The following is a 57,671-nucleotide window of genomic DNA, read 5'->3' on the forward strand; positions in this document are numbered from 1 at the left end:
GCCGCCGCCTACACGACGGCGCTGGCGACCATGCCGACGCTGGCCGAGCTGGCTGCCAACCACCTGCGACAGGGTGTCCTGCTCGCCACCAATTTTTTTGGTATCAACACCATTCCGCTGGCGATCAACGAAGCAGACTACGTGCGGATGTGGATCCAGGCGGCCACCACGATGACGGGGTATCAGGTGGTGGCGGGCGCCGCGCTGGCGTCGGCGCCTCGCACCGCTCCAGCTCCGTTTGTCCTCACCCCGGGCGTCGGTGAGGCCGGTGCGATGATGGCGTCGACCATGCAGACCGGTGCTCAGGCCCAAGCCGCCGAATCCGGTTCCGCCAACAACATCGCGGATATCATCGCCGACATCCTGCGGGCCTACATGGATTCGATCGGCCGGCTGTTCGAGCCGTTGATCGACTTCTTCCGGGATCCGATCGGCAATTCGATCAGGCTGATCACCGATTTCCTGACCAATCCGGCGCAGGCGCTGGTCACCTGGGGGCCACTCCTGACCGCCGTTGCATATCAGGCGATCTCATGGGTCGGGGCCCTGCTGACCTACCCGCAGCTGCTGATCCAGCCGCTGCTGGCCATCGTACTGCCGATCCTGCTGGGGGTCGCCAACGAGTTGCTCAAACTCCTACCGCTGTTGATGATTCCGCCCTACGTTCCCGAGGTGGTGCCGGAAGCAGCTCCCGCCCCGGGACGAGCCGAACCGCTCCCGGCGGCGGGCGTTGCCGCACCTTCGGCGACACCGACGTCGGCACCGGCACCGGGATCCGGTACGGCGACCGTGCCTTCCGGTAGTGCGGCCGCACCGGCGGCCACCCCTGCGGTGCCCTATGCGGTGCAGGGGATGGACCCGGATCAAGGTGTCGGACCCACCCTGACCGAGGGAGACAAGGCCTCGGCGCCCGCCTCGGACATCGCCGCGGTCAGTTCGGCTGCCGCACTGGCGGCCACCCAGGCCAAGCGCAAGGCGCGGCGCCGCCGCGGAGCCGAGGTCAAGAACCGCGGGCACCGCGATGAGTACATGACGATGGACGGCGGGCCGGTGACACCGCCGGCGGAACCGGTGGATCAACAGCCGCGAGCGGCGACCTCACAGTCCTCGGACGGGGGCGCGGGAACTCTCGGCGCATCGGGATTGCTTGGGACTCACGCCAGCGTCGCTGCCGGCACGGCCGCCGGTATCAGATCGGTGGATGACAACGAGTTCGGTACCGGATCGACCAGCCCGATGCTTCCCTCTACCTGGACCTCCGAAGGTGGCCGGGGAGAGGGGGATTCACCTGATCAAACCCGTTAGTCCACAACAACCACACCAGAGATTGGAGCTGATCGATGAGTCTTCTCGACGCACACATTCCGCAGATCATCGCGTCCGAATCCGCGTTTGCCGCCAAGACGGCGCTCATGCGCAGCACCATCGCGCAGGCCGAGCAGGCGGCGATGTCGTCGCAGGCCTTCCACATGGGTGAGTCCTCGGCCGCATTCCAGGCTGCGCACGCTCGCTTCGTCGAGGTGGCCGCAAAGGTGAACGCCCTACTCGACATCGCGCAGGCCAACTTGGGCGAGGCCGGTGCCACCTATGTCGCCCAGGATGCCGCCGCAGCCAGTACCTATGGAGGAATCTGATGTCGCAGATCATGTACAACTACCCGGCGATGCTCGGTCACGCCGGCGAGATGTCCAGCTACTCCGGGGCATTGGCTGCCGTCGGCGCCGACATCGCCGCCGAACAGGCAGCGCTGCAGGGCGCCTGGCAAGGCGATACCGGGCATACGTACCAGGCCTGGCAGGTGCAGTGGAATCAGGCGATGGAGGAACTCGTCCGGGCCTATCGGGCCATGGCCACCACCCACGAGACCAACACGGTCTCGATGCAGGCCCGCGATGCGGCCGAGGGTGCCAAGTGGGGAGGGTAGTGAGCAGGCCCGCTGGAGAACATGGCCGCGCCTGACGCCGTTGAGCTGACGGTCGACGGCGCCTGGTACATCGCCGATGCCGTGGGCGCCGGCTCGTTTCCGTGGGTCCTGGGGATCACGACGCCCTACCGGGATGCGCGGCAACGGGACGGCTTTGTCACGGCGCAGCGGGAGGAACTGCGACGCCTCAACGTGATCACCGGTGCGTCCGGCCAGATCTCCGCGGCGGTCTCGGAGTGGATCCGGGTGGTGTGCTTTCCCGATCGCTGGCTCGAATTGCGCTACGTCCGTGCCGGATCCGGCGACGGTGAGTTGCTACGCGGTATCGTCGCACGGCGTGGCGACCGTACCGTTGTGGCGCTGCGCAACGCGCAACTGGTCACGTTCACCTCACTGACGGTCGACGACCCCTACGACCTTGTTCCGATCGTTGCCGTCGGGCTCGGTGACCGCCCGGCGGCGCGGTTCGACGAGTTCTCGATCCCGGCGCGGGTGGGTGCCAGAGCCGACGACCAGCTGCGGGCGGGTGCCGATCTGTCCGGGGTGCTCGAGTACCTGGGTGTGCCCGAAGCTGCGCGGCCGGTGGTGCGATCGGTGTTCGACCGCCCGGCCGAGTACGTGGAGGTGGTGGCGGGGCAGCGTCGCGACGGCACCCATCGCACCTCAGAAGTGGGTGTCGCATTGGTCGACACCGAAGAAGGCCGGGTGCTGGTGAGCCCGAGCAAAGCGCCTGACGGAGAGTGGATATCGACATTTGCACCCGGCACCTCCTTTGCCGTTGCAGTGGCGGTCGACAACCTCACCGCGACATTGCCGGACGGGCAGTGGTTCCCGTCTGCACACCTGGTTCGCGACTTCAGCTCCCGCCAGGCCTGAGTTTCCAGAGAATCTGAAAGAGAAGAACCGATACATGAGTGAGTCCGCAACCGGTCTGGGAAGTACCCCGGTGTTGCCCATCGTCCGGGTGGCGATCCTGGCCGAGAGTCGCTTGACCGAGGTTGCGCTGCCATCCGAGCTTCCGCTCCGGGAGATCCTGCCCGCGGTGCGCCGGCTGTTGCCCGCCGATGACACTGCCGGGGAGCCGCCGCGGCTGCTGAGCCTGGCACCCGTCGGTGGCGCCCCGTTCAGCCTCGACGCCACCCTGGACACGGTGGGCGTCGTCGACGGTGACCTGCTGGCACTGCAACCTGTTCCGACCGGTCCGGCGGCGCCGGGGATCGTCGAGGACATCGCCGACGCCACCGTGATCTTCTCGGCATCACGGCTGAAGCCGTGGGGAATCCGGCACATTCAGGCTGCAGCGCGGGCTGCGATGGTGGTATTGGTGCTGGTTGTCACCGGGATCGGTGTCAGCCAGGTCATCGCCACCAACGACCCCGTCGGTCTGTATGTGGTGAGCGTGCTGGCCGCCGTCACCGCGGTGGCAGCGCTGCTGTTGCGGGCCCGCGTGCGGCCACCCGTGATCGAGACGACGGTGGTCGCGCTGGTCCCGATCACCGCGGCGTTCACCCTCGCTGTTCCCGGGGACTTCGGCGCCGCACAGGTGCTGTTGGGTGCGGCCGGGGCGACGGCCTGGTCGCTGATCAGCGTGATCCTCGCCGGTGACAACGCGGACCGGTCTCGAGCCTTCTTCACCGCGGGCAGCGTTGTCGGCCTGGGTGTTGCACTGGCAGCCGGGGTAGCGCTGATCTGGTCGCCGCCACTGCTTTCCCTGGGCTGCCTCCTGGTCGTGCTGGCCCTGCTGATCACCGTGCAGGCGGCGCAACTGTCGGCGCTGTGGGCCCGGCTGCCGCTGCCGGTCATCCCGGCCCCCGGAGATCCGGCGCCGTCGGGACCGTCGCTGAGCGTGTTGCGTGATCTACCCCGACGGGTGCGCATCAGCGAGGCCCACCAGACTGGATTCATCGCCGGTGCGGTGGTGCTGTCGGTGCTCGGCTGTCTGGCCATCGCGGGTCTGGCCGAGGCTCCCGGCGGTTGGGGCTGGTATGTCGTGGTCGCCACCGGCGCCGCGGCTGTCCTGCGTGCCCGCGTGTGGGACACGGTGTCCTGCAAGGCATGGCTGTTGGCGCAGCCACACCTGGTGGCCGTGATCCTGGTGGTGTCCTATCTGGTGCAGGGGCGGCACGTCGCGGCGTTGTGGGCGGGCGTGGTGTTGGCTGCGATGGTGGCGGTTTGGGTCTTAGCAGCCACCAATCCGAAACTGGCTTCGGCTGAGAGCTACTCGCTGCCGATGCGCCGACTGGTCGGATTTGTCGCATCCGGCGTTGATGCCTCACTGATCCCGGTGATGGCCTACCTGGTGGGTGTCTTCACCTGGATCCTCAATCGATGATCGGTCTCGGCCTTCGTTGTGCGGCGGTCGGGCTGACCGTGTTGCTCACGGCGTCGCCGTCCGCGTGGGCGGTCAGCCCGCCGGAGGTGGATCCTGCGGTACAGCCTCCCTCGGGTACTGCCGGCCCGGGCGTTGCGATGAGTCAGCGCGGCGAATGCATCGACACCACGGTGTTTCCCGACTTCGATGCCGCAACGGTGCCCGCCGCTGCGGTCATGCTGAATCTTGCCGGTGCATGGCGGTTCTCACGCGGTGAGGGCCAGGTGGTCGCGGTGATCGACACCGGTGTGCAACCGGGCCCACGATTGCCGAACCTCGACGGCGGGGGCGATTACCTGGCCGGCACCGATGGACTGACCGACTGTGACGGCCACGGCACGCTGGTGGCGGGCATCATCGCCGGCCAACCCGGAGATGACGGTTTCTCCGGGGTGGCGCCGGCGGCGCGGCTGCTCTCGATCCGTCAGTCCTCGGCGCTGTTTGCGCCGTCGGCGCCGGCGGAGGATCAGGAAACCGCCCGTGCCGGCATCGATGTCGCCTCGCTGGCCCGGGCCGTGGTGCGCGCGGCCGATGCGGGCGCGCGCGTCATCAACATCTCGACCGTCACCTGCCTGCCGGTGGCCAACAGCGTCGACCAGACCACGCTCGGTGCCGCGTTGCGGTACGCCGCAGTGGACAAGGATGTGGTGATCGTGGCGGCCGCCGGTGATGCGGCGCCGGGCGGGGTGGCCGGCGGTCCGTCCTGCCAATCCAACCCGCTCAACAACTCCGGGCCTGCCGAGGACCCGCGGAACTGGGCCGGCGTCACCTCCGTGTCCACCCCGTCGTGGTGGCAGCCGTATGTGCTCTCCGTTGGGTCCTTGACTTCGCAGGGCCAGCCGTCGGCGTTCACCATGGCCGGACCCTGGGTGGGTATCGCAGCACCGGGGGAGGACATCGTCTCACTGAGTAACGGTCCAGAAGGTGGTCTGGCCAACGGTTTTCCAAACAGTCAGAACGTCCTGGGAACCATCAGCGGTTCCAGTTACGCCACGGCGTACGTATCGGGAGTGGCGGCGCTGGTGCGCAGCCGGTTCCCGGACATGTCTGCACCGCAGGTCATCGAACGGATCACCGGCACCGCAAGCAACGGCGCCCAGGATCCGTCCAATCTTGTCGGAGTCGGCACGGTCGACCCGGTTGCGGCCCTCACCTGGGAGCTGCCCGCGCCGGTAGCGGAGGAGACAGGCTCCGTGATCGCGGCACCTGTCGTGCCCGAACCGGCAGACTCCCTGCCTCGCGTCGTCGCGCTCGGTGGTACCGCGGCATTGGTGCTGGCGGTTGCTGCGACGGCGCTTGTCATGCACCGACGAAAGGAGCGTTCCCAGTGACGGGACGAATCATGTTGGCATTGCTGGTGGTGATTCCCGCCGCGCTGGCCTACCCGTGGCAGCGCACGCTGGACTGGTGGCTCCTCGGGATCGCGATCGTCGTGGTGATCGTGGTGTTCTCCTGGTGGCGTGGTGAGTTCCTCACCACTGTGGCGGCCCGCCGCGCGAGGCTGCTGCGACGCGGTTCCGAGCCACGGCATCAGGTGCAGCACACCGGAGAAGATGCCCATACGACCGTCGTGCTCCGGGTTTTCGGCGAGCAGGAGCTGCCGTTGGCTACGCTTGCCGGCTACCTCGACTGCTACGGAATTTGTTGCGACTCGGTGCGGATCACCCACCGCGACACCCCCTCCGGGCGAACCACCTGGATCGGGCTGACACTATCGGCAGCGGCCAATCTTCCTGCTCTGCAAGCACGTTCAGCTGACATTCCGCTCCGGGCGACCGCCGAGGTGACGGCCCGGCGGTTGGCTGACCACCTCCGTGAGCTCGGATGGTCGGTCAGCACCGTCGACGTCGATATCCCCGACGTGCTGGGCCCCGATTCCAAGGAGCGGTGGCGAGCGATGCAGGACGGTGAGCAGGGCTACCTCGCCTGCTATTCGGTCCCCGCCGACACCGAACTCCGGCAGACCCTCGGTGAACTCCGCTCCGTCGGTGCCGTGGAACTCTGGACGGCAGTGGAATTGAGCGGTGCGCCGGCGCGACCTGACATGACCGCTGTCTGCGCGGTCCGCACCGACGAACTGCCCACCGCGGCGCCGCTGCCGAAGCTCGGTCACCTTCGTGGTCACCAACGGCGGGTGGTCACGGCACTGCATCCAGAGTCCACCCAGCGGCTGGCGCTCAGAACATGATGGGGTGAAGGAACTCCGTGATCCGTCTCAGATAGGCACGCTGGCTGACGTGGATCAAGTGGCTACCCGGAAACCAGTGCAGGGCACAACGATCCCAGTGTTTCCACAGTTTCTCCGCCTGATCGGGTGGAGCCAGTCGGTCGCCCAGGCCGGTGATGATCAGCCTGCGGTTCTTGGGCACCAACGGCCGGTAGTTCAGCGGTGAGTGGTAGGCCGACGCGGCTGCGGACACCTTTCGGGTGACTCCTCCGGTGAGGCGGCCGAGCGCCACGAGCGTGCTGGCCGGCCACCAGTCGTCGAAGGCGGATTCCGGCGTCACCAGCGGCACGTTCGGGATGACGGCGCGGATGCGGTGATCAACGGAGGCGGCCAGTGCCGCGGTGTAGCCGCCCAGGGAGAGCCCGGTCACCGCCACCTTGTCGACGCCGGTGCTCTCGAGATGGTCGATCACCGAGCGAAAGTCATGAATGGCCTGAGCCATGGTCTCGGCGAATCCGGCCATACCGTTGGCGAAGATACCGTAACCGCTGAACGGTGACCACTTCTCGGCCCGGGCGCCGTGGAACGGCAGCGTGTACAGCAGCACGTCGTAGCCGGAGCGGAAGAACCACGGCAGCGAGAAGAACAGTCCATTGGCCAGATACGCCGAACCCATGAATCCGTGGATGACGCACAGCGTCGGGCGGGGGCCGTCATCGTGGCGCCAGTGCTGAGCATGCACGATGCTGTTGTTCTGCAACGCATTCCACGTCCCGCGCATCTCGGGATTGATGGCGCGGAACGAACTGTCGAACCGGATGTTCTCCACGTTTCCGTGGGCCACCCAGGTGGCGAAAGCATTGGCGCGCTCCGCAGTGACCCGCGGTGTCATCGACGGCGGGGGGAATGACACCTTCACGTCGTGCTGAGCGGCCAGGTCAGCGTAGAAGGCCAACTTGTCCCGCTCCCGGCCGGGCCGCACCGAATCGGTGAGCAACTTGGGCACCATGGCGGCACCGATCACCGAAGCGACGACGGTACGGAGTCCGAGGTCGGCGACCACCGAGGCGTCGACGATCGTTTGTTGGGTCGCGGTCAACTCGGCACGGCCCGGCAAGCCCCTGGCGCCGGCATCGGCCCCGGGAACCGAGGGAATCGGCAGCTCTATCGGGTCAGTCACCACCGGTGATGATAACCGGTGTTGTCATTCCAGGCCGAACAACCGCGCAGCGTTGTCGAACAGCACGTTCCGTATCCACCGGTTGTCGACCCCGTCCAACTCGGTGATCGACCGCAGCGCGTCGGCATAGCTGTACGGGATGTTCGGGAAGTCGCTGCCGAACAGGATGCGCTCACCGGCATCACGCAACTGTGGCCGCAGCTCGCCGGGAAACGGCATCGCCTCCTCGGAGAAACCGGTGAACGCCATGGTCGTGTCGAGCCGCACCTGTTCGTGGGTCAGGCACAGGTTCAGGAACTCGCCGTACTCGGGCATCCCGAGGTGGGCGATGATCAACGAGAGACGGGGATATCGACGCAGCAGGCGGCGCACCGGTTCGGCCCCGGTGTGGGTTCCCGGTACCGGACCCGAGCCGCAATGGATCACCACCGGCAGCTGCGCGTCCTCGAGGTGACCCCACACGCCGTCCAGGAGCGGGTCGTTGGGTTCGTAGTCGCCGACCTGGATGTGCGCCTTGAACACGCGGGTGCCGCCTGCGATGGCGGCGCCGACGTACTCGGTGGCCCCGGGTTCGGGGTAGAACGTGGCAGTGGACAGGCAGTCGGGTGTCTGCGCGGCGAACTGTGCCGCCCACTGGTTCAGCCACACCGCCATGCCCGGTTTGTGCGGGTAGATCAGTGAGGTGAAGGCCCACACCCCGAAATCACGCAGCGTGCGAACCCGCTCTGCTTCGCCGGCGCGGTAGGTGATGGGCCACGGCCGGCCGATCAGCGGGCCCTGGGCGTCGAAGTACTGCCACACCTTGTCCATCACCGGCTTCGGCATGAAGTGGGTGTGCACATCGATGACACCCGGCAGCCCTAGAGACTCCCAGATCCGGCGTACCGCTGCTGCTTCCTCCATCGTCGATACATGATTGCATCATGTGGAATCCGGACGTCTACCTGGCTTTCGCCGATCACCGGGCCCGCCCGTTTTTCGACCTGACATCGCGTATCGATTGTGCTGCCCCTCGACGGGTGGTCGACCTGGGCTGTGGCCCCGGTAATCTCACGGCGACGTTGGCGCAGCGCTGGCCGGAAGCGGTGATCGAGGCGCTCGACGCATCGCCGGAGATGGTGGCGGCGGCCCGGGAACGCGGTATCGACGCCTCCGTGGGTGATCTGGCCGGGTGGGCGCCGCGACCCGACACCGATGTGGTGATCTCCAATGCCGCGCTGCACTGGGTGCCCGGCCACGCCGACCTGGTGGCCCGCTGGGTGCGGGAGCTGGCGCCCGGCTCGTGGCTGGCATTTCAGGTGCCCGGCAACTGGGACGCACCGTCGCACCGCGCACTGGTCGAGGTCTCGCGACGATCACCGTTTGCCAACCCGCTGCGGGACATGCCGTTTCGGGACGGTCGCCCGGTCCGGACACCGAGTGAATACGCCGGCTTGCTGACCGATGCCGGCTGCACCGTCGATGCCTGGGAAACCACTTACATCCACGAACTCTCGGGCGCCACCCCGGTGCTCGACTGGATCACCGGGTCGGCACTGACGGTGGTGAAGAGTCGTTTGTCGGCGCAGGAGTGGCACCAGTACCGACACGCGCTGAGTCTGTTGCTCGACGAGGCGTACCCGAAGCGCCCCGACGGTCGCACGTTCTATCCGTTCCGCAGGGTCTTCGTGGTGGCGCGCAAGACGGGTTAGCCGCTTTGAACAACTGTCTATGTCGCTGTCCCGGCTGACCGTGTGAGCGTGTACTCGTCACAACCGTGGCTGATGACCGACGTCGAAGGATCGACCATGAGTTTCGTCCGGAACCGGCGGGTGCTCTCCGCCCTCGCTGCCGCCGCTATGCTGCTCGCGCCGCTGGCAGCCTGCTCCAGTGGTCAGCAGGAGCAGGAGTCCGCGGATTCCGGGTCGGCACCGTTCCCCACCGTGCAGACGGGCGCGTTGACCGTCGGTGTGCCCACCTTCCCGCCCTTCGTCGGTCTGGAGGGCGGAACCATCACCGGCCCGGACGGTGACATCGTCAACGCCATCGCCGAGCACTACGGTCTCGAGGTGGTGGCCAGACCTTACGATTTTGCTGCGCTGATTCCCGCTGTCCAGCAGGGCCGGATCGACGTGGCCATCGGGTCGATCTTCCGCACACACGAACGCAACAAGTCCGTCGACTTCTCCCATCCGCTCTACATCGAACCGGGTGCGTTCATCGCCACCGAGCCGATCACCAGTATCGACAGTCTGATCGGCAAGCGGGTCGGGACCGTCCAGGGATACAACTGGAACCCGGATCTGGAAGCTATTTACGGAGATTCGCTGGCGCTGTACCCGTCGTCTTCGGAGTTGAAGCAGGATCTGATCGCCGGCCGGTTGGACGCGGCGGTCGACAGTCAGGGCACTGCGCTGTACCTCTATCAGGACGACGGATTCACCGTCACCGTGCTGCCGGCCGACGGCCGCGTCGAGTCGACCACGGCACCCGGACAAACGGCGTTTGTTCTCGCCAAGGACAAGCCGGAACTCAAAGACGGGCTCAACTCCGCGATCAAACAACTGCATGAGGACGGCTCGATCGCCGGCTTCCTCGAGGAGGCCGGCCTGGACCCGGCTGCCGCCACCACCGGCGACCCGCGTTTCGCGTGACCGACGGTGCGCGTCCGTTGCGGGTGGGAGTACTCCTGCCCGCGACGGACACTGCGGTGGAATTGGAACTGCCGACCCGGCTGGCCTGCCGGGCCAGCGTGCACGTCGCGCGGATGGTGCTCGAATCGGTGACCATCGAGGACCTCCGGCGCATGGAGGCCGACGCCGCGGCGCAGGCCCGTACGCTGGCGCAGCTTCAACCTGACCTCATCGTCTTCGCCTGCACCAGCGGAACATTCGTGTTCGGCTCGGAGCACGAGGTGGAGCTCGTCGAACGCCTCGAACAGATCACCGGCGCGCCCGTCATCACGGCGGCGCGATCGGTGGTGTCGGCGTTGAACAGGCTGGGCGCACAGCGGATCCGGCTCGGCGCCCCCTATCTTCCCGAGATAGTCGCCGCCGAGGTGGACTACCTGGGCGCACAGGGCTTCACCGTGGTGACCAGCACTGCGCTGTCCATCGTCGAGGACGAGGACACCGCCCGCCTGCCGACATCCGCACTCATCGATCTCGTCGCCGCCCGTGCCGACGATGCCGACGCCGCGCTGCTGAGCTGCACCAATCTCCGTACCCTGGAGCATCTCCCGGAGATCCGGGACGCCGTCGGCTTGCCGGTGGTGAGCAGCAACAGCGCGCTGCTGGATGAGATCCTGATCGCTGCGGACGGCCTCAGATCCTCCCCGACACCTCCGCCAGTACCAGACCGAGGTGCATCCGGAGTCGATTGGCGCCAGTCATCGTCAACCCGGTCAATCGCTGCGCCTGATTGATCCGGTAGTACAGCGTGCCGCGGTGGATGAACAGCTTCTGCGCGGTCTGCTGGGCATCGTCGTTGCTGTCCAGGTACGCCTTGACCGTCCGGGCGACCTCGCGGGTGCGGGTGCTCACGAGCAGGGGCTCGACCGAACTCAGGGGCTGCAGGGGTGCCGCGTCGCCGAATGCTGCGCGCAACTCCTCGAGGAACGCGAATGAGTCGTGATCTTCGGCGAATACCGGTCCCGGTGCGTCGGTGCCGTGTCGCAGAAGGTCTTTGAGCGCCGAGGTGGCGTGCTGCACCGACTGGCCGGCGCCGCGGGGTGCCGAGACCGCGATGCGTAACGTGTCCGAGGCGGTGTCCGGAAGGTGCTGCTGCCACTCACGTCGCAGGGCGGAGAGCGCTTCATCGGTGCGGTCCCGGTTCAACGCTGCCGCCGGTCCGCCCAGCACGACGACGCCGATCACCTCACCGTCGCTGTCGGAAGCCGGTGCAGCCGCGGCGTCGACTCCGAATCGGTGCTGCAGGTCCGCGCCGGCCAGCACACCGTCGAGGCTGACATTGGCGTGTCCGGTCGGATCGAACACCGGGCCGGCCGAACGTGCCACCACCACCATGCGGTGGGCTTCGGACTGCAAGACGACGGCGGCGACCTCGTCGGTGGTACTCGCCGGGGCGATGGCATTGAGCGGGCGGGTGAGCAGTTCGGTCGCGGTGCGACCGAGGTCTTCCAGGCCCCCCGCGGAGATCGTCCGGTCCGGGTCGATGATCCACAGATGCCCGATGACGTCACCGTCCTGGGCGCGAACGGGCACGTAAGCCCGGCCCAGATCCAGGCCGTGGAATGCCGCGATGTGCCGGGGCCCGCGGTTGGAGTCGAGCTCCTCGGCGAACAGCCGGTCCCGCACCGTGCTCGGTGCGGGCCTGCCGTACAGCAGCTCCATCCGGCTGGCATCGATCGGTCCTTCGTGTGGGGTGGAGGCCACCGGCACCATGTTGCGGTCGTTGAGGGCGACCGGCCGTCGGCACACCGCGGACAGATCAGAGACAGCGCGGCTCAGAGTTGCAGACGTCATGAAACCGAGTCTGCTCAGCGGGACGCCATTGTCACGGGTTAGAAGCAGCGGGAATTCAATGGCGAGAAGATGGTGTTGATCAGAATTGACGCAGATTGTCCCGTAAGAGCTGGTGCTGGTAGTTCTTTCGGACCAGCCCGCGGCGCTGTAGTTCGGGCACCAGACCGTCGGTGACCTCGATCACGTGTTTGCGGTTGATCCGCAGGCTCGGTGACTGGATCAGGAAACCGTCCCCGCCGACGAACTCGTGGATGTCCTGCAGCCGGTCGGCGACCGTAGCCGGTGAGCCGACGATATCGCCCTTGCGGCGGCCGTTCTCACTGATGATCACGTCACGTAGCGTGGAATTGCGGCTGCCTTCCACCATCGCCCGGTAAGTGCCCTGTTCGCCGTGGGATTCGAGGTCGGCGGGCAGAGGTTTGTCGAGATCGAACTGCGCGAAGTCGATGTCGGTGACATCGGAGATCGCCACCAGACTGCGTTCGATGAAAGTGGGGTCATCGACTCGGCGCTGGGCACGTTCACGTGCGTGGGCGTCGGTGTCGCCGAGGATCGGAGTGATCAGGTACAGCACCTTGATCTCATCGGGATCGCGCCCGCTGTCGGCGGCGCGCTTGCGGATGTCCTCGCGGTAGGCGCGCATCGCCTCCGGGGTGGAGGCGGGTGAGACGATGGTGTCGGCGTACTTGGCTGCCAGCGCCCGGCCGGCGGGCGACCCGCCGGCTTGGGCGAGCACCGGGAAATGCTGGGGTGACGGGACGGTGTTGAGTGGTCCGCGGCTGCGGTAGAACCGGCCCTCGAAGTTGATGTCATGGACCTTGGTGTGGTCGACATAGGTGCGGGTGGCCTCGTCGCGGATGACGGCATCCGGTTCCCACGATCCCCACAGCCGGCGAATCAGATCGACGTATTCGTCGGCCTTTTCGTACCGCAGATCGTGGTCGGGGATGGCGTCGAGCCCGAAGTTCTGCGCGGCCCGGTCCTCGCCGGAGGTGACGATGTTCCAGCCGGCCCGACCCCCGGTGAGGTGATCGAGCGTGGACATGAGCCTGGCCAGGAGGTACGGCGGATAGAACGACGTCGACAACGTCACGATGAACCCGAGGTGCTCGGTGGCCTGCGCGAGCAGCGGAACCAGCGGTGCGGGATCGAGTTTGGGGGCGTGCACCGCGTGCCGGAGTTCGGCTTCGAAGGTGCCGCCGTAGGTGTCGGGCACCATCAACTTGTCCTCGAGGAGTACGAAGTCGAAGCCGGCGCGGTCCAGTTGCCTTGCCACGTCGACGAACACCGCGCCGGAGAAGTCCTTGGCGCCGTCGGACCATTGTTCGGCCCAGCCGTCGATGGTGTAGTTGAGGAACCACCCGAGATGGAACTGCGTCTGGTCAGGCATTGACCGGGCCTTTCTTGTCGAACGATGTGAGCGGGGAGAGGCCCATTCGCCGCTCCAACCGGGCCACCACCCGGATGGCGGGAAGGGCGATGACGGCGTACAGCACGCCGGCCAAGCTGAGGTACTCCAGGTACAGGAACGTCATCGAACCCTGGTTGTAGGCGCGGCTGATCAGCTCCGGTACCGACACTGCGAAGGCCAGCGACGTTGCCTGGAACATCTGGATGGACAGGCCCATCAGCGGCGGTACGGACACCCGCACAGCCTGCGGAAGCACGATGTGACGCAGGGTGTCACGGCGCCCCAGCGCCAGCGCATGCGCGGCCTCGACCTGTCCTGGGTCCACCGACTGGAGCCCGGCACGGATGATCTCGCTGCTGTAAGCCGCGGTGCTGAGTCCGATGGCGATCCACACCGAGGGCATCGCCGCTAGCGTCACACCCTGGGCCGGTAACCCGTAGTAGACGAGTTGCAGCAGAACGATCACGGGTGCGCCGCGTAGGATCTCGACCACCACGATCACCGGCCAGGCCACCCAACGCCGCCGAGAAGCGGTCAGCAGTGCCAGCAGCAGCCCCGCAGGGATCCCGGCGCCGACGCTCACCACCGTCAGCTGCACGGTGACCAGGAGCCCGGCCAGCAGATCTGGCAGGCTCGCCCAGAGGATCTCGGTCATCGGCCCACCCGTTTCCGCAGGGTGTGGTCGACCCCACGGGACACCACCGCCACCGGCACACTCAACCCGATGTAGAGGATCAGCGCCGCCAGGAAAGGAGCCAGCCCGTCACCCTGCTCGCGGACCTGCGCGACGGTGCGGAACGTCACTTCGGTCACCCCGATCACGCTGGGGATCGACGAGTCCTTGAGCAAGGTCAGCGCGAACGTGGTGCACGACGGGATGGCGATCGAGACCGCCTGCGGTGCAACGACCCACCACACGCCGGCAGTCCGCCCCAGCCCGACGGCACGGGCGGCGTCCCATTGTCCCTGCGGTACGGCAGCTACCGATGCGCGGTAGACCTCGGCGAGATAAGCCGCGGTGACTCCGGCCAGTACCACCACCGAAGCGGTCAGTTCATCAACGGCCGCGCCGTTGATCTGCACACCGAAGTACACGATGAACAGCCACACCAGGATCGGCACCGCCCGCACCACGTCGACCACCAGCCGGGTGGGCCGACGCCACCACCATCGGCGGCTCTCCAGACCGACGGCCAGGGGAACAGCGAGCAGTCCGCCCAGTAGTAGAGCGGCCGCGGTGATGCCGATCGTCAAGGGCACCCCCTTGGCGATGATGGTCATGGTGTCGAGGAAGGTCTCCACGGTCACCGGTCCGCGACGGCGTGCAGGAAACGTCGGGTGCGCTCGTGGGATGGGTCTTCGAACACCGCTGCCGGACTGCCTTTTTCGATCAGAGATCCATCGGCCATCACGGCGATCTGATCGGCGACCCCGCGGGCGAACCGCATCTCGTGGGTCACCACGACCATGGTGCGGCCCTGGTCCGCGAGATCGCGCATCACCCCGAGGACCTCTTGCGCCAACTCCGGATCCAGGGCCGAGGTCGGCTCGTCGAACAGCAGCACCTCCGGATCGAGCGCAAGCGCGCGGGCGATCGCGACGCGCTGTTGCTGGCCGCCGGAGAGTGTCGAGGGCCGCGACGCGGCTTTGGTGGCCAGACCGACGCTGTCCAAAAGCCGGAGTGCGTAGTCCTCGGCGGCCTCGGCCGAACGGCCGAGAACCCGTCGCTGAGCCAGTGCGACATTTTGGAGGGCAGTCAGGTGGGGGAAGAGGTTGAAGCTCTGGAACACCATGCCCACCAGACGATTCAGCTCGGTTCGTTGGGCTCGCCTCAGCTCCGTACCGGAAGGGTAGTGCCTGCTGCCGATGTCGACGCTGCCGGCGTCCGGGGTGTCGAGCCGGTTGATGCAACGCAGAAGGGTGGACTTGCCCGAACCACTCGGACCGATGATTGCGGTGACGTGACCGACAGCCGTCTCGAAACTGACGTCGCTGAACACGGTGTGGGCGCCGAAACTCTTGGAGAGGCCACGGATATTCACGGCCGGAGTTGTCATGGGGCGTCATCCTCCTGCGCTGCGGCCAACACGGCATGCAGCAGAACTGTTGCTCCGTTGGCAGCCCACTGCTCGGTGATGTCTTCGGCTTCGTTGTGGCTGATCCCGTCCTTACACGGCACAAAGATCATCGCGGTGGGCGACACTCGTGACACGTGGACCGAGTCATGGCCGGCCCCGGACACAATATCGACCCAGCTCAGGCCACCGGCCTGGGCTGCCTGTCGCACTGTGTCCACCGCGCGCGGGTCGAATCGGGTGGGGTCCACGCCGAGTGGGCGGTCGATGCGGTAGCGCACCCCATGTGTCTGGCTGACCTCCCGTACCAGGGAATGCAGTTGGGTCTCGACACGGTCGAGAACCTCGCTGTCGGCATGACGGATATCCAGCTGGACAACGGTGCGACCGGGAATGACGTTGCGGGAGTTCGGAGTGACGTCGATGCGTCCGGCGGTGGCGCGGACCTCCGGGATCTCCCGAACGGCTGCTGCGCGTACCGCGGCGATCACTTCGGCAGCGGCGACCAGGGCATCGTTTCGCCGTCCCATCGGCGTGGTTCCACTGTGGCCGGACATGCCGTCGAAAATCACGTCGTACCAGCGAATCCCGTACACGCCCGTCACCACGCCGATGTCGATCCGCTCCTGCTCCAACACCGGGCCCTGCTCGATGTGCAGCTCGAAGGAGCGATGGGGACGGGACGGGGCCTGGTTGTCGTTGCCGGCGTAACCCGCGTCCCGAAGTGCCTCACCCAGGCTCACTCCGTCGTGGTCGAGGCGCTGCAGAGCCTCCTCCAGCGGATACTGCCGGGAGTACACAGCTGACCCCAACATGCTGGGGCTGAACCGGGAACCCTCCTCGTTGGTCCAATTCGCCACCACCACCGAACGTTGCGTCTGTACGCCGGCGTCATCGAGGACGGCAAGAACTTCCATTCCTGCGAGCACTCCGTAGGTTCCGTCGAATCGGCCGCCCTTGGGCTGACTGTCCAGGTGGGAGCCCACCAGCACCGGCGCGAGTTCGGGGTTGCGGCCCGGTCGGGTGATGAAGATGTTGCCGATGGCGTCGACTCCGCTGTGGTATCCGGCTGTTGCCGCCTGATCGAGCAGCCAGGCCCTGGCATCACGATCGGCGTTGCTCAATGACAACCGGTCCAGACCGTTGGCCGGTGTCATACCGAATCGGGATACCGTTGCCAAGCGGTCCCACAGTCGGGTCGCGTCGACGCGCACGGTCTGGTTCAAGGAGATGTCGGCCACCTGGTGAACCTACGTAGTGACCGCGGGTGTGAACTATGGATAGGTGTTCAAATTCCCGTGATCAACCACGGGCCTTGTTCAGCACCTCGAGCACTTGGGCCACCAGCGCGTCGATATCGGCTCCGGTGGTGTCGAGCACCAGATCGGGACTCTCGGGCGGCTCGTACGGCGCGTCGATTCCGGTCAGGCCCTTGAGCTCGCCGGCGCGGGCCCGCGCGTAAAGCCCCTTGGGATCCCGCTTTTCACACTCGGTGACCGAGGTCGAGATGTACACCTCGATGAAGGGGAGTTTGGCGGCCTCGTTGAGGGTGCGGGCGATCTCGCGGTCGGACTTCAACGGTGAGACCAACGAGGCCAGAGCCACCACTCCGGAATCGGCGAGCAGGCGGGTCAGATGCCCGACCCGGCGGATGTTCTCCGCCCGATCACCGGCGGAGAATCCCAGATCGTCGGACAACCCATGGCGTAGGTTGTCGCCGTCGAGAAGGTAAGCCACATCGCCGGATTCGACCAGCGCACGTTCGACGGCAACCGCCACCGTCGACTTGCCGGAGGCGGGCAGGCCGGTGAACCAGATGGTGGCCCCGCGCTGCCCGGTCTTCTGCCATCGGTACTGGCGATCCAGGCTGGACGGATGCCAACGGATGTCGTTGCGGGTCTGGGATCCCGGGATGATCTCTCGGGCCTCGGTGATGGTGCCGGCGCCGACGGTGTCGTTGGTCGTCTCGTCGATCAGGATGAACGCACCGCTGTCGCGGTTGTCGGCGTAAGGGTCGGCGACGACGATGGAGCTGGTGCGCAGGGTCACGGTTCCGATGTCGTTGACGCCCAGCTCGACTGGTTGGTCGAGGTCGTCGAGAGTTTCGGGGTCGAGCCGGGTGTGCAACTCCTGCACGGTGGCGCGTACCGTACGGGCTCCCTGTTTGAGGGCCAGTCGGTCACCGGCTCGCAGTCGAGTGTCGGTGAACCAGCAGATCGTGGAGTAGAGCTCACGGGCGGTCACCGGTAGCACCGCGTCCTCGGCGCCGCTGACAAGGACGTCGCCGCGGCCGACGTCGATGTCGTCAGCCAGCTCGATCGACACCGACAGTGGTGCGACGGCGGTGCTGCGGGCGTCGTCGAGCGTGTCCAGTGCGGTCACCGTCGACCGGGTGCCCGACGGCAGGGACACCACCGGATCACCGACGCTCAGCGTGCCGGCTGACAGCCGACCGGTGTAGCGCCGCCGCTGCTGAGCGGTGGGGCGGGACACCCACTGAATCGGTAGCCGCAGTTTTGCTGGTTCCGGTTGGGGTGCCACGAGTTCGATCGACTCGAGATGGTCGAGCAGCGACGGACCGCCGTACCAGGGGGTCCGATCGGATTTGTGCACCACGTTGTCGCCGTGTTTGGCGGCGATCGGGATGACGGCCAGGTCTGCGACACCGAGGCGCTCGGCCAGCTGCAGCAGCTCGGCCTCGACCTCGGCGAACCGTCCGGCGTCGAAGTCCACCAGGTCGATCTTGTTCACGGATGCGACAAAATGTTTGATCCCCAACAGCTTTGCGATGCGGGCGTGTCTACGGGTCTGACGTAACACTCCGGCGCGAGCGTCGACCAGGAGGATGGCCACATGCGCGTTGGACGCGCCGGTGAACATGTTGCGGGTGTACCGCTCATGGCCCGGGGTGTCGGCGAGGATGTAGCTGCGGGTCCGGGTGGAGAAGAACCGGTAGGCGACATCGATGGTGATGCCTTGTTCACGCTCGGCGCGTAACCCGTCGGAGAGTGCGGCCAGGTCCGCCACCCCGGCTTCGTCGGTCACCGCTTCCAGATGATCCAGTGGCAGGCTGTCGGTGTCGTGCATCAGTCGACCGATCAGCGTGCTCTTGCCGTCGTCGACCGAGCCCGCGGTGGCGATACGCAGGAGTTGCCTGGTCACGGTTGGATCCTCCGTAGTTGTGCTCTCCCCATGTCAGAAGTAGCCTTCCCGCTTGCGGTCTTCCATGGCTGCCACCGAGGTGCGGTCATCTGCTCGCGTCTCGCCGCGTTCCGACACGGTGGCAGCGGAGATTTCGTCGATCACGCCGGCGATGTCGGTGGCGCGGGAGCGCACTGCGCCGGTGATGGTGAGGTCGCCGACGGTGCGGTAGCGCACCCACTCCACGGCGGATCGCTCATCTGCTTGTGGCTGAACGTATTCCGATACGGCCAGCAGGATGCCGTCGCGGGCCACCACCTCGCGTTCATGGGCGAAGTAGATCGACGGCAGCTCGAGGCTCTCCAGTTCGATGTAGCGCCAGATGTCCAGTTCGGTCCAGTTGGACAGCGGGAAAACCCGCACCTGTTCGCCCTTCTTGATCCGGCCGTTGTACAGCGACCACGGCTCTGGTCGCTGTGCGCGGGGGTCCCATTGCCCGAACTCGTCGCGGAAGCTCAGGATGCGCTCCTTGGCGCGAGCCCGTTCCTCGTCGCGCCGGGCCCCGCCGAACGCGGCGTCGAATCCGCCGGCCTCCAGGGCATCCAGCAGGGTGCGGGTCTGTTGGCGGTTGCGCGATGCGCTCGGACCCGGGTCGGGAACGCGGCCGCTGTTGATGGTTTCCTGCACCGAGCCGACGATCAGTTTGTGGCCGTGTTCGGTGACCCGGCGATCCCGGAACTCGATGACCTCGTCGAAGTTGTGACCGGTGTCGATGTGCAGGACCGGGAACGGTAGCGGAGTCGGCCGAAAAGCCTTCTCTGCCAGCCGGAGTAGCACGATCGAATCCTTGCCAGCCGAGAACAGCAGCACCGGGCGCTGCAGTTCGGCGACCACCTCCCGGATGATGTGCACCGCTTCGGCTTCCAGTAGCCGGAGCTCGTCGACGTGGGTGGTGTCTTCTACGTCCGTCACGGTATCTGCCTCACAGCGGTAGTCCCTCTCGTTCGGCATCGGAGCGGTAGCGCTCCACCCAGGTATCGGAGCGCTGGTCGGCTTGACGTTCCAGGACCGGCGACGGCGCCAGTCGAGGGTCCAGCCCGAGTGCGTCCAGAACGGTGCCCACGGTCTCAGTGAGGTTGCGCCACAACACCGGATAGGGCACCTGGAGGGGGTTGACATCCTCCTCGGCGAACCAGGCGCGCCAACCTTCTTCCTGTGCCCTCAGCATGGTGACGATGTGTGCGATGGCACCGGCGTGATACTCGGCGCGGGAGTCGCGAACGGGGTCGGGGCGTCCACGCCAGACCCGGGTCTGCACGGCCCGCCAGAACGAGACGGCCTGTGACACCACGTCCGGCCGGTAGACGTGGATGAGCACCGGGTCGCTGCCGACAACATCACGGATCGCCGCGAGCAGACCGTCGCCGGACCGGACCGGCAAGTCCTTGGCACGCTGCATCAACAGGGGCGTTTGGTTCCACATGAGCTTGCCGCCCCACACCCCGTTCGGAGTGCGCCCCACCGTCCTGATGTAGTCGCGCCAGATCTCGGCGGGTGCGATATCCGGTTTGCCCTCGATGAGGGGATCAAGCAACCGCAGGATGGATTCATCGCTGACATCGGCGAACCACTCGCGGGGCTGCGGCGACATGCTGGTGTGCGGGAGGTACTGGAAGAACTCTTGCGGCTCGCCCGCCATTCCGGTCGCGCGCAGGGACTCCACCAGCAGGGTGCTGCCACTGCGCTGGGACGCCAGGACTAAATAGGCCGTTGGGCTCGGTGCCATGCGCGAGAGCCTATAACCAATTCAAAAGCCCTGCATACAGCGGCTTTTCATCACCGTGATTTCAACTATTGCGCTTCTGTGGTGTCGATTCCGCGCTCTGTTGCGATGGCGGAGCGGCTGGGAAGTTTCAGGTTGTTGATGTGGGCATAGGTATGGGTGTAGCGCTCCGAGATCCGGGTCCCGGCAAACTCCGACGGAATGACGTCATTGGTCTTGACCCGCCAGTCGTTGAGCTCGAGTGCGAGGTCACGCGCGACGGCTTCGTGTTCGGGGCTGACATCGCCGGCGAGCAGATTTCGGGTTTCCGTCGGGTCGGCGATGAGGTCGTAGAGCTCCCGTTTCGGGCGCGGCGACAACGATTGTGGACCGACGAGCCGGCCGGGTGCGCTCTGTTCGATATCCCACGGCAGATCGAGAAGTGGCCGCTGCGCGTAGTTCTCGATGTAGCTGTATTCCTTGGTGCGGATTGCCCGGATCGGGTCGAACGAGTCGTGATAGGTCTTGGTGGTGTACACGGCGGTGCGCGTTTCAGCGTCACTCGCGCCCAGCAACCGCGCGGCATGCGATAGCCCGTCGACATCGTCTTCGGCAGCAACGCCGAGCACGTCGAGCAGCGTCGGCACCAGGTCGACCCCGCTGAAGAGGTCCTCATAGACCCGGCCCGGTTGTTCTCTGTTGCGGGGCGGCCGGATGATGGTCGCGATACCGGTGCCGGCGTCGTACAGCGTCGATTTTGCACGCGGCAGCGCAGGACCGTGATCGGTCAGGAACACCACCCAGGTGGAGTGTGCCAGCCCGGTCTCGTCGAGGATGTCGAGAAGCTGCCCGACGGCCGCGTCGGCCGTGGTGATCGAGCCGTAGAAGTCGGCGAGATCCTGTCGCACCCCTGGGGTGTCGGGGAGATAGTCGGGCAGTTCCACCGCAGCGGGGTCGGCGGGTTGGTAACGGTCGTGCGGATAGGGCCGGTGGGTTTCGAAGAACCCCGCGGTGAGTAGAAACTTCTGCTCGCGCGGTGTTCGCAGCCATTCGGAGGCGCGCTCCACCACGTACTCGCAGTAGGAGTTGGACACGTCGAACTCGTCGAACCCCAGGCGCGTCGGGAAGCTCGTCTCGTGCTGCATGCCGAAAAGGGCGGTGTGCCAACCGGCTTCGCCAAGAATCTGGGGCAGGGTACGCACACCCGGCCGGTACTCCCAGCCGTGGTGCGCCAGCCCGATCAGACCGTTGGTCTGTGGATAGCGGCCGGTGAACAGTGATCCCCGGGACGGCGAACACAGCGGCGCCGTGGCGTGTGCACGCGTGAACACGATGCTGTCTCGGGCCAGCGCGTCGAGCCGCGGGCTCGTGACATCCGGGTGGCCGTACACGCCGAGGTATCGGCCCAGATCGTGCCAGTGGACGATCAGGACATTTTCGTCGATGGTCACCATCTCAGCTTGCCTGTCCGCGGTTCGGCGTTGATCCCCAGGTGCGGGTTTTGCACCTCAGCGGTGCATTCCGGGGGCCCGGGCAGCTCAGGCGTAGCGCAGTCCGGACTGTCCTTGGTGGTGGAGCAGGAAGTTCGGGTCGAAGCTGTCCCACAGGTCGGCGTAGAACTGCTGCTTGGCGGCAAAGCCGGCTTCTTCCATGTTGAGCAGATCGGCGATCTGGTCAAAGCCGTAATACAGGATCGAGATGGGACCCGTTGTCAGCAGCAGCTGGTTGACGGCGATCTGCGCGGCGGCCTTGTTGCCGCTGAGCGCCTGGAAAACGGCCGGGAGGATCCGGGTGACGGGCACCATCACGTTCACGAACGGCACCATCTGGCTACTGCGGTACACCAGCTCGAAGCCTTCGCGGTAGATTTCGCGAACCGGTGACGGCAGGATCAGCATCACGAAGTTGCGGGCCTGAATCAGCGGTTGCGGCATACCGATCGGATCCGGGTCATTGGGGCGGAACGGGTCCGAACCCGGGGCATCGGTGCCGGCGGTGCTACCCACGGCCGCAGCAAGTTTCACCGCCACCGTGGTGCCCGGCTCTTGGGGCTGCCCGGCGCTCGGCGAGGACGGCGACATCGGCAACCCGGACGAGCCCCGATTGTGCAGCAGCGCAAACGGATCGAGGATGTTCCAGGTCGTCGCGTAGAAACCTTCTTTGAGTTGCTGCGCTTCGTACTCGAGGTTGATCAGGTCGGCGATCTCGTCGTAGCCGTAGTAGAGCACCGAGATCGGGTGGATCGTCACCAGCAGGTTGTTGATGATGCGCTGGGTGGCGTCGCGGAACAGCACCGGGTCACCGGTGTTGAGGTTCGGCAGTTGGCCGGCGATGTTGATCACCGGGATCACGGCGTTGACCCACGGGATCATCTGGCTGCCGCGGAATGCGGCCTCGAAGCCTTCACGCACAAACGGCTGCAGGAACGGCACACCGTCGAAGGCTCTGATCACCGTCTGCTCGAGGTTCCACAGCACCCCGGGCATGTCGTTGGGGGCGGGCTCGGGCGGCATCGGCCGGAACGGATTGGGGCTCCACGGCACCGGACCGGCGGCAACGGGGCCGTCCGGATCGGCCTGCGCCGCGGAGGTGGCCCGGGCGGACGGGGGCAACGGCTTGGCCAGCACGGCGGCGGCCTCGCTGGCTTTGGTGCCGAGGTCGCTGATCGGCTGGAACACCGGCTCCGGCGCGGTGGGCTCGGTCTCGACCGGCTTTACCGGCGAGGTGTTGGTGTCGGGGGTCTGGGTTTCGGGGAGCCCAGTCTCGGGGAGCTGCGTGACGGGAGCCCCCGTCCCGGGGACCACCGTGTCGTCGGTCTCGGTCCTGTCCTTGGACTGCTCGGACTTCGATGGGCGCGCCGTGCCGAATTGCCTGGTCAGCTCCTTGACGGCCGCTGCGGGATCGAATGTCGGCTTACCACTGGTGCGCTTGGGACCGGCCTCCGCAGAGTCCTCGGAGCCAGCGCCTTTGGTGCCTGTGGAGCCAGCGCCCGCGGAGCCAGAGCCAACGGCCTTGACGCTGTCGCGGTCGGCTCTTGCGCCGGCCTTTGTGGCTTTGTCGGTCTTCGAGTCAGCTTTGGACTCGGTCTTGGAGGGCGAGCTGCTCGACGACGAACTGCCGTCGGCGTCGGCGTGGGCGATGCCCTGGCCCGAAACCGCGATGGCCGCGCCCACACCAGCGGCTACCGCCGCGCCGCTGAGGTAACCGAGGTACTTTGCTGACGACATTCTTGTCCCTTCGTTGGCAAAGGGGATCGTAGAGGGTCCGAGCAAATTCGGCACGTCCTGACTGTGATACCTGTGTGAGGGTGGGTCGACGAACAGGGGCGGCGGCGCTGGCCGCGATCATGGTCTACACCGCGATGTGGATCGGCTATCTGCAGGATTGGGCTCTGCCTGCAGCGGTGGATTCGTGGCTTCTCGACGCCTTTTATCCGATCGGTGCCGAGCATCCGGCCTGGGTGACGGCCTGGAACGTCTTCTGCACCGTCCTGGGCCCGCTGGGGTTACGGATCGTCGGCGTTGTTGCCATCATCTGGTTGTTGGTACGCCGCCAGCTCCGTCCGGCCCTGTTCCTGGTCATCAGTGTGGAGCTGAGCGCGTTGGTGACCGAGGTCGCCAAATATCTGGCCGACCGACCTCGTCCGGAGACTGCGTTGGTGACCGCGTATGGGACGTCGTTTCCTTCGGGGCACGCACTCGGTGTGATGGTGGCAGTGCTGGCGTTCCTGACGATCCTGTTGCCCGTTGTCGGCGTGCGCTGGCGTACCCCACTGATCGTCGCTGGTGTCGCTGTTGTGGTCCTCATCGGGCTCGGACGGGTGGTTCTCAACGTCCATCACCCGTCGGATGTGCTGGCCGGCTGGGCGCTGGGTTTTGTGTGGTACTTGGTGTGTTTGTGGCTGGTGAGGCCGTTGCCGGCGATTACTGACGCCGATGTTGTTACTGGCGCGGACGGAAAACCGCCAGTGCCCGGTACTGGGAGCTGAAACTGACCTTGTCGAACTCTTCGCCGATTTCCCCGTCGTGGGCGACGGGGATGGGGCCGCCGACCGATTCGAACGAGAACTCGGGGACCTGCAGTTCGTGGTAGAGCGGGCTGCGCGGGAGTCGGCCCAGGGCCAGCGCGGTCAGGATTCTGGTGCGCGCGAAGCGTTTTCCTGTTTCGAGCAGTCGGATGTCGATGAGGCCGTCGTCCATGCGGGTGCGTCGGGACGGGGCGAATCCGGTTGGCAGATAGACAGAGTTGCCGAGAAAGAACAGCGATGTCTGCACGGTCTTGTTGTCGTAGCGGATGGTGACCGGCGAGTCGCGGCGCAACGTGTGCAGCATCGCGTACACCCCGGCCAGCGGTTTACCCACCCGCTTCTCGTACTTTTCGCGGGTTTGGACAAAAAGCGGGTAGGCGCCGACGCTCGCGGTGTTGATGACGATCTGCTTCTCGTTGATGCACACCAGGTCGACGCGGCGGACGCTGCCGTCGCGGATGGCCTGGACGGTCTTGGCTACGGTGTCGCAGCCGATGTCCTTGGCGAAGTGGTTGAAGGTGCCTGCCGGGAACACCGCAAGCGGCAGACCTGCCTCGACAGCGGCGGCAGCAGCTGCCGACACCGTCCCGTCACCGCCGCCGACACCCAGGACTTCGGCACGGCCGGCGGCCTCGCGCAGCACTTCGGCGGGGTTGTCATCGGGACCGAGTTCGACGATCTCGGCTCTGGGGAGGGCCTCGCGAACCTCGTCGATCACCCGTTCCCCAGTGCCGCTGCCCGATGCCGGATTGACGACGAGGACAACGCCCGCGCCGTCGGGACGACGAAGGGTCGGAACGTAAAGGGGTTCGGTTGAGGGGAGAGCGGTTTCGACGACCGGCGGCACGAGACGGCCACCGAGTACGGCGATTCCAGCGCCGATACCGAATCCGGCCACCACGTCGCCGGGGAAGTGTGCGCCGGTAGCCACCCGAGACAGGCCGACCAGGCCAGCCAGCAGGGCCAGTCCGAATCCCAGCGGCGGGCTCTCCAGACCCACTGCGACGGCAAACGCGGCCGCGCTGGCGGAATGGCCGGACGGCAGGGAGCTCGATGTGGGAAACCTGCGGATCTGGCGGGGAAGCGGCACCGAGGTGCGAACCGGGCGGGGCCGCTTCCACACGCGCTTTGCCATCTGGTTGGTGAACAGGCTGGTGACACCGAGGGTGGCGATGCCGCGAGCCGCACCGCGGGTCGCCTTCGGATTGCCTGAAGCGGTCAGCGCTGCGGCGATGACAAACCACAGCTTGGAATGGTCGGCCGCGCGCGTCAGCGGCGGCATCAGCGTGTCCAGCAGCGGTGTCGGTGAATTCGCGATCGCCTCGAACACTTCCCGGTCGAGTGTGCCCAGACCTTGCGTGATCTGGCGGATACCCCGGGTGCGTTGCCACGGCCAGCGGTTCATTCACCCACCCTAGAGGTCGGAACTCACCGGCCCTTTTGTTCGCCGTCGGTTTTGGGGTCGGCCCGGTCGTTAGGGACGACGATCCGCCTGGTCGACACCGGTTTGCCGTCGACGTTCTTGCTGACGGTCGGAGCGGCCGGCGGGGGAGTGGTGATGCGACCCTGGACCGGGGCACCGTTTTTGACAGTGGGGGCAGATACGCGTTTTGTGTCGGCTTTGTCGTCCTTGGAGCCTTGCCCGCCGCCGGCCATGCCGCCGGGCGGCATCATCGGGTAGCCGCCCGCCCCACCCATCGGGGCAGCGGTGTGTGGTGCCGATGCGGGCGCCGGCGGTGCCACCGAGGCCCGGCCAGACGTCGGGACGGTCGCCCCTGTAGGTGTGGCGGCCGGACCGAGGGCCGACATCGGCGCAGTGCCCATACCGCCGCTACCACCACCGCCGCCGGAACCGCCGCCCCCCGCGCCGGCGAGTTCACTGTCGCCGGCCAGGAACTCGTCACCGAGGCCCGCGGCGCCCAGGTCCTCCGGGCTGACCTCCCCGCCGGCCTTCTGCATCATGCCCATGCCCTGCTGGAGCAGCTGCTGACCTGTTTGGGCGAGCTGCTGCGGGATCTGCGTCAGCGGTTGGATGGCACCGCCCAGTGCGCCCGAGACGGCGCCGGCGACTCCGCCGAGCATCTGCGGGAGCTGCTGGGCCATCTGCGAAGCCTGTTGCAGGCCTTGCATTTCTGCTTGCGCGGCCTCTTCGTGGGCGGGGAACTTCTCCATGGCTTCTCGGGTGAGCGCCTGGCGTTCGGCATGACCTTCCTGCGCCTCGGCATTGTCCTTCGGATCTCCCTGGTTGGCGGCCAACGCAAGCACTTGGAGTAGCTGCTCGATCGGTGAGCCGCCCGTGGTGAGAATGTCCGAGGTGATCGGCGGCGGCGCGGGCACACCGTTGGCTTGCGCCCAGCTCTGCAGATCGAAGACGATCCGTTCTTCAGTCATGTTGTTCCCCCTGCGGAGCCATACTCAGCGCCTGGAACCAGGCGAAGTGATACTTCAGCGCAGTCTTGTCCTTGGCGATGAGACCACTGATCGCGGCCAGTAGCTGCCAGTTGCCGACCTCGGCAGGATCCACGTCATCCGGGTAACCCTGCAGGACTGTGGTCTTGATGGCGGTGAGGTGGTCGTAGAGCAGGTCGGCTTCGGTGTCGAGGATGCCGGTGTCGGCGATGCCAGCTTTGGCCAGGGTGTGGGCAATGCGGGGGAGGCCATCGCGCCAGTTGGTGGCTTGGGTGAGTTTCCAGTTGAGTTCGTCGATGTCGGGGACGTGGCGAGCGCGGTAGGTAATATCCACGGGGTCAACGTCTTTGGTTGGTGGGAGGTAGTGGCCCGGGGTCCAGGTGGCGGTGATGGTGGTGTCACCGAGGAGGCGTTCGAGGTTGCCGCGTCGCTTTTCGGGTGCGAGAACTGTCAGGCCTTTGGGGATGCTGATGTGTGGGGGGATCCAGCCGCTGGCCAGGTCGGTGACGAGGATGGTGGTGCCGTCTTCACGGTCGCCGATCGCCCATCTGAGTTTGGGTTCGTGTCTGGCAACAGCTTCCAGGAGGCGGTCGAGGCGGGCCTGGGCTTGCGATTGCTGTGATGCCGCACCCGCGGCGGCTCCGGTGGTCGCTGAGGCCAGGGCTGTTTCGGCGAGGCCTGTTGGTGGTGTTGCCTGGGGGGTGGTGGTGGGTTGTTGGCGTACGACGGCGGGTTGTGAGCTGGCGGCGGTGCCGCTGGCGGGGCTGACTGCTGCGGAGGTGGGGGCGGCGGCTGCCGGTGGTGCTATCGGCGGGGTCGCTGCGGCCGTTGGGCGTAGGTCGGAGCCGTAGGCGGGTAGCGGGCCGGCTGCGGCCGGGGTTGGTGCGGCCATGAGGGGTGGTGCGGCTGCCGGAGCGACGGGCGCGGCGTACATGGTGTTCGGGTGTTCCACAGGTGCAGCCGGCGCTGGTGGCGGGGTCGAATATTGTTGGGGCGCTTCGTAAGCAAAGTTTCCGGTGCCGGCGGTGGGGGCGGTCGGGATGGGTGCCGGGGTGTGCGTCTGTGCTGTGGTGGAGACACTTTGCGAAAGTGCTTCTGCGCCCGCTGATGCCGGGGCTCCAGCCCGCATGCCGCTGTTGAAGCTTTGCACCAGACTGTCGGAGGTGAGCGGTGCGCTGCCCTGGCTCAGTGAGCTCAGTGACGGTGCTTGTCCGGCAATGCTTCCGGTGCTCGCGCCGGCGCTTGTGCCGAAGTTAGCGCCTGGGCCTGCTGCCGCGGCGCCAGGCCCTGCGACGACCCCGGGGGTCGTCATGGCGGCGGGGGATGCCTGCGGGATTGGTTGCGCAGGAGAGGGAGCGCCAGCGCCTCCAGCGGACAGACTTGCCATTGTTTGAGTGTCAGCGCGGGTAGCAATGTCGGTCGGGACCGGGGCTGGAGCTCTTCCGGCTACATCCTGGGTGAAAGTATCCTGCGCTACAAGGGTCTTAAGGGGGACGGACTCTGACGTGTGATCGAAGCTCTCTGCTAGGCCGTCAGTACCTAGCGCGGTTTGTCGGGCGGAGAGGGAGCTAAAGGAATCGCCTTCCGGCCTTGTCGGCTTCAGCATTTGCTCTACCTTTTGCTTCAACGATTTCTCATCCAGCGGCGTCACTCGCGGATTCGTATCGAATCCGTTGGCTTGTAGGAGGTTCTCAATAGTTTCTTGGTAGCCTTCCCTCTCGATAGTGGATTCTGCCGCTGCCAGGATCTTGGTGCCAAATATCTGGGAGCTCCGTGAGGCCTGAAAATTGGACATTGCGATAATTTGCATAATTGGTGTGACCTTGTCAATTATCTCTGCGCTCTCCTGCACTGCTTCGATGGATTCATTTCCATTCGCTGCCAGCGTGCTCAACGACGATCGAAGGCCTTCCAGGGCGTCGACGGCTTCTCGGTAGCTCGCAGATTTGGCGTGATTCGAGTCAGAAATGAGTGCAGCTTGCGATTTTCCTTGCTGGAACGCATTCACGGCGCCCGTAGCAGTGTGGCCTTCCTGCTCGGCGAGGGTGTTCGAGATCGTAGCGCCAAGCACACGTCCGTAGTCGTCGTATGCGATAGATATGGAATTGCGGTTCTCCGCCGAGCGAACCGCAGATTGTACTGAGGAGGTGGACGGCCACCAGGCACCTACGAGAAGTGCTGACCATTCACCAGGCGGTAAGTCGATCATTCGCAGGCTCGGGTGACTCGCAGGTCGGCTGCGTCGAGACGTGCGAAAACCTCGTCCAGCTCAGGCTGAGAAGCCTCTGATATCTGCAGTAATGTGCCGTTATTAAATGAAATCGCAACGTCCTCAACGGCCTCGATCAGATCTTGTGGAGCTGCCGGATTTTGATCAACAGTAGCGCGGAGATAGGTGGCGCTAACTGTAGCTCCAACGCGCACATTGAGAGATAAGAGTCCACGGACGTTGGGATCATCGCTCGTGCGGCTCGCAGCGGTTCGGGTAGCGCGATCGATCAAAGTGTGTGCCGCACACACAGCTACCTTCGCGTCGGTTATTTGCTGCTGGGAATACTGAGGCGCAGACGGCGCTGGTGGTGGACTAGCCGGGACGCCAGGAGTCCTAAGCCAAGACGCGGTGGCTGCCAGGATGCCTATAAGACCTACGATGATGCCGATCACTAGCTGAGCACTTGATTGCTTCGGGGCAGGTGGAGGTGCGATGGGAGGCGCAGTCGGCGGTTGCCATGATCCCCCCGGTGTGGCTTCGTATGGCGACCCAGTCATGTCCTGATGGTATCGGTGATTGCTGTTGGCGCCATTCACTTCTTGTCTCTTTGACTCCTTCGCCGAGTCCAAGGGCCCGTAGTTGTCGTATCGAGATCGAGGCTAGGAATCAGGCGCAGCGTGTCGGGTCTTGCTTTTGACCAGTGTGAGCGGATTGCCTGGCGGGGTTCACGTCTTTGGCGGGGGCCCAGGTGATGTCGGTGAGGCCGGTTGGTGGTGTTGTTGCGGGGGTGGTGGTGTGTTGATGGCGTACGACGGCGGGTTGGGCGCTGGTGGCGGTGCCGCTGGCGGGGCTGACTGCTGCGGAGGTCGGTGCTGCGGCGGCTGGTGCTGGAGGTGGGGCTGCTGCAGCGGCGGGGCGTAGGTCGGAGCCGTAGGCGGGTAGTGGTCCGGCGGTCGCTGGTGGTGGTGTGACCATTGGTGGGGGTGCTGCCGCGGCTGGTGCGATGGGGGCGGCGTACATGGGATTCTGGTGTTCGACCGGTGGGTGTGCTGGTGGTGGGGTCGAATACTGTTGGGGTGCTTCGTAAGCAAAGTTTCCGGTGCCGGCGGTGGGTACTGTCGGCGATGACGGTGGCGGGGTGTGCGTCTGTGCTGCATTCGAAACGCTCTGTGAAAGTGCCTCTGCGCCAGCTGATGCCGGTGCTGCGGCCTGTATGCCACTCGTGAAGCTTTGCGCCAGGCTATCGGGGGTGAGCGGTGCGCTGCCCTGGCTCAGTGAGCTCAGTGACGGTGCTTGTCCGGCAATGCTTACGGTGCTTGAGCTTGTGCTTGCGCCGAAGTTAGTGCCTGGGCTTGCTGCCGCGGCGCCAGGCCCTGCCACGACTCCGGGGGTGGTCATGGCGGCTGGGGTGGGTGTGGCAAGCGAACCAACTTCGGGGAGCGTGACGACAGAAGGATCCGGTTGCACAGCAGAGTTCTTAAAGAACGAGGGGGTGTTGCCGGCTTGATCCCCCGCCAGGGTGCCGGTCAACGTGGGCGGATTCGACGCGGATGCATTTTGGTGCGCGGCACTAACTTCTGTTGTTAGAAGGGAGGGTTCAAGGATAGATTGAGGGCCGTCGACTTCAGCGTTCCGCGCGTTGTCAGAGCGGCTGCCAGTGGGATTCTTCAGAAGTTGTTCGATCGCGGGCTTGAGTCCATCACTCTTTAACGCGCGAGCATTGCTGCCGACAAGGTTAATAGCATTATCCCGCGCAAACTGCTCGACGGTTCTCGAATCGTTCTCGTTGGCAAGAACCTGTTCGATCGCTGAGGCAACTGCCGATGTGAATGTACTCGATTTGTGAATTGCTTCGTTGTTCGCTCGGCGAATAACTTCAGCCGCTTTTGCATATTTTATTGCCATACTAGCATCGCTTAGCTCGATCGCGCGAAGCTCGGAATTTCCCCATGTGGTAGTGCTGCGAAGAGCGGAACGAAGTTCTTCTATGGCATGTGCAGATGCGCTGTATTGTGCGCTCTTCAGTTTGTTCTTTTCTGATGTGACCTTCGCGAGAGTTTCACCGTTTTTGAATTTATCCTTTGCGGAATTTGCAGCGTAACCTTCCTGGCATGCAAAGGTTCCATTGCGTGTTTGGTAGAGATGGTATGCATACGCGTCATACGAGTTACTGATTTCTCTGCGATTGAGACTGGCGTTTGTAGCTGCCTCAATGGAAATCGAGCTGGGCCACCAAGGTCCGACTAAGAGGGCCGACCACTTTCCCTCTGGGTAGTCCGTCATTCGCAAGCTCTGCCCACCGTTGCGTCAACATCGTCAAGCTTTTGATACACGCGCTCGAGACGTTCCTGATCAGCGTCCGAGAGGTGGAGTAGCGTCATCTCGCCGTATACTGATATCAATTCTCTTATAGATTCTTGAAGCGTTTCGGGTGCAGCCGGATTTTGATCGAGTGTTGAGTTCAGATAATCTGCGCTCGCGATACTTGAAAGTCTGGTGTTGATAGCAATGATGAATTTCATATTTGGATCATCACTAAACTTGCTTCCGGCTACGGCGCCAGCTTCATTCACGAGTGTACGGGCATTGCACACTTTTGTGACAGCTGTATTTATCTCCTGCTCGCTGGGTCCCACTGCTGCGGTTGGGCTGGGTTGATAGCGTCCGTCCGTAGGCCTGAACCAGGAACCCGTGGAGACCGCCAGCGCGATGGCGCCGAGCGAGATGGCAGTCAAAACGAGTACGCGTGACTGTTTTGGGGCCGCCGGGGGCCGAATAGTCGCTTGCGAGGGAGGTGGTGGCCAAGCCCCCCCGGGCGCGACTCCGTGTGGTGAGTCAGACATAACAGCGATGCTATCGCCGATGTGCGATACCGCCATTCACTTTTCGCTAGGCCGACGCGGTGCTGTTGCCGGTACCTGGGGTGCCTTAGGAACTCGTGCGCTGGTCAGCCTTAATTCCACTCCGTAGTGAATTGACGGCCTGGGTTTCGTTAGTACCTTCGGTTGCAGTTGTTTGCTGTGAGGGGGTGGTTGTGGAGGTCGAGGTTGAGGTGATGCGGGCGGGTGCGAACCGTTCGTACACTGCTGCGGGGCTTGCCGATGAGGGTGCGCAGAAGTTGGGGCGTGGTGTGGTCGCGTCGGGCATGTTTGGTGGGTTCGCCGCAGCTGGTGATTTTGAATGCATTTTGTCTGATGCGCACGGTCAGCATGTGGCGCAATTGCGTAGCCATGAGGGTCGTCTTGGGGTGCTGGGGGACAAGGGGCATGTCGCGGCGTCAGCCTTCGTCGAGATGGAGCAGCGTAATGCTGCGGCGTTGCGGGCGGTGGCGTGGCCGATTACCTGAGCCTGACTCATATTTCGGTCGCGGACCTGATAGGAGGCGGGGACCCGTGGCGGGTTGACGAGACTCTGCAAAGCGGTGATCCGGGGCAGATCGCTGAGCTGGCTAGCGCGTTTCAGTTCGCCGGAGGGTGTACGCAGGAGACCTGGGATGAGTGGGTGCAGGCGCGTGAACGGTTCCATGCCTCGTGGAATCGAGAAACGGGTGAGCATCCGATCGATGAATCTGCGGAGGTGCAACGTGCGACGTCGCGGCTGTTCGTGCAGAAGGATCAACTGCCTTTGATCGCTGTCGATCTGCAGAATATCGCTGCTGATCTCGCGGAGGCGGAAAGTCAGTCGGGGGCGAAGCTCGACGAACTCAACGGACAAATGAAGTTGTTGGACCACTGGGTCGGTCAGCGCGTCGCCGACGACGAAGACTGGTCGGACTTACTGAATGAGGCGAAGAAACTCACGACAGTGGCTTTTGGCGATGTGGACCGGATCCGGGATCAGTACACCGACAAGTTGGAGGCGGCTGCGTACAACCTTCGACTCAAGCACGGTTATGACCCCGCCGGAATCGAAGACATCGATGGTGACCGTGAGGTCAGTCCAGAAGAGCGTGGCCGCACGGCGCCGGAGCATTATGACGCGAATCAGCGTGTCAAGGACGAAGCCTTGGTCAAAAATCCAGGACCAAGGACACCCGAAAAAGACGCAGCAGAAGCACGATTGCGAGATTTTGCCACCACTAGAGACCCCGCGGCCAGTGCAGATTCGCGATCGTTAGCCGAACAGAGACTTGACGACTTCCGCATGGCCAACTTCGTTGGCCCACTGCCTCGCGATCCGCTCACTGGCGTTGACGCGCGCGAGAGAGCGCAAGCACGGCTGGAACTGCAGCGCCAATTTGAACAGGGTTTCTACGGTGCTCCACCCCAGGCGCCGGACCAAGCCACGCAACTCCTGAACGACGGAGAGTCTGCGGGCCGCGTCAGGCTTACTCAGCAGACGTACGACACCCTCATCGCAGCAGGTATGTCCAGTGACGGGGCACAGAGGTGGATTGGGAATGTGGCAGGCACTGCAGGAAATTTAGCCACCGGAGCAAGAGCGTGGGCCGACGGGATTCCTCGTGGTGAGCATGCGCGCTGGACAGACTATCTCAGCCCCAAAGATGCTGAAGTTTTTGGGAAAATTGCAGGGCGCGTCACGAGGGTTACAGATGTGGTCCAGCTTCTTGGCGCCGCAGAAGCTTGGGTGAACGGTGACGAGCACCGAAACGAAATGGCGGGCAGAGCGTTAGGTGGTATCGCTGGTGGCACTAGTGCGGCATGGCTGGCGGGGCTTGGCGCGGCATCCCTCACCGGACCCTGGACGACAGCTGCACTGGTGATTATTGCTGGTGCGGGCGGTGGTCTCCTGGGCACCGCTGGCGGCGGTGTGGTCGGCAGGCAGTTCGATTAGGTGCGCTGTGCGGAAGGCTGATGTATGAAAGAGATTCATTACCTCGCGGCCAGCGGCGTCACCTCGGCGTCGGTGTGGTTCTGGTTCGGTGTGGTTGGGCTGGTAGTTGGCGTGATTGGCAGTCTGTTCCCGATGTGGAAGTCGGCTAAGGTGTCGCCGGACTCGCTCATGCGTCGCTCTTACTGGTTCGGATCAGCGGTGTTCGTGGTTTGCATATTCCTTACCCAGGTGCCGAATTGGAAGAACGCCACTTTTGGTGCGTGCGCCTTCGGGCTCAGTCTGCTGTCGATCGCCTTCTTTCGAAGTTCACATATCAAGATCGGTGGCCGGATCATTGCCGCTCTTCCGTCTTACCGTCGCCCCGACCGACCGCCAGCGCTCAGCGAACAGGCTCGAGATTGACGCTGCGTAGGCGACGTTTCCGGTGCGGTCGGCCCTGGCAGAGTGCTTCTGCGCCGGCCGATGTGGGTGCGCCTGCCTGCATGCCGCTGGTGAAGCTTTGGGCCGGGCTCAGTGGTGCGGTGCCCTGGCCCAGTGAGCCCAGTGACGGTGCTTGTCCGGCAATGCTTCCGGTGCTCGCGCCGGTGCTTGTGCCGAAGTTGACGCCCGAGCTTGCTGCCGCGGCACCTGGGCCTGCGACGACCCCGGGGGTCGTCATGGTGGGGGTAAACACCATGCCGGGAGGTGCTGCCGTTGCTGCACCCAGATTGCTTACTTGGGACATGTCGGCAGGGAACAAATGCGGAGGTTGGCCGACCGCTCCAAACTGAGTGCTCGATGATCGGCCGAGGTATTCATTGCTGAACTCGTGTGCCATCGGTGGTGCGCGATCAACTGAGGGTTGCGTGACCATCGACGGAGATACCGGGTCCTCGGACGCGGTGTTCCCTATCGTCCCAACCCACTATCCAGCCGGTTGGTTTGCTTACTGCCAATGATGCTGCTGCCCTTCAGAAAGTGGTCGGCAGGATCGGAAAGGTTGGCGAAGCCTACGAGCTCGCGAATGCGTTGGTCGCGTACCCCAGCGGTGGTGGACACCGTAACGAGGAGCTCTTGGGAACGCTTGGCAGCTTGGTTGGGGGAGGAGACGCAGCGTGGGGCACGGCTATGGTGGCCGGTACGTTTTTGAATCCTTTTGCTGCGGCGGCCGCAGTTAGATTCGCAGCCTATTACTCAGTGGCAAAGGTGAAGAAATCGGTAGTCAGATCGGTGGCTACATTGATTCTTCGCGAGGCTGAGGAGGAGCAGTGACATGTCAGATGGCTTCTTCTATGCGGGTGTCTGCGTCCTGTGTGCCGCTATCGTCTGCAGCCTCTTCCCGTTATGGAGATCCGCGACGCTCTCGCCAGACTCGATTGAGCGCCGCGTTTACTGGTCGGGTTCTGCCCTGGCGGTGCTCTTGATCTTTATGTCGCAACTGCCTGGTTGGCGCGCCGGACTTTTCGTGAGTGGTGGCGTTTTGTTGGCAGTGTTGGCAATCGCGGTGAACTGGACCAGTCACCTCAAGATCAACGGGAAAGTGTATGCCCTTGCGGCAAGCCGCCGAGGACCGGACCGACCACCGGCCTTGAGCAACGACGCGCTGAATTGACCGTATAGATGACTCGTGGACCTTCTCAAGTGGTATCGCCAAGGTGTCGGGCTTGGTGCAGATCGCAATAGCGATCGACGACTTCAACCAAGGGGGTGATCAGAAATGGGAGAAGGCTGGTAATGCTGCAGGTGGCATTCTTGGCGGTACCAGCGCGGCTTGGCTTGCGGGACTGGGCGCTGCAGCGGTGACTGGGCCGTGGACAGTAGCAGCGGTTGTAATTATCGCCGGCGCTGCCGGAGGGCTTGGAGGAACGGCAGGCGGCGGGGTGATCGGCCGGCAGTTCGACTAGGGCACAGGAACTAGGGCTTAAAAGTGGACACAACTTCCTTCTTGGCGGCAGCAGAATGGCTTCCGCGCACATCGCTGTGGTGGATCGGTATCGCAGCGTTGGTGATCGGCGGTGCCGGGAGCGTGTTTCCCTTCTGGAAATCGGCAGAGATCTCCCCGGACGCCATCATGCGGCGCTTTTACTGGACGGGCACGTCGATCTGCACGTTGTGCATCTTCCTGTACGGTGCCCCAAATTGGGGTGGCGCGGTCTTCGGTTCGGTCTTGTTCGGGTTGTGCTTCGTGTTCAGTGCTTTCTTCCGCAGCTCACACATAAAGATTCGCGGTCGAATCTTCGCAGCATCGGCCGAACACCGCCGTCCCGACCGGCCACCCGCGCTCAGCGACGAGAAACGTGTCTAAACCTTGACTTGACCCTCAGTGGCGCGGGCCGAACGATGGAACCATGCGCCGACACCTGCATGCGTGGCTCGCGGCTGCGTGCGCAATGGTGCTCGTGCTGACGACGGCACCGCCGAGTTCGGCACAGTACACACCATGGTTCGCCACCGGAGTCGGCGGTGCCACGCAGGTCCTGGCCGTTACCGGTGCGGGCGGCTCGGACGCCAAGATGGATGTCTGGCAGCGCACGGGCGCCGGCTGGCAGCCGGTGAGTGCGGGAGTCCCGGCCAAGATCGGCTCCAAGGGCATGTCGCCGGACCATTATGAAGGGTCCATGCTGACGCCGACGGGCATCTACACACTGGACTTCGCTTTCGGCACTGAGCCCAACCCGGGCGGCGGGCTGCAGTATGTCCAAGTTGGCCCCGACCACTGGTGGGACGGCGACGTCAACAGCCCCACCTACAACACCATGCAGGTCTGCCAAAAAGGCCAGTGCCCGTTCAGTTTGTCCGGAGGCACCGAGAACTTGCAGATCCCGCAGTACGCCCACGCTGTGGTCATGGGTGTCAACAAGGCCCGCACCCCAGGCAAGGGCAGCGCGTTCTTCGTGCACAGTGCCACCGGCAGGCCGACGGCCGGATGCGTCGCCATCGACGACGCAACCCTGGTCAGCATCATGCGGTGGTTGCAGCCCGGGGCGATGATCGCTGTCGCTGACTAGTCGCGAGGTCTTGCCGTCTGGCTGTGGACTCACGCGGCTGACACTGAGTTGGTGGACGGATTCAGGGGTCCGATTTTTGTCGGACCCCTCTGCTTTCATGGGTATATGTCTTCGACCGCAACATCTTTGGCTGCTGCTGGGGTGAGTCCCAAGCAGCGGCTGGAGGCGTTCTTCGACAGGCTCGCCGAACTCAACGGCCAGCGCAACGCCATTGACGGCGAGATCGTGGAGATCATCTCCGAGATCGACCACGACGGGTTGTGGGGCAACACCGGGGCCCGGTCGGTCCCGGCACTGGTGGCCTGGCTGCTCGGAGTGTCCTCAACGAACGCCAAGGCGATCGCGACGGTGGCGCACCGGTTGCCGGAGTTTCCGCGGTGCGCCGCGGGGATGCGGGAAGGTCGTTTTTCGCTGGATCAGATCGGGGTCATCGCCGACAAAGCGCCCACCGGCTCGGATGAACATTTTGCGCAGCTGGCCGACAGCGCCAGCGTCAACCAACTACGCACCGCGATCAAACTGCAACCGAAACCCGAACCCGAACCCGAATCCGCGAGCGAACCCGAGCCGGAAGCGTCACCGCAGCCGCGGGCGGAGGCGCCGCGGTCGATCACCCAGACCTGCGATGAGGATTCCACCACCTGGCACATCACCCTGCCGCATCACGAAGCCGCCGTCTTCGACGCCGCCCTGCGATCCCATCAGGACAAGCTTGTCGCGGACTGGAAGCGTGAGCACGCCGACGCGGCGGCGCAGGACACCTCACCGCTGGTAACCCCGCCGTTTCCGAATGCCGTCGACGGCTTTCTGAGCCTCATCCAGGCCGGGTGGGATGCTGACGTCGCTGCCCGGCCGCATGGGCAACGCACCACCGTCGTCGTGCACGTCGATGCCGACACGAAAGTCGGGGCACTGCACCTGGGGCCGCTGCTCTCCGACGATGACCGGCAGTACCTTTCCTGCGATGCGACCTGCGAAGTGTGGTTTGAACGTGCCGGCCACCCTATCGGTGCGGGCCGGGAGACCCGCACTATCGGCCGTCGACTGCGCCGGGCGTTGGAGCACCGCGACCACGGCACCTGCGTCGTCCCGGGCTGTGGAGCCACCCGAGGTCTGCACGCCCATCACATCATTCACTGGGAGGACGGCGGATCCACCGACCTGTCCAACCTGGTGTTGGTCTGCCCGTTTCACCATCGACTGCATCACCGCGGTGGCATCACCATCACCGGCCCCGCCGAACACCTCACCATCACTGACGCGTCGGGTCGCAGGCTGGAACCAGGATCGTTGGCTCGACCACCGACCACACAGCCACCTGATGTTCCACCGTGCGCCGGACCAACCGGAGAACGCGCCGACTGGTGGTGGTGCAACCCACTCGAACCACCACCTACCAGCGCCAATTGAGGTGTGAGGTTGGTCCCTGATGGTGGACATGGGGTCAGGTGGATGGCAACCGAGTGTGGCTTCCGCGCAACGCCGAACGGGCTGATCGTGCCGAGCCACCGACTGGGTGGGCAGTGTTGGTGGATCAGTTCGATCCCGTCGCTGCCAGGGAGCTCAACGGCTTCCGGTGCATTGGATGAATCAACGGTGGAAATTCTGATTGCACGGTGTCCCAAAATAATTGGACGCGCCTGCTGCCTCCTGGTTTGGTCGATTGGGGGCACGTGGCGGCAACGGGCGAAGCGGTCGAGTACTGCGGCTGATATCAACGACCAGACAACTCAGACAAGGGCCACCTGAATCGGGACCAGGCACTCGCCGGTTGCGCAGATCATCGTGCGTCTGATGACCTGGACCGAGTCCGTCGATACAGGAAGTCAGAAGGAAAACCGTGCCGCATGATCGAAACCGTCACCGGCCCAATGGAACCGAGCGAGCTAGGGTTCACCCTCCCGCATGGGCAGATCTTCATCAACCTCATGCCCGAACATCGGGGTGACGGTCTGCTCAACGACAGCGAGCTGATGGTCAACGAGCTGATCACCTACCGCGAGGCCGGCGGACGGTCGGTGGTGGAGACCACCAGCGGCGGCCTCGGGCGCGACCCGCGCGGCCTGAAAGCCGTCGCCGCGACGACGAAGGTGTCGAGCTGCGGCCCGTCATCGTCGGGCACAGTGAGTCCGTCCCGGACCCGGCCTGCCATGTGGCGTTGGCGCAGCGGGGGCCTACGTGCAGTTTCCTTCCCCGCCTCGCCGCCGCAGGCATTTCCGGAGACCTGATCTCCGCGTTCACTGTGGAGAATCCCGCCAGGGCGCTGACCCCGCAGTGAGCGTCAGGCCAGTGCGGCTCCGGGGGTCAGCTTGAAGTCCAGGCCCTTCAACGACATTGTTGCCTCATACGTGCGGTCATAGCCCGTCGACGCGATCTTCCACCCAGAAGCGGTGCGCCGGTACGTGTCCTGGTAGAACCCCGCCCCGATCAGCATGAAGTCGAAGTCGGTGACGATCACCCGGTCCTGCAGGTACCACCTCGCAGTGGCCGTATCGCCGTCGATGGCGATCTCGGGGTGGGCGACTCGATGCTCGGTGATGACATTGGCCGGCAGCGATTTCTTCATGTATTCGACCAGTGACGTCCGATCGGAGAAGTGGTTCTGCTCGCCGATCGACGAGCCGTAGTTGCCGACGACATCCTCGGTGAGCGTGTCGGCAAAATCGTCCCAGTGCTTGGTGTCCAACGCCCACATATAGCGGTACTTCACGGTCTCAATGTCTTCGCGATCACCCATGCAAGAATATTTAGCACGACTTAGAGTCACCCCGTGACCAAACTTCTCGACGGGTATCTGAAGTCGCCGCTGTCGGGCATCGCACCGTGGATCGTGTTCGCGGTGTTCGCGACACCAGGTCGGTTCGAGATCGCGGTGTGCACGGCCCTCGGTCTGGCGCTGGCGACGCTGTGGTTGGGCCACCGGCGCGGACTCGGGGTCTATGCGCTCGACGTGCTGGGTGTGCTGTTCTTCGCGGTGTTGGCCGTCGTCGGTCTGGTCGTCGACGACGACGCCATCAGGTTCCTCGAGGTCTGGGCGGGGGAGGGCACCAACATCGTGCTCGCGGTGTTTGTCCTCGCCACGATCGTCGTCCGGAAACCGTTCACCTTGGCGTATGCCAGGAAGGAAACCCCCGAAGAGTATTGGGAAAGCCCACTTTTCCTGCGGATCAACTACCGCATCTCCGGAGTGTGGGCCGCCGCCTTCATCTTCAACGCGGTCGTCGGGTTCATCGGGGATGCAGTCCTGAGGGATCCGGACAACTTCTGGACCGCCTGGGTGCTGCAGCTGGCGGCGATTTTCTTTGCCATCGGATTCACCGAGTACTACCCGGACGTAGCCTCCGGTGACAAGTCGGCGTCGCTGATCAAACTGTTCGACTGGGTGCCGATGTTCGTTCTGATCGCTGGCATCTTCGGTTGGGTCACCGACGCGCTGCCCGACACCGCAGGCATCGCCATGATCGTCGTGGGTATCGTCGGTAATGCGTTGGTCAGCAAGCTGTCTCCGAAAGAGGAGCCCCAAACATGAGCAAACTGTCCATCATCTACTACTCGGCCACCGGCCATGGCACCACGATGGCAAAGCGCGTCGCCGACACCGCCGAAGCGGCCGGAGCGCAAACGCGGCTGCGGCACATTGCCGAGACCCGGGACCCGGAGAGTTTTGCCGGTAACGCCGCCTGGGTGGCCAATTATGAAGCGACGAAGGATCTTCCGGCTGCCAGCGGCGAGGATATCGTGTGGGCCGATGCGGTGATCTTCGGGACGCCGACGCGGTTCGGTTCCCCGTCTTCACAGTTCCGGACGTTCATCGACAGCCTCGGTGGGCTGTGGGCGCAGGGCAAGCTCGCGGACAAGGTGTACTCGGCATTCACGTCATCGCAGACCGAGCACGGCGGGCAGGAGACCACCCTGCTGGCGCTCTACATCTCGCTCATGCACTTCGGCGGCATCATCGTTCCGCCCGGTTATACCGACGCGGCGAAGTTCGTCGACGGTAACCCGTACGGCGTCGGGCATGTCACCGGCCCGGAGAACAAGGCGGAGCTGTCCGAGGCCACCGTTGCCGCACTCGATCACCTGGCCACGCGTGTCGTCTCGGTGGCCGATCGGCTCACGAACTGAGGTAGCGGATCGCCATGTCTACCAGCGTGCGGCGCTCACGCTGCCAGTCGATGGGCTGATTGACGATCATCTCCGCGAGCACCATGCCGCGCAGTGCCGCCCAGATGACTTCGGCGACATCACGGTGTGCGGGATCGTCGGAGATCAGCCTGCCCAACCCGCCGAGGGCGTCGTTCATGTCCATCAGGTGTTTCATCGAAGCCTCGCCGCGGGTGGCGCGCAGGATCTCGAAGGCTGCCATCGAGGTTGGGCTGCTGTAGCAATTCCAGGCGATGTCGACGACGGTTTCGATCCGTTCCGGCAGTGGGAGGTCGCTGACCTGGGCCGTCGACAGGCTTTCCAGCAGTTTGGCCACTCCGTCGTCGACCACCGCCATGAGCAGGCCGTTGCGGTCGCCGAAGTGATACTGGATGACACCCCAGGTGACGCCGGCACGTTCGGCGACGTGTTTGGCCGTCGCCGCGGGAAAACCCTCCTCGACCACGCAACGCACCGTTTCGTCGATGATCTTGGCGCGCGTGTCATCACCACGCTTGCGTGGAGCCGAGGTGTTCCGGGTGGGGCCTGCACTTGTCATCGTTGACTTTATAACATTGTCGAGTCTATGTTTGGGACGTGACTGCAGCCCACAGCCGTTACGCGTCGCTGTCCAGGGATCAGCTCGCCACCCTGGTGCCCGAGCTCCTGCTCATCGGTCAGCTGATCGATCGCTCTGGAATGGCCTGGTGTATCAGCAGTTTCGGCCGTCAAGAGATGCTCCAGGTCGCAATCGAGGAGTGGATGGGCGCCAGCCCGATCTACACCAGGCGGATGCAGAAGGCGTTGAAGTACGAGGGCGTCGACGTCATCACCATCTTCAAAGGGCTACAACTCGACATCGGTGCGCCGCCACAGTTCATGGACTTCCGCTACACCGTGCACGACCGGTGGCACGGCGAATTCCATCTCGACCACTGCGGCGCCCTGCTCGACGTCGAGCCGATGGGTGACGAGTACGTGCGCGGCATGTGTCATGACATCGAAGACCCGACGTTCGATGCGACGGCGGTGGCCACCAATCGGCGGGCGCAGATCCGCCCGATTCACCGGCCGCCACGGATGCCCGCCGACCGTCATCCGCACTGTGCTTGGACCGTGACCATCGACGAGTCGTACCCGCCGGTCGAGGATCACCCCCATCTGGCGCTGGTGAGCGAAAGTGCGGCGGCCAGTTGGGAATTGACGCCAATCGATCCCGATGACGTCGGCCAGGCCGACTATTCGGGGGCGCTGCTGGCCGATTTCGACTTTGCGAGTTACTCCCACTCGGCGCTGGTGCGGATGGCCGACGAGATCTGCCTGCAAATGCACCTGTTGAACCTGTCGTTCATCGTTGCGGTGAACAAGCGTGCGAATGAGACACTGGCGCAGGAGATCTGCACCAAGCAGCTGACGGGCCTGGCCGGAGTAGCCGCCGAGCGCATCCACAGGGCGCTCGGGCTGCCTCGCGGAATCGAGGGCATACAACGGGTTCTCGAACTCCATCCGCTGATGAACCCGGTCGGCTACGTCGATGCCGAGATCGCCGACGGCCGGGTGCAGGTGCGACGGTCCGCCGCCCACGACGACGGTGCCTGGATAACGTTGTGCACACCAGGGTCGACGCGGCCGCTGCAGGCCGTCGCCACCGCCGTCGACCCCCACGTCGTGGTGGAGGTCACCGGCACCGACACCGAGTGGGCCGCCGAGTTCCAGCACAGTGAGACCGCCACCAAAGACCTTCCCGAAGTCGAGGTCGCCAAATTCAGTGGCGGCGCGACATTCCAGTTCGAACCACGTACCTCATTGCCGCTCACAGTCGTTTGACGATGCATCCGGTGCACTGAGCGACCACCGCTTTACCGGCCGTCAATTTCGAGTTTGTCACGGATGAGCTACCGCTGAGCTGGGCTGCGGGTGTCGGATTGCCCGCCACGCGGCCCTAGCGGTTAGGGTGGCCTCTCGACCGCAGCGAGTACAAGGTGTAGCCAGTGAGCGACCCCTACGGGTTGTCAATCGGAACAACGAACCTGGTCGCGGCGCGTGTTGGAGCCCAGCCCGTGACGCGCCGCTCTGTGGTGACCCTGTACGGTCATCGCCCCGCCGAAGTCGGCCTACCGTCAGACAACCCGAATCTGACCGAACCGGGGCTGGTTCTGCGTGGATTTGTCGAACGGGTCGGCGACCCCGTGCCACTGGTGGCGGTCGACGGCTCGCCGCATCAGGCTGACCAGCTCTTGGTGGAAGCCCTGGGCGCGATGGCCGACGCAGCGGGCGCCCTCAGCCCGGCCAGCGACGTCGTGATTGCGGTGCCCGCGTACTGGGCGCCGGGCGCGGTCCGCGCGCTGGACACCGCGCTGCGTGGCAACCGCAAGCTGGCCCCCAGCGGGGTGGCGCCACGGCTGATCTCGGACGCAGTGGCTGCGCTGACCGCACTCCAGGTCAATCCGGGGCTGGCCAGTCGCGGCCTCGTTGCGCTCCTGGATTTCGGCGGTAGCGGAACCAGCATCACGATTGCCGACGCGGCGGCCGGGTTTCGGCCCGTCGCCGAGACGGTGCGCTACGCGGACTTCTCCGGCGACCAGATCGACCAGAGCGTGCTGACAGCGGTGCTGGCCGACCTGTCCAACCGCAACGATGTGGACCCTGCTGCGACGGCGGCCGTGGGGTCGTTGGCCCGGTTGCGGGACGAGTGCCGGCGGGCCAAGGAGCGGTTGTCGGCCGAGACCGCCACAACGGTCAGCGTTCAGCTTCCCGGCATCACCACCGAATCCCGGATGACGCGGGCCGAGCTCGAGACCCTGATCCAGCCGGCGCTGAGCGGGGTCCTTGGCGCGCTCGACGACGTGTTGCAGCGCAATCGGATCAGTTGGTCTGATCTGAGCGCTGTCGCGACAGTCGGGGGTGGCGCCTTGATCCCAAGCGTCACCCAGCGTCTTTCGGAACGTTCGGCGGTACCGGTGGTGACCACCGCGCTGCCCTCGCTGGATGTCGCCGTCGGCTCCGCGTTGATCGCGGCGCGCGGACCGGACGCCGATGCGCCCACCGGCCTGTCGACTGCGCTCGGTGATGCCGCGACGTCATCGCTCGGGGTCGGCGCAGGCGGTTGGGTTTCGGACCCGAATGCACCGGGCTCGTCGACGTTCCGCGCACTGGCCTGGTCGCAGGACGACAACAGCGTGGCCGACCCGGTGCCCTACGAAGGCGACTACGAACCGCCGAACCCGTATGCGTTGGAAACCGGTTCGCGTCCGCAGATCGAATACACCCCGGCAACAGGCACTTTCGAGGAGCCTCCGTCACGGCCATGGTACCGGCTGCCGCAGTTGGCGCTGGCCGCCGCAGCGTTGATCGCGGTGGTGGCGCTCGGCGGTGTCGCCTATACCTTGACCACAGATTCGACGAGCACCGATACGACGCCGACAAGCGTGCGGCCACCGGTGCTGACCAGCGAGGTGCCGCCACCCCCGCCGCCGCCGGAGACCACGCTGCCGCCGCCGCCTCCGCCGGAGACGACGTATGTTCCGCCCCCGCCGGAGACGACGTACATCACCGTCACACCGACGGAGGTGCCTCCGCCGCCGCCGGAGACCACCACACCGCCGCCGACCACAACTACGACGACGCCGCCGGAAACGACGACAACCACCACGACGACGCCACCGGAAACGACGCCGCCGACAACAACGCCGCCCACAACAACCACCACGACGCTGCCGCCGATGACAACAACGCACCTGAACATTCCGTTCCTGCCGGTGCCGATTCCGATTCAGGTGCCGAATCGGGAGTCGCAGCAGCAGCACGTCCCCTGACGCCGGAAGCCCGCGCTTCTGTATCCAAACTCGCAGTTCAGCGTGGGGCTTGTCGGCGGTGGCACACTGGAGAAATGAGCAGCAGCAACAATCCCTTCGGGTTCGACCCCGAGGACTTCGACCGGATGGTCCGCGAGGCCGGTGAGGGTTTGCGGGACGCCTTCGGCCGGGTCCTCAACACTTCTGGATCCCAGCGTGGTGGCTGGAACGTCTTTTTTGACCAGGGCGGTTCTCGACCGCGGCCCGAACCCGAAACCACCGGTGACACCGGGGACGGAGTGTGGGCCATCTATACCGTGACGGGTGACGGGGCCGCGACGGTCGAGCAGGTGTTCGCCACCGAACTCGACGCCTTGCGGGCCAACAAACACAACACCGATGCCAAGCGCAAGGTGCGATTCCTGCCCTATGGCATCGCCGTCAGTGCGCTGGACGAGGCCGATACTGTCGTCGACGAGGCGTCGACCGACGAAACTTCGTAGCCGGCGCGTGCACCTACTGCGCCGGCCAGGCCCTGGCGGCGATGAGCTCGGGCACCAGCACCTCGGTGAGCAACCGAACGTCGTCGTCGGAGTCCCCGGGGTAGCACAGCTCGTAGGCCGCGCCCGGGACAGAACCGCCCACCCCGACAACGGTGCTGCCCCGCATCGTCGTCCATTCGGCCAGCTGCGGCTCCCACACCGAACCGGCGAACACCAGCAGCCGGTAGTCGGTGGTCTTGGTGAGGTAGACGTCGACATGGCTCCAGTCGCCGGTCTCACAGCCGACAGCGGGCAATCTCGGGCCCTCGCGCAGCATCAGTGAGCCCTGTTGTGCAGAACTGAATCTGTGTGCGGGAGCGGCCAGGTGGGTTCCCGTGGGGCCCAGGAGCAATTCGGATAATTCTGGCTGCCAATCGGATTCGGTGTCGATCAGATGTTGGCTGGCCGCAGCCGCCTTCCGGACCGTGTCAGCCAGCGTGGCGGTGCTGGTGCCGGTGAGATGACATTCGAGCGCCATCAGCAGTGCCAGGGTGTGTTGATAGCTGCGGCACGCCACACCACCGATCTCCGGCTCGGCATGCAGTTCGACGGTGGACTCGCACGCGTCGGTGATCGCCGATCCTGGGGTGTTGGTCAACGCGACGGTGCGCATCCCGGTCGGGAGCCGGTCGAGTGCGTCGAGTGTCTCCGCCGAGCCTCCGGTGGCCGATGTGGCGATGACCAGGGTGTTCGGCCCCCAGTCGGGTAGCAGCGGCGAGGACGCCAGTTCGGATGTGGCGATTAGACCTCGGGCACGCATTCGAGCGGCTGCGACGCCGCCGGCATAGGCCGAGGACCCCATGCCCAGTAGCGCCACCCGCTGAGTGTCCTCAGGAACCGCTGCTGCCCAGGGGTTTTCGCCGGCAAGTAAGTCGGACAGGTTGCTCAAGACCTCGGGTTTGCGGTGCAGGTCTGCGGCGAACCCCTCGGGTTTCACGGTGCTGTCCTTTCTTCGAGAAGCGCGGGTAGTGCGGCGTCGGGAACATACATCCAGCGCGGCAGATATTGTGCAGCGTAGATGATCTCGCGCAGAATCTGCTGCACCCGAAAGGCCCGCAACGGTGCGGGATCGTACAGCGCCCGGGCGTCCGGGTTCGTGAGGTAGGCAGCCAGGAAAGCTCGACGTGCTGCGGCGTCGGTGTCGGCGAGTGCGTCGGTGTCGAGTTCGGTGTATTTGCGCGCGACGATTCCGGAGTGAGTCAGCGACTGAACCATCCCGGCGACGTCGAGAACGGTGGGGATGGCCAGGATTCGCTGCTGGGGCGACAGCACTGGGTTGCCGTCGAAATCGGTGACCACAAATCTGTCGGCGCTGCGCAGCACTTGTCCGACGTGGAGGTCGCCGTGGCCGTCGATGACGGAGGTTCCCGCGAGCCCACCGAGCTCGTCGAAGAGGGCCGCGATTGTGTGACGGTGTTCGCGGGCGAAGCCGATACTCGCGGATTCGCCTGCGGTGCAAGCGACATCAAGGGTATGTAGGGCATCCTCGCGCCAGCGGCTGCAGTCCTGGGCGGTGGCGGTGGAGGTGGTGGCTGCCAACGCGGTGTGCATACTCGCCACCAGGGTTCCGACGGAGGTGGCGGCCTCGATGAGCTGGGTGTGGTTGCCACTTTGCGTTGCGGCGGTGATCAACTCCGGTGCCCACGTCCAGCCGTCGACCGCGCCCTTCAGGTACTCGTCGACACTGGCCACCAGAATCTCGTCGCCGGCCGGTGATCTCCAGGTGACCAACCCCCACGGTGTGGGCATCCCGGTGAAACCGGCGTCGCGTAGCACACCGATTCGGCTGGGCGCGGGGTCTGGGCCGGTCTCGAGATGCGTGGACCACTTGACCACCGCGGAGTCGCCGACGATCACCGACTCGTTGGTCTGGTCGACGCCGACTGCCCGTTCTCCGGCCGCGATGCGTGCCGCCCAGGAATGAACAGTGAAGCGGCCCAACACTTGTGATCCCTGTGTCAGCAGCTCCAGCAGCGCCTCGGATGCCCCGTCACCGGCGGAGGCTCGGATGTTGTGCACCTGCGGTAGCGCCGACCACCTGCCGCCGTCGTTGACGATGGCCAGCCGCTTTCGGCCCGGCAGGTCGAGCGCGTCGAGAAGCTCAGACAACCGGACCCCGGTGTGCCAGCCCGACCTGTTCGATCACGTCGGCGCCGGTCCGCAACCCGTTGCGCGCACGGACGGCAGCGCCGATTTCGGCGAGCTTTGTGCGCAGCTCGCTGTTGGCGAGCAGGCTGTCGACGGCGCCGGTGAGCTCGTCGTCGGTGAATGCGTAGGTGTCGAGCCGGATGCCGAAGCCGAGTTCGTCCATGCGCTGGGCGTTCTCGTACTGGTCCCAGAACAACGGCAGGACGATCAGCGGTTTCCCGAAGTGCAGGGTCTCGGTGACGGTGTTGTTGCCACCATGGGAGATCACCAGGTCGACCTGTGGGATCACCTTGGTCTGCGGCAGCATCTGGGCGCCGGCCATGTTCGCGGCCAACGTGATCCGCTCCGCCTGCGGTCCCATGCTCACGATGTAGCGGTGGTCGGTGGTACCGAGCACGTCGACCAGGCGTTGCATCAGTTCGACATCGGCACCGCCGAGGGAACCGAGGGACAGGTAGATCAGGGCGCTGTCCGCGGGACGATCGGCCACCGTCTCCGGCAGCGGGTAGTCCTCATCGGTTTCTCGGACACTGGAGTCCAGCCGCGTCCAGCTGCTGTCGAGTGGACGCACGTCGGTGTAGTCGGCCTCGGCCGGATAGACGTAGAGGTTCGCCGCATTGCCGCGCGGCATGAACTCCAAGTCCGGCAACGCCGCAGCTCCCTGTTCCTGCACCCAGGCGTTGAACTCGGTCCAGATGGCGCGGTGCGAACTCTCGAACTCGGCGCGATAGCCGTCCCAGTCGGTGCGGTCGGCGCTCGGCAGCCCGGAGAACGGGGGCGGAACCTCGGGTCCGGGGATTTCCAGTGGGCTGCAGGACACTATCCGGACAAACGGCGCTCCTGCCGTGGTGAGCGCCGGGAACAGCACCACATTGTCCTCGACGATGACGTCCGGTTTGTGGGTGGCGATGATCTCGCGGAGCCGTGGCTCGCTGTACATGGCACCGTCGATGAGCGCCTGAAACGTCGGGCGGATGAATGACTCCAGCTGGTCCACCGTCGGCTTCCGGAACTCCGGGGCGGTCTCGGCGATGAAGTCCGTCCAGAACTTTCCGGCGTCCTGCTCACCTGCGTCCGCGTCCGGTTCGGCCAGATCGACGAGTTCCTCGATGAAGTCGAAGGGCGCGAGTTTACCGGCCCAGGAACTCTCCGCCGCGAACACGATCCGGTGGCCGCGCTCGCGCAGAATGGCAGCCAGACCGATGCACTGATTGGTCGGCCCGTAGGCCGATTCGGGCCAGAACATGATGGTGAGCGGTGTCGCCATGCCACGAAGATACCGGCGGAGTGCACGTCGTTCCGGTTTTGTCGGCTTGCTGTGCGCCCACACCGATCGATCGCCGGCAATGCGAAGAGGCGGCACCCTCGACCCTTGACTGTGTGCTGGATCACACTAAAATGACCAGTGGTCATAGCCGACCTGGCCGAGGGGAAGCACCGTGCCGACGGTGACATGGGCCCGTCTCGACGGGAGCCGCCGCAACGCCGTGCTGGCGGTCGCAGAGGCAGAGTTCGCGGCGCACGGATTCTCCGGCGGGAGCCTTCGAATTCCTGATCGATCTGCGCGATACGTGGGTCGCCCACTTCGCCGCCGTGCTGGCTCCTGCCTTCTCGCCGGCGATTCCGTCTTCTCCTGCCCAGCCCACCATCGCAGTACCGACCTCAGGAGGTCACACTCATGTCTAGAACCCGCTCGGACTCCCTGGCTGCTGGAGGTCTGCACTGGGACAGCTTGCCGCTGAAGCTCTTTGCCGGGGGCAATGCGAAATTCTGGAATCCGGCCGACATCGACTTCAGCCGCGACCGCGAGGATTGGGAGTCACTGAGCAGTGTCGAGCGGCACTGGGCCACCCGGTTGTGCGCTCAGTTCATCGCAGGAGAAGAGGCGGTCACACAAGACATCCAGCCCTTCATGGCGGCGATGCGCGCGGAAGGTCGACTCGGCGACGAGATGTATCTGACGCAGTTCGCCTTCGAGGAGGCCAAGCACACTCAGGTGTTCCGGATGTGGCTCGATGCCGTGGGCATGACCGAGGATCTGCAGGGCTATCTCGATGACCTGCCCGCCTACCGGCAGATGTTCTACGACGAGCTGCCCGCCTCGCTCGACGCGCTGGCCACCGACCCGTCCCCGGCCGCGCAGGTACGCGCATCGGCGACCTACAACCACGTCATCGAAGGGATGATGGCGTTGACGGGTTACTATGCCTGGCAACGGATTTGTGTTGGTCGCGGCATTCTTCCGGGGATGCAGGAACTGGTGCGTCGCATCGGGGATGACGAGCGGCGGCACATGGCCTGGGGAACCTTCACCTGCCGGCGTCACGTCGCCGCGGACGACGCCAACTGGACAGTCTTCGAGGGCCGGATGAACGAACTGATCCCGTTGGCACTGAAGAACACCGAAGATGGTTTCGCCCTGTACGACGAGGTGCCGTTCGGCTTGCAGATGGACGAATTCCAGCAGTATGCCGCTGACAAGGGCATGCGGCGCTTCGGCACCATCAGCAGCGCCCGAGAGCGACCGCTGGCCGAGATCGACATCGATTCCTCGCCGCTGCAGCTCGAGGAGAGCTTTGCCGACGAGGACCGGCGCTCTATGGCTCCGTCGCTCTGAGACCACCCGTGAAATGACGTCATGCTGACGGAGGGGCAATTTTGGTCTTCGGCCGACGGTTGCCGGTTACAGTCCGACGGTGAGGTCGCGACGGTGGGCGCTGTGGTTGGGGACGATGGGGGCCGGTGCCTGCATTGCGCTGAGCGCCGGCCACGGCGTCGCCCTGGCCGACACCGATTCCGCCACCGGTGCGACGAGTGGTGCTCAGGACCGTGCGACCTCCCAGCCCGCACGGGAATCGACGAGCGCTACGGCTAAGAAGAGCACGACCGACAAAAGCGCCACGACCAGGAAGGGCACGGCCAGGAAGGGCACGACCCAGCGGGAGACGGACAGCGCGGCAGAGCCGTCGTCGTCCTCTCTGCGCGGTAGCTCGGTGCGCGACGCAGCGCGCGCGTCGTCCAAGTCAGTGATCACGCTGCAGCGGCAGACAGCAAGAGCTGAGCGGGCCGCCGCGAAAGCCGACCGGGAATCCGCTGACGTCGAGCGCGACTCGACGGACACGGCTGAGCCCGCGACCCAGACCCATCCGGTCACCAAGGCCGAGCCCACGATCCAGACCGAGACCGAGGCCGAGCCGAAGCCCGAGATCCAGACCGAGGCAGCGGCTAAGTCCAAGACCGCATCCGAAGCCGACAGACGCGCGCCGGTCCGTACCCGGTCACGCGACGTCCAGCAGGCACCGAGCCCGGCGACCCCTGAATCGGTCAGTCCCACACCGGAACCGACCACGGTCGAGACCACGACGGAGGCCCTGCCGGCGGCGGCCACCGAGGCACACTCACCCGGTCCGGTCACCACCATGGTGTTGAACCTGCTCTCGACGCTCGGATTGTCGCGCCCCGAGGCGGCGGCGCTCCCCGTGGCCTGGACCGGGGCCGTCACGACGGGCAGTGCCGCATCAACCGCCGCCGCCGGCACGGTGACCGGCGTGCAGACCGGCCATTCGTCGCTGACCATTCCGGTGGGCAGCAGCGGTTACACCACCCGGGCCGACTGGTATTTCCCCACCCAGGCCGACGGTTCGGTGGCCGCCACCGGTGTCATCTGGCTTCAACACGGCTTCCTCGCCGACAAGTCGTGGTACTCCGCGCTGGCCAAGTCGTTGGCGCAGCAGACCAACAGCATTGTCGTCGCCCCCAATGTGCCGTCCTTCGGGCTCTTCTGCTCGGGCTGTTCACTCAATGACGCCGCCATCCAGCAGGGCGCGGCCAGCATGTTCCTCGGCGACCAGGAGGGGCTGAACGCCAGCGCCATCGCCGCCGGCTACCAGGGCACCTTGCCGGAGAACTTCATCCTCGCCGGGCATTCCGCCGGTGGTGGCTTCGCCGCCGCCGTCGCCGGTTACTACGCCTCCGACCCCACCAACGAGCGGCGCCTGCGCGGCGTGGTGATGTTCGACGGAGTTGCCCGCACCGGGGTTCTGGAAAGAGCCCTGCAAAGCCTCGCCGACCCCTACATCCCGATCTATCAGATCGCCGCGCCGCCGCAGGCATGGAACGCCTTCGGCGCCACCACCGCGGCGTTGGTGGCAGCGCGCCCCGGTGACTTCGTAGGTGTCACCCTGGCCGGCGGCTCGCACGTCGACTCGCTGCTGGGCGCCAACCCGATCATCGACTTCTTCGCCCAGCTGATCACCAGGTTCTCCCCGCCCGGCAACACCGCGGCCGTCTACACCTTGGCGAACGGCTGGATCAACGACCTGTACCAGGGGCTGGGCCCGGTCGACGGCACCGGCATCTACGGCGCCCCCGACCAGTACATCGTGCTCGGGAACGCCGCCGCCGTGGTGCTCGCGCCAGCGCCGTCGGTGGATCTCGACCAATACCTGGGCACCTGGTACGAGGTGGGCAGCGTCAAGCAGTTCTTCTCGCTCGGTCTGGTGAACACCACGGCCGACTACAGCCTCAACCCGGACGGGTCCGTCAGAGTCGTCAACTCCGGCAACTACTTCGTCAACAACGGACCCCTGTCCCGCATCGTTGGCGTCGCGCTGCCGGTCAACGCCCTGAACAACAAGCTGAACGTGCAGTTCTTCTTCCCCGCCTCGGCCAGACCTCCGGGCAATTACTGGATCGTCGACCTGGACCCCGATTACCAGTGGGCCATCGTCAGCGATCCCACCGGGCTGAGCGGGTTCCTGCTCAGCCGGACCCCGGTGGTCTCCGACGAGCTCTACCGCGAGCTCCTGAATCGGGCTTCGGTCAAGGGCGTCAAGGGATGGATCACCAGGACCCGGCAGCCGGCAGCGACGTCCGAAATGTCCAGCGTTCTCACAGCTGACCGGTTGGTGATCTAGCTCACAACGGGGTACTCGTCGCCCGTTGGCCGTAAACCGGCCTCGAGAGGTCAGGCCACCATGAGTGCAGCACCCTCCCTCAAACGGGCACTGAGCCAGCGTCAGCTCACCATGATCGCCATCGGTGGGGTCATCGGTGCGGGCCTGTTCGTCGGATCCGGGGTGGTGATCTCCGGAACGGGCCCAGGATCCTTCCTCACCTACGGCATGGCCGGCGTGCTGATCATCATGGTGATGCGGATGCTCGCTGAGATGGCGGTGGCGAACCCGTCCACCGGGTCGTTTGCGGACTACTCGCGCAAAGCGTTGGGAAATTGGGCAGGTTTCTCCGTTGGCTGGCTGTACTGGTACTTCTGGGTCATCGTGGTGGGCTTCGAGGCCATCGCGGGCGCCAAGATCGTGCAGTACTGGATCGACGTACCGCTCTGGCTGTCCGCGTTGGTCTTCATGGTTCTGATGACGGCCACCAACCTCTTCTCGGTGGCCTCCTACGGTGAGTTCGAATTCTGGTTCGCCGGTATCAAAGTGGCCGCCATCATCGCGTTCATCGGGTTGGGTACCGCCTTCGTCTTCGGCCTGTGGCCCGACAAGTCGGCCGACTTCTCGAATCTCACGGCCAACGGCGGATTCATGCCGTTGGGCTTCGGCGTGATCACCGTCGGCATCGTCACCGTCATCTTCTCGATGGTCGGCGCGGAGATAGCGACCATCGCGGCGGCCGAATCCGCGGACCCGGAACGGGCGGTGGCCAAAGCCGCCAACTCGGTGATCGTGCGCATCCTGATCTTCTACGTCGGCGCGGTGCTGCTGCTGGTGACCATCCTGCCCTGGAACGACGAGGGGGTGGCCGCGTCACCGTTCGTCGCCGCCTTCACCGAGATGGGTATCCCGTATGCCGACCACGTGATGAATGCCGTGGTGTTGACCGCGGTGCTGAGCTGCCTGAACTCGGGGATGTACACCGCCTCACGGATGCTTTTCGTGTTGGCGGCCCGCCGCGAAGCGCCACCGGCACTGGTCCAGGTGACAAAACGGGGCGTGCCGGCCAAGGCGATTCTCGCGTCATCGGTGATCGGCTTTCTCTGCGTGATCGCCGCAGCGGTGTCACCCGACACCATCTTTGCGTTCCTGCTGAACTCGAGCGGCGCGATCATCCTCTTCGTTTACCTGCTGATCGCGATCTCCCAGATCATCCTGCGTTACCGCACACCGGATTCCGAACTCCGCGTGAAGATGTGGCTGTTCCCGGTGCTGTCGATCCTCACCGCAGCGGGCATCCTGGCCATCCTGGTGCAGATGTTCATCGACTCGGAGTTGCGGTCCCAACTGGTGCTGAGCCTGCTGTCGTGGGCGGTGGTGATCGTGCTGTTCGTTGTCAACAGACAGTTCGTGAAACGGCGCCCGGCCCAGGTGGACGACGTGTTGCCCGGCGGTCCTGGGCACCGGGTGCTGGTACTGGCGAATCAGACGGTCGACTCCGAGGAGTTGCTCGAGGAGTTGGCGCGCATCGGGGCCGACCGGGAAGCGAAGTATTTGGTGGTGGTGCCCGCCAACGCCGTCGACACCGGTGCGGCGGCGACGCACGGACCGCGTGATGTGTCGGAGGCCACGCAGGAAGCGGCGACCGCGCGCCTCGAGGCCACCTTGTTGGCCTTACACAGCCAAAACCTGGATGCGGAAGGTCAATTGGGCGACTACCGGCCATTGCGAGCCCTGGAACAGGCGGTCGACGAGTTCGGGCCGGACCAGATCGTCATCTCGACCCTGCCGCCGGAATCTTCCATTTGGCAGCGTTTCGATGTGGTCGACCGTGCCCGCGCTCAGTTCAAACTCCCGGTGACCCACATTGTTGCCACATCGGTTGAAGTGAACCGGGTTCGGTGGTGACCATCATCGCCGGTTTCAGCGCGAGTCGCCAGGGGATGGCGCCACTGAATCTGGCGGCGCAGTTGGCCCGGTGCACTGGGGCGCGAATCGTCGCGGCGGTGATAGTCGAACAGCCGTGGCCGCCGAAGACGGATCCGGTCGAAGGCGAATACCTGAACTACATTGCGGTACAGGCCAAGCAGTCGCTGGAACGGATGGTTCGCCGACTTCCAGATGATCTGGACGTCTGGCAGCTCGTGCACCATGCCCCATCCATCCCGGAGGGCCTGACCGAAATCGCGGCGGAAACCGGCGCGGACGTCGTGGTGGTGGGGTCGTCGTCGTCGGGACTGCTCGGCCGCGTCGCGCTGGGCAGCGTCACCGACCGCCTCGTCCACACCGCCGCTGTGCCGGTGGCGATCGCGCCCCGGGGGTACTCGGAGAATCTGAGCCAGATCGACCGACTGACCGTGGCCTACGGCGGGCAGTCGGATGCCGTGGGTCTGGTGGCGTCGACGGCCGATCTGGCGCGGAGGTGGTCGTCACGGCTGCGTATCGCGTCCTTCACCGTGCGGCCGATGACCCGGTTCCGTGGTGCCCTCGAACCGGACGCGGAGGATCTGGTGGTGGAGGCCTGGTCCCGGCGAACCGAGGCGGAAATCGCGGCGCAGATACAGCAGATACGTTCGGGCACCGACACTCTCCATGCTGATGTGGTGATCGGAGCGGGACCGAGCTGGCTGGATGCGGTCGATTCGATCTCCTGGGAACCCGGCGACATCCTGGTGCTGGGTTCCGGCGCGGCCGGACCGGTGGCCCAGGTTTTCCTGGGCTCTGCGGCGGCACGAATCCTGCGGCATGCGCCGGTCCCGACGATGATCGTCCCACGCCGGAAGCCTGCGTGAGCAGAGCCATTGCCCCACCGCCCAAGGCAGGGCTAGCGTCCAACCGAACAGGCGGATCGGTCGGTGCAACGGAAGTGGTGGCACATGGATCTACACCTCACCGGAAAAACGGCGGTCGTCACTGGAGCCAGCAAGGGAATCGGTCTGGCGATCTCCAAGGCACTGGCCGACGCCGGGGCACACGTCATCGCTGGTGCTCGCACCTGCAGCGTTGAACTGGGCGAACTCGAAAGCGCAGGCAGGGCGACTTTCGTGGCCGTCGACCTGGCGGTAGCGGATCAACCGGCGCAGCTGATCTCGGCGGCCGCGGAGCGCGGTGGGTTGGACATCCTGGTCAACAACGTGGGTGCGGCGGTGGTGCGCCCGGGTGGTTTCACCACCGTGACCGACGACGACTGGAACGCCACCTGGAACCTAGGTGTGATGGCCGCCGTGCGGACCACGCGCGCAGCCATCCCCGAACTCCTCAAACGTGACAACGGCGCCATTGTTGTGGTCGGTTCGGTGAATGCTTTCCTGCCCGACCCGGCGCTGCCCGACTACTGCGCCACCAAAGCGGCGTTGGCCAACCTGACCAAGGGTTTGTCGAAAGAACTGGGCCCCAGAGGTATCCGGGTGAACTCGGTTAGTCCGGGGCCGGTCCGTACCCAGCTGTGGTTCGGCGACGGCGGCGTCGCGAGCACCTTCTCCGATGCCAGCGGCCAGACACCTGAGGACATCGCACAATCGGTGGTGGAGAACACCCCGTTGGGGCGGTTCAGCACCGCCGCCGAAGTGGCCGATCTGGTGGTGTTCCTGGCCAGTGATCGCGCCGCGAACATCACCGGGTCCGATATGACCATCGACGGCGGGATGATCACCACTCTCCGGTAGGGCGCTGTTGACTTCATCGAAAGCCGAGCAGGGTGGAGGTAGCTGGTGGCGCACGCAACCGGCGTGAGGATGGGCACCGCGGCCGGCCGATGGGTGCTGCTCGCGACGGTCCTCGGTTCGGGCATCGTCATGGTGGACGGCACGGTGGTCAACGTTGCGCTGCCGCACATCGGCGAGGATCTCGGAGCCGGATTCAGCGGTCTGCAGTGGATCATCAACGCCTACACGCTGACGCTCGCGTCGCTGATCCTGCTCGGCGGCTCACTCGGCGATCACTTCGGGCGGCGCCGGGTGTTCCTGATCGGGGTCGTCTGGTTTGCACTGGCTTCGGTGGCCTGTGGGGTGGCACCGAACACCGAGGTGCTGATTGCCGCGAGAGCGCTGCAAGGGGTCGGCGGGGCACTGTTGACCCCCGGCAGTCTGGCGCTGATCTCCGCTACATTCCACAGTGCCGACCGGGGCGCTGCCATCGGCGCCTGGTCGGGGCTCGGCGGAATTGCTGCCGCGATCGGACCGTTCATCGGTGGAGTGCTCGTCGAATGGAACTGGCGGGCGGTGTTCCTCGTCAATCTGCCGCTTGCCGCCGTCGTGGTCGCGGTGGCCGCCCGTCATGTCCCGGAGAGTCGCGACCCCACCTCGCCGAAAGGGCTTGACCTACCCGGGGCCGCGCTGACCGTGGTGGGTCTGGGGGCACTGACCCAGGGGCTCACCGCCCTGGGGGAACGCGGTGCAACCCCGGGTGCCTTGGTGTCCAGCGTGGTCGGCGTGCTTGCGCTGGCCGTCTTCGTCATCGTGGAGCGCCGCTCCAAGCATCCGCTGGTATCGCCGAAGATGTTCGCCGACAAAACATTCCGGATCGCCAACGCCATGACGCTGCTGATCTACGGAGCGCTGGGAGCAGCGTTTCTGCTGCTCGTGCTGCAGCTACAGACCGTGGCCGGATTCAGCCCGGTCGCCGCCGGCACGGCCCTGCTACCGTTCACCGCGGTGATGCTGGCGTTCTCGCCACGGGCGGGCGAGCTCGCAAGCCGGATCGGGCCGCGGATACCGATGACGATCGGCCCGCTGATCGCGGCGGCTGGGTTGCTGCTGATGACGAGGATCGGTCCCGATGCGTCGTGGGTGTTCGACGTCGCGCCCGCGGCAGGCGTCTTCGGTGCCGGCATGGTGCTCGTGGTGGCGCCGCTGACCGCGACGGTGCTGGACTCCGCGCCGCGGAACATGGCCGGATCAGCCTCCGGGGTCAACAATGCCCTGGCCCGAGCCGGGGGACTGCTGGCCGTGGCGGTGCTACCGGGCATCGCCGGGATCAGCGGGGCGGACTACGCCGATCCGACGGCCTTCGCCGGAGGGTTCCGGACCGCCATGGCGATCTCCGCCGGCCTCATGGTCGTCGCGGCGGCGATGGCGCTTGTCGGGATCCGACGCCCGCTCGATCATCATGACGATCGGCTGACCGTCGAGAACTGCCCGAACTGCGCGATCACCGGGCTACCCGCCCATCCGCACACCGAGAACTGATGACGGTGAACGCACGACGTCCAAGGCGATCCGCCACCTC

At 65.2% G+C, this 57,671-nt stretch carries 54 protein-coding genes and 1 pseudogene; 32 read left to right on the forward strand and 23 right to left on the reverse strand.

Going from position 1 to position 57,671, the window contains the following annotated elements:
• The 7 genes from WBB07_RS16370 to eccE all read left to right on the forward strand — a co-directional run.
• Positions 1–1,305: PPE family protein (locus tag WBB07_RS16370; RefSeq protein ID WP_526309445.1), on the forward strand; the 1,305-nt coding region annotated here is incomplete at its 5' end.
• Positions 1,306–1,340: 35 nt separating this feature from the next.
• Positions 1,341–1,634: a type VII secretion system protein EsxG gene (gene esxG / locus WBB07_RS16375; protein ID WP_526309446.1), complete on the forward strand. Its 294-nt coding sequence runs from the start codon at positions 1,341–1,343 to the stop codon at positions 1,632–1,634.
• Entirely contained in the window at positions 1,634–1,924 is a 291-nt protein-coding gene (locus tag WBB07_RS16380; protein ID WP_526309447.1) for a WXG100 family type VII secretion target, read from the forward strand. Before esxG ends, WBB07_RS16380 begins: the two co-directional genes overlap by 1 nt.
• A gap of 21 nt (positions 1,925–1,945) precedes the next feature.
• Positions 1,946–2,800 (forward strand): ESX secretion-associated protein EspG, encoded by an 855-nt coding sequence (locus WBB07_RS16385; protein WP_526309448.1) that lies wholly within the window; start codon positions 1,946–1,948, stop codon positions 2,798–2,800.
• Between the two features lie 34 nt (positions 2,801–2,834).
• Positions 2,835–4,256, forward strand: coding sequence for a type VII secretion integral membrane protein EccD (eccD, locus tag WBB07_RS16390; RefSeq protein WP_526309449.1), 1,422 nt, complete (start codon positions 2,835–2,837; stop codon positions 4,254–4,256).
• Positions 4,253–5,626: a type VII secretion-associated serine protease mycosin gene (gene mycP, locus WBB07_RS16395; RefSeq protein ID WP_526309450.1), complete on the forward strand. Its 1,374-nt coding sequence runs from the start codon at positions 4,253–4,255 to the stop codon at positions 5,624–5,626. Before eccD ends, mycP begins: the two co-directional genes overlap by 4 nt.
• The gene (gene eccE, locus WBB07_RS16400) at positions 5,623–6,483 is read left to right on the forward strand and encodes a type VII secretion protein EccE (RefSeq protein ID WP_526309451.1); all 861 of its coding nucleotides are present in this window, start codon (positions 5,623–5,625) and stop codon (positions 6,481–6,483) included. Before mycP ends, eccE begins: the two co-directional genes overlap by 4 nt.
• On the opposite strand, the gene WBB07_RS16405 is transcribed toward eccE, so the two are convergent.
• Both WBB07_RS16405 and WBB07_RS16410 read right to left on the reverse strand, forming a co-directional pair.
• Positions 6,473–7,642 (reverse strand): alpha/beta hydrolase, encoded by a 1,170-nt coding sequence (locus WBB07_RS16405; RefSeq protein ID WP_526309452.1) that lies wholly within the window; start codon positions 7,640–7,642, stop codon positions 6,473–6,475. The genes eccE and WBB07_RS16405 overlap by 11 nt on opposite strands.
• A gap of 24 nt (positions 7,643–7,666) precedes the next feature.
• Positions 7,667–8,545, reverse strand: coding sequence for an amidohydrolase family protein (locus WBB07_RS16410; protein WP_526309453.1), 879 nt, complete (start codon positions 8,543–8,545; stop codon positions 7,667–7,669).
• Positions 8,546–8,565: 20 nt separating this feature from the next.
• On the opposite strand from WBB07_RS16410, the gene WBB07_RS16415 reads away from it, so the two are divergent.
• From WBB07_RS16415 to WBB07_RS16425, 3 genes are all read left to right on the forward strand, one after another.
• Positions 8,566–9,333: a trans-aconitate 2-methyltransferase gene (locus WBB07_RS16415; RefSeq protein ID WP_526309454.1), complete on the forward strand. Its 768-nt coding sequence runs from the start codon at positions 8,566–8,568 to the stop codon at positions 9,331–9,333.
• A gap of 96 nt (positions 9,334–9,429) precedes the next feature.
• Entirely contained in the window at positions 9,430–10,275 is an 846-nt protein-coding gene (locus WBB07_RS16420) for a substrate-binding periplasmic protein (RefSeq protein WP_526309455.1), read from the forward strand.
• Entirely contained in the window at positions 10,272–11,045 is a 774-nt protein-coding gene (locus WBB07_RS16425) for a maleate cis-trans isomerase family protein (RefSeq protein WP_526309456.1), read from the forward strand. Before WBB07_RS16420 ends, WBB07_RS16425 begins: the two co-directional genes overlap by 4 nt.
• On the opposite strand, the gene WBB07_RS16430 is transcribed toward WBB07_RS16425, so the two are convergent.
• From WBB07_RS16430 to WBB07_RS16480, 11 genes are all read right to left on the reverse strand, one after another.
• Positions 10,945–12,105, reverse strand: coding sequence for a PucR family transcriptional regulator (locus tag WBB07_RS16430; protein WP_526309457.1), 1,161 nt, complete (start codon positions 12,103–12,105; stop codon positions 10,945–10,947). The two genes, WBB07_RS16425 and WBB07_RS16430, sit on opposite strands and share 101 nt — an antisense overlap.
• 79 nt (positions 12,106–12,184) lie before the next feature.
• Positions 12,185–13,495: an NtaA/DmoA family FMN-dependent monooxygenase gene (locus tag WBB07_RS16435; RefSeq protein ID WP_526309458.1), complete on the reverse strand. Its 1,311-nt coding sequence runs from the start codon at positions 13,493–13,495 to the stop codon at positions 12,185–12,187.
• Positions 13,488–14,171 (reverse strand): amino acid ABC transporter permease, encoded by a 684-nt coding sequence (locus WBB07_RS16440; protein WP_526309459.1) that lies wholly within the window; start codon positions 14,169–14,171, stop codon positions 13,488–13,490. Before WBB07_RS16440 ends, WBB07_RS16435 begins: the two co-directional genes overlap by 8 nt.
• Positions 14,168–14,824, reverse strand: coding sequence for an amino acid ABC transporter permease (locus WBB07_RS16445; RefSeq protein WP_526309460.1), 657 nt, complete (start codon positions 14,822–14,824; stop codon positions 14,168–14,170). The genes WBB07_RS16440 and WBB07_RS16445 overlap by 4 nt, the downstream gene beginning before the upstream one ends.
• Positions 14,821–15,573 (reverse strand): amino acid ABC transporter ATP-binding protein, encoded by a 753-nt coding sequence (locus WBB07_RS16450; protein ID WP_526309461.1) that lies wholly within the window; start codon positions 15,571–15,573, stop codon positions 14,821–14,823. Before WBB07_RS16450 ends, WBB07_RS16445 begins: the two co-directional genes overlap by 4 nt.
• The gene (locus WBB07_RS16455; RefSeq protein WP_526309462.1) at positions 15,570–16,832 is read right to left on the reverse strand and encodes a M20 family metallo-hydrolase; all 1,263 of its coding nucleotides are present in this window, start codon (positions 16,830–16,832) and stop codon (positions 15,570–15,572) included. Before WBB07_RS16455 ends, WBB07_RS16450 begins: the two co-directional genes overlap by 4 nt.
• 61 nt (positions 16,833–16,893) lie before the next feature.
• Positions 16,894–18,753 carry a sulfate adenylyltransferase subunit CysN gene (gene cysN / locus WBB07_RS16460; RefSeq protein WP_526309463.1) on the reverse strand — a complete coding sequence of 620 codons (1,860 nt, stop codon included), beginning with the start codon at positions 18,751–18,753 and terminating at the stop codon, positions 16,894–16,896.
• A gap of 33 nt (positions 18,754–18,786) precedes the next feature.
• The gene (cysD, locus tag WBB07_RS16465) at positions 18,787–19,743 is read right to left on the reverse strand and encodes a sulfate adenylyltransferase subunit CysD (RefSeq protein ID WP_526309464.1); all 957 of its coding nucleotides are present in this window, start codon (positions 19,741–19,743) and stop codon (positions 18,787–18,789) included.
• Positions 19,715–20,518, reverse strand: a complete 804-nt coding sequence (gene stf0, locus WBB07_RS16470) for a trehalose 2-sulfotransferase (protein ID WP_526309465.1) — start codon at positions 20,516–20,518, stop codon at positions 19,715–19,717. The genes cysD and stf0 overlap by 29 nt, the downstream gene beginning before the upstream one ends.
• A 65-nt stretch (positions 20,519–20,583) precedes the next feature.
• Positions 20,584–21,948, reverse strand: coding sequence for a sulfatase family protein (locus WBB07_RS16475; protein ID WP_526309466.1), 1,365 nt, complete (start codon positions 21,946–21,948; stop codon positions 20,584–20,586).
• 84 nt (positions 21,949–22,032) lie between these two features.
• A complete protein-coding gene (locus WBB07_RS16480) occupies positions 22,033–23,721 on the reverse strand; it encodes a hypothetical protein (protein WP_526309467.1) in 1,689 nt (562 codons plus the stop codon).
• Between the two features lie 119 nt (positions 23,722–23,840).
• Between WBB07_RS16480 and WBB07_RS16485 the strand changes: the two genes are divergently transcribed.
• Positions 23,841–24,482, forward strand: coding sequence for a phosphatase PAP2 family protein (locus WBB07_RS16485; RefSeq protein WP_526309498.1), 642 nt, complete (start codon positions 23,841–23,843; stop codon positions 24,480–24,482).
• On the opposite strand, the gene WBB07_RS16490 is transcribed toward WBB07_RS16485, so the two are convergent.
• The 5 genes from WBB07_RS16490 to WBB07_RS16510 form a co-directional block, all read right to left on the reverse strand.
• Entirely contained in the window at positions 24,436–25,926 is a 1,491-nt protein-coding gene (locus WBB07_RS16490; protein ID WP_526309468.1) for a bifunctional phosphatase PAP2/diacylglycerol kinase family protein, read from the reverse strand. The genes WBB07_RS16485 and WBB07_RS16490 overlap by 47 nt on opposite strands.
• Before the next feature lie 23 nt (positions 25,927–25,949).
• The gene (locus WBB07_RS16495; RefSeq protein ID WP_526309469.1) at positions 25,950–26,912 is read right to left on the reverse strand and encodes a hypothetical protein; all 963 of its coding nucleotides are present in this window, start codon (positions 26,910–26,912) and stop codon (positions 25,950–25,952) included.
• Positions 26,905–27,822 carry a DUF5631 domain-containing protein gene (locus tag WBB07_RS16500; protein ID WP_526309470.1) on the reverse strand — a complete coding sequence of 306 codons (918 nt, stop codon included), beginning with the start codon at positions 27,820–27,822 and terminating at the stop codon, positions 26,905–26,907. Before WBB07_RS16500 ends, WBB07_RS16495 begins: the two co-directional genes overlap by 8 nt.
• A gap of 1,986 nt (positions 27,823–29,808) precedes the next feature.
• On the reverse strand, positions 29,809–31,425 hold the full coding sequence (locus tag WBB07_RS16505) for a hypothetical protein (RefSeq protein WP_526309471.1): 1,617 nt from the start codon (positions 31,423–31,425) through the stop codon (positions 29,809–29,811).
• The gene (locus WBB07_RS16510; RefSeq protein ID WP_526309472.1) at positions 31,422–31,877 is read right to left on the reverse strand and encodes a hypothetical protein; all 456 of its coding nucleotides are present in this window, start codon (positions 31,875–31,877) and stop codon (positions 31,422–31,424) included. The genes WBB07_RS16505 and WBB07_RS16510 overlap by 4 nt, the downstream gene beginning before the upstream one ends.
• 299 nt (positions 31,878–32,176) lie before the next feature.
• Here WBB07_RS16510 and WBB07_RS16515 point away from each other — a divergent pair, with 299 nt between their 5' ends.
• The 9 genes from WBB07_RS16515 to WBB07_RS16555 all read left to right on the forward strand — a co-directional run bounded on the left by WBB07_RS16515 (position 32,177) and on the right by WBB07_RS16555 (position 39,151).
• A complete protein-coding gene (locus tag WBB07_RS16515; RefSeq protein WP_526309473.1) occupies positions 32,177–32,488 on the forward strand; it encodes a DUF2563 family protein in 312 nt (103 codons plus the stop codon).
• Positions 32,473–33,936, forward strand: a complete 1,464-nt coding sequence (locus WBB07_RS16520; RefSeq protein WP_526309474.1) for a putative alpha/beta hydrolase — start codon at positions 32,473–32,475, stop codon at positions 33,934–33,936. Before WBB07_RS16515 ends, WBB07_RS16520 begins: the two co-directional genes overlap by 16 nt.
• 24 nt (positions 33,937–33,960) lie before the next feature.
• Positions 33,961–34,338: a hypothetical protein gene (locus WBB07_RS16525; RefSeq protein WP_526309475.1), complete on the forward strand. Its 378-nt coding sequence runs from the start codon at positions 33,961–33,963 to the stop codon at positions 34,336–34,338.
• 850 nt (positions 34,339–35,188) lie between these two features.
• The gene (locus tag WBB07_RS16530; RefSeq protein ID WP_526309476.1) at positions 35,189–35,527 is read left to right on the forward strand and encodes a hypothetical protein; all 339 of its coding nucleotides are present in this window, start codon (positions 35,189–35,191) and stop codon (positions 35,525–35,527) included.
• Positions 35,528–35,579: 52 nt separating this feature from the next.
• Positions 35,580–35,819 carry a hypothetical protein gene (locus WBB07_RS16535; protein WP_526309477.1) on the forward strand — a complete coding sequence of 80 codons (240 nt, stop codon included), beginning with the start codon at positions 35,580–35,582 and terminating at the stop codon, positions 35,817–35,819.
• A gap of 23 nt (positions 35,820–35,842) precedes the next feature.
• On the forward strand, positions 35,843–36,220 hold the full coding sequence (locus WBB07_RS16540) for a hypothetical protein (protein WP_526309478.1): 378 nt from the start codon (positions 35,843–35,845) through the stop codon (positions 36,218–36,220).
• Positions 36,221–36,305: 85 nt separating this feature from the next.
• A complete protein-coding gene (locus tag WBB07_RS16545; protein WP_526309499.1) occupies positions 36,306–36,923 on the forward strand; it encodes a L,D-transpeptidase family protein in 618 nt (205 codons plus the stop codon).
• Positions 36,924–37,028: 105 nt separating this feature from the next.
• A complete protein-coding gene (locus tag WBB07_RS16550) occupies positions 37,029–38,333 on the forward strand; it encodes an HNH endonuclease signature motif containing protein (RefSeq protein WP_526309479.1) in 1,305 nt (434 codons plus the stop codon).
• Between the two features lie 437 nt (positions 38,334–38,770).
• Positions 38,771–39,151, forward strand: a complete 381-nt coding sequence (locus tag WBB07_RS16555) for a phosphotriesterase family protein (protein WP_526309480.1) — start codon at positions 38,771–38,773, stop codon at positions 39,149–39,151.
• A gap of 53 nt (positions 39,152–39,204) precedes the next feature.
• On the opposite strand, the gene WBB07_RS16560 is transcribed toward WBB07_RS16555, so the two are convergent.
• On the reverse strand, positions 39,205–39,660 hold the full coding sequence (locus WBB07_RS16560; RefSeq protein ID WP_526309481.1) for a nuclear transport factor 2 family protein: 456 nt from the start codon (positions 39,658–39,660) through the stop codon (positions 39,205–39,207).
• Positions 39,661–39,693: 33 nt separating this feature from the next.
• On the opposite strand from WBB07_RS16560, the gene WBB07_RS16565 reads away from it, so the two are divergent.
• Positions 39,694–40,452, forward strand: a complete 759-nt coding sequence (locus WBB07_RS16565) for a DUF3159 domain-containing protein (RefSeq protein WP_526309482.1) — start codon at positions 39,694–39,696, stop codon at positions 40,450–40,452.
• Positions 40,449–41,048 carry an NAD(P)H:quinone oxidoreductase gene (gene wrbA / locus WBB07_RS16570; RefSeq protein ID WP_526309483.1) on the forward strand — a complete coding sequence of 200 codons (600 nt, stop codon included), beginning with the start codon at positions 40,449–40,451 and terminating at the stop codon, positions 41,046–41,048. The genes WBB07_RS16565 and wrbA overlap by 4 nt, the downstream gene beginning before the upstream one ends.
• Here wrbA and WBB07_RS16575 read toward each other — a convergent pair.
• Positions 41,038–41,625, reverse strand: coding sequence for a TetR/AcrR family transcriptional regulator (locus WBB07_RS16575; protein WP_526309484.1), 588 nt, complete (start codon positions 41,623–41,625; stop codon positions 41,038–41,040). The genes wrbA and WBB07_RS16575 overlap by 11 nt on opposite strands.
• A 38-nt stretch (positions 41,626–41,663) precedes the next feature.
• Between WBB07_RS16575 and WBB07_RS16580 the strand changes: the two genes are divergently transcribed.
• From WBB07_RS16580 to WBB07_RS16590, 3 genes are all read left to right on the forward strand, one after another.
• Positions 41,664–42,893, forward strand: coding sequence for a hypothetical protein (locus WBB07_RS16580; RefSeq protein WP_526309485.1), 1,230 nt, complete (start codon positions 41,664–41,666; stop codon positions 42,891–42,893).
• Between the two features lie 164 nt (positions 42,894–43,057).
• Entirely contained in the window at positions 43,058–44,881 is a 1,824-nt protein-coding gene (locus WBB07_RS16585) for an Hsp70 family protein (protein ID WP_526309486.1), read from the forward strand.
• Positions 44,882–44,955: 74 nt separating this feature from the next.
• Positions 44,956–45,363 carry an Rv0313 family protein gene (locus WBB07_RS16590; protein ID WP_526309487.1) on the forward strand — a complete coding sequence of 136 codons (408 nt, stop codon included), beginning with the start codon at positions 44,956–44,958 and terminating at the stop codon, positions 45,361–45,363.
• 13 nt (positions 45,364–45,376) lie between these two features.
• On the opposite strand, the gene WBB07_RS16595 is transcribed toward WBB07_RS16590, so the two are convergent.
• From WBB07_RS16595 to WBB07_RS16605, 3 genes are read right to left on the reverse strand one after another with little or no spacing between them, the layout of a single operon-like run.
• Positions 45,377–46,339, reverse strand: a complete 963-nt coding sequence (locus tag WBB07_RS16595; RefSeq protein ID WP_526309488.1) for an SIS domain-containing protein — start codon at positions 46,337–46,339, stop codon at positions 45,377–45,379.
• Positions 46,336–47,511 (reverse strand): glucosamine kinase, encoded by a 1,176-nt coding sequence (locus WBB07_RS16600; protein ID WP_526309489.1) that lies wholly within the window; start codon positions 47,509–47,511, stop codon positions 46,336–46,338. Before WBB07_RS16600 ends, WBB07_RS16595 begins: the two co-directional genes overlap by 4 nt.
• The gene (locus tag WBB07_RS16605; RefSeq protein ID WP_526309490.1) at positions 47,504–48,817 is read right to left on the reverse strand and encodes a glycosyltransferase; all 1,314 of its coding nucleotides are present in this window, start codon (positions 48,815–48,817) and stop codon (positions 47,504–47,506) included. The genes WBB07_RS16600 and WBB07_RS16605 overlap by 8 nt, the downstream gene beginning before the upstream one ends.
• 172 nt (positions 48,818–48,989) lie before the next feature.
• On the opposite strand from WBB07_RS16605, the pseudogene WBB07_RS16610 reads away from it, so the two are divergent.
• From WBB07_RS16610 to WBB07_RS16640, 7 genes and pseudogenes are all read left to right on the forward strand, one after another.
• Positions 48,990–49,115, forward strand: a pseudogene (locus tag WBB07_RS16610) (TetR/AcrR family transcriptional regulator); the annotation flags it as partial.
• Positions 49,116–49,183: 68 nt separating this feature from the next.
• Positions 49,184–50,167, forward strand: a complete 984-nt coding sequence (locus WBB07_RS16615; protein WP_526309500.1) for a R2-like ligand-binding oxidase — start codon at positions 49,184–49,186, stop codon at positions 50,165–50,167.
• A gap of 79 nt (positions 50,168–50,246) precedes the next feature.
• Entirely contained in the window at positions 50,247–52,466 is a 2,220-nt protein-coding gene (locus WBB07_RS16620; protein WP_526309491.1) for a lipocalin family protein, read from the forward strand.
• 60 nt (positions 52,467–52,526) lie between these two features.
• Positions 52,527–54,353: an amino acid permease gene (locus tag WBB07_RS16625; RefSeq protein ID WP_526309492.1), complete on the forward strand. Its 1,827-nt coding sequence runs from the start codon at positions 52,527–52,529 to the stop codon at positions 54,351–54,353.
• On the forward strand, positions 54,350–55,237 hold the full coding sequence (locus WBB07_RS16630; RefSeq protein ID WP_526309493.1) for a universal stress protein: 888 nt from the start codon (positions 54,350–54,352) through the stop codon (positions 55,235–55,237). The genes WBB07_RS16625 and WBB07_RS16630 overlap by 4 nt, the downstream gene beginning before the upstream one ends.
• A gap of 84 nt (positions 55,238–55,321) precedes the next feature.
• Entirely contained in the window at positions 55,322–56,110 is a 789-nt protein-coding gene (locus WBB07_RS16635; RefSeq protein WP_526309494.1) for an SDR family NAD(P)-dependent oxidoreductase, read from the forward strand.
• Between the two features lie 69 nt (positions 56,111–56,179).
• Positions 56,180–57,631: an MFS transporter gene (locus WBB07_RS16640; RefSeq protein WP_526309501.1), complete on the forward strand. Its 1,452-nt coding sequence runs from the start codon at positions 56,180–56,182 to the stop codon at positions 57,629–57,631.
• Positions 57,632–57,671: the final 40 nt, after the last annotated feature.

The sequence above is a fragment of the Mycobacterium sp. genome (assembly GCF_049647605.1).
Classification (GTDB): domain Bacteria; phylum Actinomycetota; class Actinomycetes; order Mycobacteriales; family Mycobacteriaceae; genus Mycobacterium.

Excerpts from the sequence above, each read along its gene's own strand:
- WBB07_RS16500 (WP_526309470.1), bottom strand. The coding sequence starts at position 27,822 with ATGGCCGCACCAACCCCGGCCGCAGCCGGCCCGCTACCCGCCTACGGC.
- cysD (WP_526309464.1), bottom strand. The coding sequence starts at position 19,743 with ATGCCGAACGAGAGGGACTACCGCTGTGAGGCAGATACCGTGACGGAC.
- WBB07_RS16640 (WP_526309501.1), top strand. The coding sequence starts at position 56,180 with ATGGGCACCGCGGCCGGCCGATGGGTGCTGCTCGCGACGGTCCTCGGT.
- WBB07_RS16555 (WP_526309480.1), top strand. The coding sequence starts at position 38,771 with ATGATCGAAACCGTCACCGGCCCAATGGAACCGAGCGAGCTAGGGTTC.
- WBB07_RS16525 (WP_526309475.1), top strand. The coding sequence starts at position 33,961 with ATGAAAGAGATTCATTACCTCGCGGCCAGCGGCGTCACCTCGGCGTCG.
- WBB07_RS16475 (WP_526309466.1), bottom strand. The coding sequence starts at position 21,948 with ATGGTGACCATCGACGAAAATGTCCTGATCGTCCACTGGCACGATCTG.
- mycP (WP_526309450.1), top strand. The coding sequence starts at position 4,253 with ATGATCGGTCTCGGCCTTCGTTGTGCGGCGGTCGGGCTGACCGTGTTG.
- WBB07_RS16490 (WP_526309468.1), bottom strand. The coding sequence starts at position 25,926 with ATGAACCGCTGGCCGTGGCAACGCACCCGGGGTATCCGCCAGATCACG.
- WBB07_RS16545 (WP_526309499.1), top strand. The coding sequence starts at position 36,306 with ATGGTGCTCGTGCTGACGACGGCACCGCCGAGTTCGGCACAGTACACA.
- WBB07_RS16430 (WP_526309457.1), bottom strand. The coding sequence starts at position 12,105 with ATGACGTCTGCAACTCTGAGCCGCGCTGTCTCTGATCTGTCCGCGGTG.
- WBB07_RS16485 (WP_526309498.1), top strand. The coding sequence starts at position 23,841 with ATGGTCTACACCGCGATGTGGATCGGCTATCTGCAGGATTGGGCTCTG.
- WBB07_RS16420 (WP_526309455.1), top strand. The coding sequence starts at position 9,430 with ATGAGTTTCGTCCGGAACCGGCGGGTGCTCTCCGCCCTCGCTGCCGCC.
- WBB07_RS16410 (WP_526309453.1), bottom strand. The coding sequence starts at position 8,545 with ATGGAGGAAGCAGCAGCGGTACGCCGGATCTGGGAGTCTCTAGGGCTG.
- WBB07_RS16560 (WP_526309481.1), bottom strand. The coding sequence starts at position 39,660 with ATGGGTGATCGCGAAGACATTGAGACCGTGAAGTACCGCTATATGTGG.
- WBB07_RS16605 (WP_526309490.1), bottom strand. The coding sequence starts at position 48,817 with ATGGCGACACCGCTCACCATCATGTTCTGGCCCGAATCGGCCTACGGG.
- stf0 (WP_526309465.1), bottom strand. The coding sequence starts at position 20,518 with ATGGCACCGAGCCCAACGGCCTATTTAGTCCTGGCGTCCCAGCGCAGT.
- WBB07_RS16550 (WP_526309479.1), top strand. The coding sequence starts at position 37,029 with ATGTCTTCGACCGCAACATCTTTGGCTGCTGCTGGGGTGAGTCCCAAG.
- esxG (WP_526309446.1), top strand. The coding sequence starts at position 1,341 with ATGAGTCTTCTCGACGCACACATTCCGCAGATCATCGCGTCCGAATCC.
- wrbA (WP_526309483.1), top strand. The coding sequence starts at position 40,449 with ATGAGCAAACTGTCCATCATCTACTACTCGGCCACCGGCCATGGCACC.
- WBB07_RS16590 (WP_526309487.1), top strand. The coding sequence starts at position 44,956 with ATGAGCAGCAGCAACAATCCCTTCGGGTTCGACCCCGAGGACTTCGAC.
- WBB07_RS16530 (WP_526309476.1), top strand. The coding sequence starts at position 35,189 with ATGTCAGATGGCTTCTTCTATGCGGGTGTCTGCGTCCTGTGTGCCGCT.
- WBB07_RS16505 (WP_526309471.1), bottom strand. The coding sequence starts at position 31,425 with ATGACGGACTACCCAGAGGGAAAGTGGTCGGCCCTCTTAGTCGGACCT.
- WBB07_RS16385 (WP_526309448.1), top strand. The coding sequence starts at position 1,946 with ATGGCCGCGCCTGACGCCGTTGAGCTGACGGTCGACGGCGCCTGGTAC.
- WBB07_RS16575 (WP_526309484.1), bottom strand. The coding sequence starts at position 41,625 with ATGACAAGTGCAGGCCCCACCCGGAACACCTCGGCTCCACGCAAGCGT.
- WBB07_RS16440 (WP_526309459.1), bottom strand. The coding sequence starts at position 14,171 with ATGACCGAGATCCTCTGGGCGAGCCTGCCAGATCTGCTGGCCGGGCTC.
- WBB07_RS16450 (WP_526309461.1), bottom strand. The coding sequence starts at position 15,573 with ATGACAACTCCGGCCGTGAATATCCGTGGCCTCTCCAAGAGTTTCGGC.
- WBB07_RS16480 (WP_526309467.1), bottom strand. The coding sequence starts at position 23,721 with ATGTCGTCAGCAAAGTACCTCGGTTACCTCAGCGGCGCGGCGGTAGCC.
- WBB07_RS16415 (WP_526309454.1), top strand. The coding sequence starts at position 8,566 with ATGTGGAATCCGGACGTCTACCTGGCTTTCGCCGATCACCGGGCCCGC.
- WBB07_RS16435 (WP_526309458.1), bottom strand. The coding sequence starts at position 13,495 with ATGCCTGACCAGACGCAGTTCCATCTCGGGTGGTTCCTCAACTACACC.
- WBB07_RS16495 (WP_526309469.1), bottom strand. The coding sequence starts at position 26,912 with ATGACTGAAGAACGGATCGTCTTCGATCTGCAGAGCTGGGCGCAAGCC.
- WBB07_RS16625 (WP_526309492.1), top strand. The coding sequence starts at position 52,527 with ATGAGTGCAGCACCCTCCCTCAAACGGGCACTGAGCCAGCGTCAGCTC.
- WBB07_RS16380 (WP_526309447.1), top strand. The coding sequence starts at position 1,634 with ATGTCGCAGATCATGTACAACTACCCGGCGATGCTCGGTCACGCCGGC.
- WBB07_RS16635 (WP_526309494.1), top strand. The coding sequence starts at position 55,322 with ATGGATCTACACCTCACCGGAAAAACGGCGGTCGTCACTGGAGCCAGC.
- eccD (WP_526309449.1), top strand. The coding sequence starts at position 2,835 with ATGAGTGAGTCCGCAACCGGTCTGGGAAGTACCCCGGTGTTGCCCATC.